The sequence below is a fragment of the Streptomyces sp. NPDC087420 genome, assembly GCF_044744165.1.
GTDB lineage: Bacteria > Actinomycetota > Actinomycetes > Streptomycetales > Streptomycetaceae > Streptomyces.
Map to the genome: position 1 here is coordinate 455,424 of NZ_JBIUXU010000002.1, position 56,914 is coordinate 512,337.

Here is a 56,914-nt window from a genome sequence, read left to right on the forward strand (position 1 = left end):
CTTCCGGATCACGCACGACCACACGGTGGTGCAGTACCTGATCGACGGCGGCGGCCTCACGGCCGAGGAGGCGGTGTCGCATCCGCGGCGGTCGATGCTGCTGCGGTCCCTGGACGGCAGGCAGGAGGCGGCCCGCCCCGAACTGCGCCTGCACGAGGCGCGTGCGGGGGACCGCTACCTGCTCTGCTCGGACGGCCTGTCGACAGTGGTCCCGGCGGGGGAGATACGGCACGTCGTGACCAACGCGGCGGCCCCGGAGAAGGCGGTGGCCGACCTGGTCGCCCTCGCCCACGGCGCCGGGGCCCCGGACAACGTCGCGTGCGTGGTGGCGGACGTCGTGCGGATCGGCGCTCCCGGTGGTCCACGCGAAGCCCTGATCCGAGGCGTCCTCGTCCGGACGATCGACGCCACGGGCTGGCTCGCGGAAGCGGACGAGGCGGTGGCCGCCGCCGCACTCGTCGCGGCGCAATGCCCGGAAGGCGAACCCGTGGACACGTGCGGCGGCCCGGAAACACCTATGCCGACGTTCCCTTCCGACCTTCGGGCACTCGCTGACCAAGCCCTCGCCCGCATCGTCGGCGACGAGGCCGGGCCGGCCTCGAACTGGGTCGACCCGGAGGACTGGAAGCAATGGCGGGCCGTACTCACCCGCCTTCGCACCGTGCTCGCCCCGCCGCCACCTACCCTCGCGCTCTTCGCTGTCTGAGCCAGAACCTCACTTCAGATGTCGGGTGAAGAACTGGGCCGCCGCGTCCCCCGCGTACCGCGGAACGCCGGTGTGGCCGCCGAGGTGCGCGTGCAAGGACTTCTCCGTGGAGCTGAAGGCGTCGAACAGGTCCAGGGCCGCCTGGCGGTCGTTCCCTTCGTCGTCCCACTGCAACAGGACGTGCAGCGGAATGGTGACCTGCCGGGCCTCCTCGAACAGGGCGCGGGGCACCAAACTCCCGGCGAACAGAACGGCGGCCGAGACGCGCGGCTCGACCACCGCCAGCCGGATGCCGATGGAGATCACTCCCCCCGAGTATCCGACCGGGCCGCCGATCCCGGGCAGCGGAAGGAGGGCGTCCAGGGCGGCCTGCCATTCCGGGACGGCCTTTTCGACCAGCGGGAGGACGAGGGCGTCGACTATTTCGTCGCCCACCGGCTCGCCGGCCTCCATCGCCCGGCGCAGGTCGGCGCGGGCCTGGTCGACGGCGGGCCAACGGGGCCGGTCGCCGCTCCCGGGGAGCTCGATGGTGGCCGTGGCGAAGCCGTCCGCCGCGGACTGCCGGGCCCGGGCCACCAGCCGGGGGTACATCGTGCCCAGCCCGAGGGGAGGGTGGCCGAGCAGGATCAGCGGCGCCGGTGCGGACGACGCCGGTACGGATGCCGATGCGGGTGTCCACAGGATGCCGGGGATGTCGCCGAGGGTGAATGTGCGTTCGAGGACGCCGTCGTCGAGGCGCTGCTCGGAAGTGAAACGCATGGTCGTACCTTTCGGGAGAGCACTGGAACGGCGCTCCCGGACGACCTGCCTATCGCCCGACCGTGACCCCGGAGGGGAGCACCCATGTCGAAACTGCGTTCACGGGTACCACCTCCTCGATCTCTCGCACGGCCTCCGGAAATGTAGCAGCGGTCGCCGTCATCCGTCTCACGGGTTTGTGCGGAGCCTCCGTGGCCGGCGCCGGATGTCGAGAACCTGGCACCTGCTCCGTCCCAGGGGCGTCACCGGCCACCAGCGGCCGTACAAAGAAAGAAGGAGAGAGCAGCATGGCCATTCAGCGGATGGACAACGTCGGCATCGTCGTCGAGGACATGGACGCCGCCATCGCGTTCTTCGTGGAACTCGGTATGGAGCTGGAGGGCAGGGCCGAGGTCCAGGGTCTCTTCGCCGACCAGTGCACCGGACTCGACGGCGTCCGCTGTGACATCGCGATGGTCCGGACCCCGGACGGCCACAGCCGGCTCGAACTGGCGAAGTACCGCAGCCCCGCGCCGATCAGCGCCGGCCCGCGCGACCGGCCGCACAACATCCTGGGCACGCACCGCGTCATGTTCGCCGTCGACGACCTTGAGGACACCGTCGCCCGCCTGCGCCCCCACGGCGCCGAACTCCTCGGCGAGATCGCCCGGTTCGAGGACAGCCATCTGCTCTGCTACGTCCGTGGCCCGGAGGGCATCATCGTCGGCCTGGCCGAACAACTTCGTTAAGAAGACGAGACCGTACGAATCGGTCCGCACCACCGCCCTACACCCCATAATCGCGTCGCCCCCCACGCCCCAGTACCCACTTCCTGAACCAAAGGTCGTCCTACTGATGCGCGGCACCGTCGACGGATTCAACTACGGACTCATCACTCCCATCGCCGCCTACCTCATGGCATGTCTCGGCGCGGCTCTCGGTCTTCGCTGCACCACCCGCTCGCTGCGAGCCGAACACTCCTGGAGGAAGGCCGGCTGGCTGGCCCTGGGGGCCGGGGCCATCGGTTCCGGTATCTGGACCATGCACTTCATCGCCATGATCGGCTTCAACGTCGAAGAGACACCGATCAGTTACGACGGAACCCTGACGATTCTCAGCCTCTTCGTGGCGATCGTGATGGTCGGCATCGGAGTATTCGTCGTCGGCTACCGGGGCGCGAGCCGGTGGACCCTCGCACTCGCGGGCACGGTCACCGGGCTGGGAGTCGCGGCGATGCACTACACGGGCACGGCCGGAATCCGGCTGGCGGGCCACCTGGAGTACGCCGCTCCGACGGTCGCCGCCTCCATCGTGGTCGCCGTGGTCGCGGCGACCGCCGCACTCTGGGCGGCGGTCTCCATCCACGGCTTCTTCGCGAGCCTGGGCGCGAGCGTCGTCATGGGGATCGCCGTCACCGGAATGCACTACATCGGAATGGCGGCGGTGACGGTACACGTCCAGAGCGCCGCGAGCTCAACAGGCTCCGACTTCCCGGCGTCGTTCATCCTCCCGGTGCTCCTGGGTCCGGTGGTCTTCCTCATCCTGGCGGCCGTCATCGTCATGTTCGATCCGCTGCTGGTACTGGGCGACCAGTGGGACAGACCGGCGGCACAACCGCGGACACACCACAACGGCTGACCACGGGAGAAGGCGCCACGGGTCAGGAGACGCCCAGTTCGGCCCAGATGGTCTTTCCCGCGCTCGTCTGGCGGGTGCCCCAGCGCCGGCTGGTCCGGGCGATCAGGAACAGTCCCCGCCCGCCTTCGTCGAGTGCCGCGGCCAGACGCAGATGGGGGGAGGTGTTGCTGCCGTCCGACACCTCGCAGATGAGGCTGTCCCCGTTGATCAGACGGAGGGAGATGGGACCGGTGGCGTAGCGGACGGCATTGGTGACGAGTTCGCTGACGATGAGTTCGGCGGCGAACTCGACATCCTCACTCATGTCCCAGGTGGTGAGCTGGTCGGTGGCGTACTTGCGCGCCCGCGCCACCGCGGCGGGGGCGCTGGGCAGCTGCCACCCCGCGACCTGGCCGGCGCCCAGCGCGCGGGTACGGGCGATGAGCAGCGCCACGTCGTCCCGCGGCGGATTGGGGAGCAGGGAGTGGAGGATCTGGTCGGCCGCGTCGCTCATGGAGGGGTTCGTGCCGCGCAGAGCCGTACAGAGGAGGTCCAGGCCCTCGTCGATGTCGTGGTCGTAGGACTCGATCAGTCCGTCGGTGTACAGGACGACGAGGCTGCCCGCCGGGACGCGGGCCTGAGCCGACTCGAAGGGCAGTCCTCCGACGCCGAGCGGCGGGCCCGCGGGGGCGTCCAGGAGGCTGACGGTTCCGTCGGGGTGGCGCACCGCGGGCGGCGCGTGCCCCGCCCGGGCCACGGTGCACTCGCACGTCACGGGATCGTAGACGGCGTACAGGCACGTGGCGCTCAGGTCCGTGTCCGCGACCTCCTTGCGCACGCCCGCCGTCTGGTGCAGCACGATGGCGTCGAGGCGGGTGAGGAGTTCGTCGGGGGCCAGCTCGATGTCGGCGAGTGTCCGCACGGCGGTGCGCAGGCGCCCCATGGTCGCCGACGCCTGGATGCCGTGCCCCGCGACGTCCCCGACGATCAGGGCGACCCGGGCCCCGGACAGGGGGATGACGTCGAACCAGTCGCCACCCACCCCGGCCGCGGAGTCGGCGGGCAGGTAGCGGGAGTGGGTGTCCACGGCCATGAGGGTCGGCATCTCCTGCGGCAGCAGACTGCGCTGGAGGGCCAGGGCGGTCTCCCGCTCGCGGGTGTACCGGCGCGCGTTGTCGATGCAGACGGCGGCCCGCGAGGCGATCTCCTCGGCGAGGAGGACGTCATCGTCGTCAAAGGGCGGTCGTGCTCCGAGGCGGCCGAAGATGACCACACCCAGGGTGGCGTGGCGGGCGCGCAGACAAATGGCCATGGCGGAGGTCGGACCCGCCTCGTCGGCCCCGGGGTGGTCCGGGTTCTCCCCGGGGTGGTCCGGATTCTCGCTGAACCAGGTCGTCGTGGTCGCGGAATCCTGGCTGAGTACGGAGCTGCCGGTGGCCAGGCACAGGGCGGGGCCCGACGCCTCCCGGTACGTCGTCGGGACTCCGGGACTCCGGGCACTTCCCGGCCCGGCCGCCGGACTGGTCCGCCGCGCGGCCGGATAGACCCACTCCGGGCCGGCCGCGGAGGTGGCGGAGGGGTCCCGGGCGGCGACAAGGTCGACCCGGGCCAGATCGGCGAACTCCAGCACGGCGACATCGGCCAGTTCCGCGGCCGTACGGGAGACGTCCAGCGTGCTGCCGACCCGCCGGCCCGCCACGCTGAGCAGGCGCAACCGGGCCCTGGAGATCGTCAGGTTCCTGAGGCGTCTGTCCCGTTTCTCGCGGAGGCGGCACACGGCGAGGCTGACGACAAACGCGAGGAACACCGCGAGAACGGTGATGAAGCGGTCACGCGTGGCAACTCCCTCGACGCCTATTCCGTAGACACCGGCCACCGCGCCCAGGTCGGCCACCCCGACGACGAAGGTCAGCCGGAAGGGGAGGAGGGCGCTGGCGACCAACTCGGCCAGGACCGAGTACCCGGCCCACGGAAAGAGGCCCGGATCCACACCCAGCTGGAGGAAGGCGATGAGGCCGATGAAGGCCAGGAGCAGCGCGGCCAGTACGTGGTCGCGATCCCATGCGCGTGCCATGCGGATACCTCCCTCACAAGCTTTGCACACAAGCGGGGGGCGGGCGCGGGGCAGGAGGGAGGGCAGGACGGAGGCCGGGACGGAGGGCTGGACGGACCTCCCCCCGGGTGCCCTGACTCGGCCAGGCCCGGGGGGACGGGATCAGTGCTCGGTTCAGTTCTCGGTCCAGTTCTGGGGTCAGTTCTCGGTGTGCTCTCCTCGGACCACTACCACCGGGGACTTCGCGTGCTGGGTGACGTGGAGGCTCACCGAGCCCAGCAGCGTGGCCGTGAACCCGCTGTAACCACGTTCGCCGACCACCAGGAGCGTCGCCTCCTTGGAGGCGTCGATCAGGACCTGGGCCGCGGGGCCGTTGACCACGCGGCGTTCGATCGTCGCCGCGACCGTGTCGTCCAGGTTCTTGTCCAGCGTCTCGTCGAGTATCTGGCGCGCCAGCGACTCGGGGTCGAACTCCGCCGGAGTGCCTGGCATCATGGCGGCCCAGCCGGTCGCGGGATACTCCCACCCGATCACCGCGGTCACCTGGTCGCCGGTCAGCTTCGCCTGGCGCACCGCCCAGTGCAGGGCCTTCAAGGACGGCTCCGAGCCGTCGACGCCGACCACGATCCTGCTGGCGGGGGTGGGGCTGGTGCTCATGTCGTGCTCTCCTACCGGTTGGTCATTCTGGTCGTGCCTGTGTGGTTCGCGAGGAGTTGCTCGAACGGCACCACCTCGTCGGCATCATCAGCGTCCGCGGCGCCCGGGGCATTCCGCCCGGCCCCGTCGGCTCGTGCGCCGGCTCCCGCCACCAGCCGCGCCAGCTCCGCCCCCGCCCGCTCGATGCGCGCCGGCAGCCCGCCGCCGTACGTGTCCGCGCCGGCGCCCCAGTCGTCCGTGGCCGCGAAGACCGCCGTCGGGAGCGTCAGCGCCCGCAGGTACGAGAACAGCGGCCGCATCGCGTGTTCCACGACCAGCGAGTGCCGGGCCGTCCCGCCCGTCGCCGCCAGCAGAACGGGCGTCCCGCGCAGCGCGTCCGGCTCGACCAGGTCGAAGAAGGACTTGAAGAGCCCGCTGTACGACCCCGCGAACACCGGCGTCACCGTGATGAGGGCGTCCGCCTCGGTCACCCTCTCCAGCGCCGCCCGCAGCGCGGGCGACGGGAATCCGGTGACCAGGTGGTTCGCGATGTCGACGGCCAGATCGCGCAGTTCGACGACCGTGACCTCCGCCTTGACGTCCATGGCGGTCAGTTCCCACGTCACCGACTCCGCCAGCCGGTCCGCGAGCAGGCGCGTCGAGGACGGCTTGCTCAGTCCCGCCGACACGGCGACGATCTTCAGCGTTTCCACGGTCAGACCTCCCTGGGGGTGGAGCCGGTAGTGCCGGTGGAGCCGGTAGTGCCGGTAGTGCCGGTGGAGCCGGTAGAGCCGGTACGGGCCGCCGCCGCGGCCGGGTGCAGCGGACCGTCCGGCACCTCCGACGGGCGGTTCTTGGCGAACTCCGCCCGCAGCACCGGTACGACCTCCTCGCCCAGCAGGTCGAGCTGCTCCAGCACCGTCTTCAGCGGCAGCCCCGCGTGGTCCATCAGGAACAGCTGCCGCTGGTAGTCACCGAAGGACTCCCGGAACGTCAGCGTCTTCTCGATGACCTCCTGCGGACTGCCCACGGTCAGCGGCGTCTGCTCGGTGAACTCCTCCAGCGACGGGCCGTGCCCGTAGACCGGCGCGTTGTCGAAGTACGGCCGGAACTCCCGTACCGCGTCCTGCGAGTTCTTCCGGATGAACGCCTGCCCGCCCAGCCCGACCATCGCCTGCTCCGGCGTGCCGTGCCCGTAGTGCGCGTAACGCTTCCGGTAGAGCCGGATCAGCTTCTGGTAGTGCTCCTTGGGCCAGAAGATGTGGTTCGCGAAGAAGCCGTCTCCGTAGTACGCGGCCTGCTCGGCGATCTCGGGCGAGCGGATCGAGCCGTGCCAGACGAACGGCGGTGTGCCGTCCAGCGGCCGGGGCGTGGCCGTGAAGCCCTGGAGGGGCGTACGGAACTTGCCCTCCCAGTCCACGACGTCCTCACGCCACAGCCGGTGCAGCAGCGCGTACTTCTCGATGGCGAGCGGGATGCCCTGGCGGATGTCCTCACCGAACCACGGATAGACGGGCCCGGTGTTGCCGCGCCCCATCATCAGGTCCACCCGGCCGTCGGCCAGGTGCTGGAGCATCGCGAAGTCCTCCGCGATCTTCACCGGGTCGTTGGTGGTGATGAGGGTGGTGGACGTGGAGAGGATCAGCCGCTCGGTGGTGGCCGCGATGTAGCCGAGCATGGTCGTGGGCGAGGACGGGACGAAGGGCGGGTTGTGGTGCTCCCCCGTCGCGAAGACGTCGAGCCCGACCTCCTCGGCCTTCCGCGCGATGGTGACCATCGCCTTGATCCGCTCGTGCTCGCTCGGTGTCCGTCCGGTGGTCGGGTCGGGCGTGACGTCGCCGACCGTGAAGATCCCGAACTGCATCGTGCTCACCTCTCGCTGGTCGCTGCCTGCTATGGGGCTGTTGGTTGAATCTTAAACTGATTCTGCACCTTACAACGGAGACCCCCCTCCCGCTATTCCGTCCGTCCACCCGCGCCGCCGCCGTCCCTCCTGACGAGTGAACGTGACGACCGGAAATCGCGCATCGCGGCCACACACGGCAACCGCTCGCTACGCTCCGCACCCGGACCAGGAACCCGGACCAGGAGAGGATCTCGCATGCTCAAGACGGTACGGATGGCAGGTCGGACGGCGGTACGGACGGCCGGGCGCCGCTCAGGGGCCGCGCTCGCGCTCGTGACGGGGCTGACGCTGGTGAGCGGATGCACGCCGGGCAAGGACGCCGCGCCCGCTCGTACGGACGACAAACCGGCCATCGCCACCGCCTCCGCCCCCAGCCGGGCGCTGGTCGTGTGGACCGACACGATGTGCGCGACCACCGCGACCCTCGACGCGGCCCGGAAGCAGAGCGCGCAGAAGGTCAAGGAACTCGCGCACCCCACGAACGACCCCGCGAGCGCCCACGCTCCCGCCCCCGCCTCCGACCCGGCCCCCGGCTCGTCCTACCGTCCCGACCCGGGGTTCACCGCCGACAGCTACCTGAACTGGGCCTCCTCCTCCGTGGAGGCCGCCGCGGCCGGTTACGCCGCCCTGCGGCCGTCGGGAATCGCCGCCGCGGACCGCCTGCGCGCGCAACTGGCGGCGGGCGTCGGCGAGATCCGGCCCGAGGTCACGAGGCTGTCCGACTTCTTCGCCCTCACGAGCCTCTCCCCGGCGGAGAAGACCGAGCGCGCGAAGCGGGTCGGCAGGCTGCTGGCGTCCTTGAAGCAGCCGCGCCCCGACCTGCCGGCCCTGGCCGGCATGAACCCGGACCTGGGCGCCGCGTACCACCTGGCGCCGCGCTGTGTCCCGGCGTCGGCGCCGGGACGACCGGTCAGGCCGGCCGACCCGTCCCGTACCCCCGCCACCCCTGCTACCCCCGCTTCCCCTGCTACCCCCGCCCCCGTCAGCTCCCACGCCCAGCTGCCCCCGCCGGCCGACGGCACGGACTTCGCCGCCTGCGCGGACGGAAAGTGCGAGGTACGGCTCACGCCGCAGCCGGCGGACATCAAGGTCGGTGACCTGAAGCTGACCGCGTGGGTGAAGGACAGGGTGGTACGGCTCCACACCGCGTACCCGTCGGGCGGCTCCGGCTCGATGACCCTGGGCGAGGGCGGCAGGGGCACGTACGGCCGGGCGGGCGGGGAGAGGGTCACGGTGACGGTGAAGCTGCTGCGCGTGGACGAGGCGAACGTGGAGATCACCACAACGCGTTCGTAGGACCCGGTCGGCCGGTTCGCCGAAAAACCGGTGGAGCGGCGCCGTCAGGCGAGCGCTGATTCGTCGCGCGTCGCGCCTGCGCGCCGCGCTACCTTGGCCTGACGGCCGAGTTGCTCCAGGATCCGGTGGTGCGACGCCGTAACCGGATGGCTCTCGACCGGGACGATGCCTGGCGCCTGGACACAGGCGGCGGTCATCGGTGCGGTCCCGGGTGTGCTCAGGTGTGATGGTCAGGTGTGACGGACGGGTGGGAAGGCCTTGGCGGTGTCGACGTAGTACTTGCGGACCAGCGGGCCGAAGCCGCTTTCCGCGCTGCCGAGGATCATCGACTTGACGACCTCCAGGCTCTTCTCGGCGGAGAAGTCCTGCGGCTTCGTCTCGGTGTCGCCGGTGACCAACGCCTTCCACGCCGCCCGGGACTCCGTCGTGGCGCTGACGTCCGGGTCGAAGCCCAGGTAGTAGCCGCGTCCTCCGGTCTCCTTCCCGACGGCCAGGAAGACGATCACATGGAATCCGATGTTCTCCGGGTTGCCGAACTTGCTCAGGGTCCCGCCCACGTGTCCGGTCGAACCGTTGAGGTACACGGCACGGTCGGCCTCCAAGGCGCCGTCGATCGTCTTCCACTTGCCCGGGACGTTCATCGCCAACGCGAGGCCGGCGGGCTCGTACAGTCCTTTTTCCCCGGGGCTCAGCAGAACGCCGACCCTTCGAGCGCGCACCTGGCAGTCGTTGTCCAACATCTTCCCGAACGTGGAATCGGCCGGCATCTGAAGCCACCACTGGAGGCGTTCGAGGGCCGTGCCCTTCGTCCCGGCCACCCCCTTCGAGATCCGCTCCCTGATGACCTTGACCGTCGGCGCGGTCTCGTCGGTGGCTTGAACATACGCCTGCTCGATCATGAAATATCCCCCCAAGTTCGGATCCCCTTGGCTTCACTATGACGCACGGAGCGTGCCCACGGTAGAGCGGGGAGTGAAGATCGCGGGCCTGCCCACGGGCCTGCCCGCAGGCCTGCCCGCAGGCCGCGATGGGCATGGCAGCCCAGCTGCCTTCGGGAGCGGACCCGTCAGCCTCACAGGTCGGACAAGTCCTCGTCACGGAGACGGAGATCGTTCGCCGCGAGGTTCTCCTCCAGGTGATCGAGGGAGCCGGTGCCCGGAATCGCCAGCACCGACGGCGACGTCGCCAACAGTGCGGCGATCGCGACCTGCGCGGTGGTCGCGCCCAGGCGTGCCGCGACCCTGCCGAGCCGTTCGGCGTCGGGCGGGCCGCCGCCGACGCCGCCGCCGAGCGGAAAGTACGGCACGTACGCGATGCCCGCCTCCTCGCACGCGGGCAGCAACCCCGTGTCGCCGGTGTGCCGGTTCTGCACCGCCGTGACGGGCGCGATGCCCCGGGCCTCGGCCAGTTGGGCGGCGTCGACGTTACTGACACCCAGGTTCCGGATCAGTCCCTCCGCGCGGAGCGCGGCCAGGACCGCGAACCGTTCGGCAATCGACTCGTCACCCGGTCCGGTCATCCCGCCGACCCGCAGATAGACCAGGTCGAGCCGGTCGAGACCCAGAGAGCGCAGATCCGCTTCGACCAGGCCGCGCAGCTGATCAGCCGTCGCCTGCCCGCTCGGCACACCGTGGGGTCCGGGCAACGGTCCCACCTTCGTCGCGATCACCAGGTCGTCGCGGTAAGGGGCCAATGCCGTACGGATCAGCTCGTTGGCCCACACCTCGTCCCTGCCGTAGAAGCCGGCCGTGTCGATGTGGTTGACGCCCAGCTCCACGGCCCTGCGGAGCACCGCGACGCCTGTCCGGGGATCTCGCGGTGGACCGGCGAAGGTGCCCATCGCGAGGCGCATCGCGCCGAAGCCGAGCCGGTTGATCGTCAGTTCTCCGCCGAGGGAGAAGGTCTTGATCGTCATGACGCTCATGGTGTCCGCGGCCCCGACACCCGGCGAGCCCGTGGCAGCTTGCTGCCAGACTGGCGGAATGCGGAACGAAGAGGTTTTCTCAGTGCGAGGAGACGCGGAGCTGACCGCGCGCGCAGGTCATCTCTTCGCGTCCGCGCGGACCGAGTTCCTGTGCGCCGCCCGGGATCTCAAGACCTGGTCGCAACCGGAGGCCAGGGCCGCGATCCGGAATCGGATGCGCGCCGCGGATCGCGCCGCCGGTCCCGCTGGCTTGATCCCTCGAAAACTGCTCAGCCCGGTGGCACTCGCCGACGAGGAGGCCCGCGCACACCTGCGGCTGGTGCGGAGCCAGGGTGCTCTCGTCCGGATCAGCCGTTCGCCGCTGCCGCACGAAACCATCCTCATCGACCGGCGCGTGATGATCCTCGCCGGCCAGGAGACCCCCACCGGCCGCGAGTACACCGTGACGACGTCGCGGATCCTGGTCGACGGTGTTCACTCGCTGTTCCGGGCGATCTGGGACGCCGCCGTCGACCTCGAAACCTATCTGCGCGGCGACGTCCCGCACCTCGACGCCGAGAGCCGGACGATCCTGAAAGCCCTCGGTTCGGGCCTGACCGACACATCGGCGGCCAAACGGCTCGGCGTCTCCCTGCGTACCTACCGGCGACGCGTGGCCGAGCTGATGACCGAACTCGAGGCCGACTCCCGCTTCCAGGCGGGCCTGCGTGCGGGCGAGTTGGGGCTGCCCCACTGAAACCACAGTGATCGCGGCCCTCCAGCAGTCCGCATGCCGTGCGGCACTAGTTCGCCTGACGGGCGGCGTACGCGACGAGGTGCGCCCACGCGGTGGGGGTGAGGAGGAGCGCGGGGCCGGTGGGGTTCTTGCTGTCGCGGACGGGGACGAGGTGGGCGGTACGGGCGGGCGCGGGCGCCCATTCCACGCAACCGCCACCGTTGCCGTTGCTGTACGACGACTTGACCCACGCGGCGTGCGCCAGGTCCGGAGCGGTCGTCATTGGAGCCTCCGTGGTTGGTTGCTCAGGCAGAGACCGCCTCGTGGGCGGTGCCGTCGAAAGGGGGATACGTGTCGGCGCTCGTGCGCGCCGCCTCGCCGATGTAGTGGGCCAAGGCCTCGCGGGACTGGGCCAGTTTGTCCATCTGTTCGTCCAGGCGGTCCAGACGGGACCGCATCGCCGCCAGCAGATCCGGGCACCCCGGCAGCTCCGGGGCCTCTCCCGTCGCGCACGGCAGCAGGTACGCGATGTCCTCGGACGACAGACCCGCACCGAGCAGGTGCCGGATCTGCTTCACCCGTAGCACCGCGCTCTCGTCGTATTCGCGGTAGCCGTTGGCCCCCCGGTCCGCCTCCAGCAACCCCTGCGCCCCGTAGTAGCGCAGCTGATGGGCGTTGACGCCTGTCCGGCGACTCAGTTCCCCGATCCGCATCAGACCAACCTCGCTTGACCTTCACACCGGTATGAACGTTGACGATGCTGCCATGACCAATACCGCAAGCGATACGCCCTCACCCGTCACCGTCACCGTCACCGTCACCGTCATCGGACTAGGACTGATGGGCCAGGCTCTCGCCCGCGCCTTCCTGACAGCCGGTCACCCCACCACCGTGTGGAACCGTACGGCCGTCAAGGCCGACCAACTCGTCGCAGAGGGTGCGTGGTTGGCCCCGACCGTCGGCGACGCGATCCGGCGTAGCTCCCTGACCGTCATCTGCCTGACCGACTACCACGCCGTACGCGAACTGCTCGGCACGCCCGATGTCGAACTCGACGGCACCACGCTCATCAACCTCACCTCGGGCGACTCCACCCAGGCCCGGGAAACCGCCGCGTGGGCCGAACAGCGCGGCGCCCGTTATCTCGACGGCGCCATCATGGCCGTCCCACCCGCGATCGGAACCCCCGACGCGGTGATCCTCCACAGCGGCCCGCAGCCGGACTTCGATGCCCACAAACCAACCCTCGACGCGCTCGGCACCCCCACCTACCTCGGCGAGGACCACGGGCTGGCAGCCCTGTACGACGTCGCCGGCCTGGCCATGATGTGGAGCGTCCTGAACGCCTGGCTCCAAGGAACCGCCCTGCTCAGGACCGCCGGTGTCGACGCCGCGACCTACGCGCCGTTCGCGCGGCAGATGGCCGCCGGTGTCGCCGATTGGCTGCCCGGGTACGCCGAGCAGGTCGACGCCGGTTCCTTCCCCGCCGAGGTGTCGGCTCTGGAGACCGACGTGCGGGCGATGACGCACTTGATCGAGGCGAGTGAGGCGGCGGGCGTCAACGCCGAACTGCCCCGTCTGTTCAAGGCGATCGCTGACCGGGCGATCGCCGCCGGACACGGTGGGGAGCAGTACGCCGTACTCATCGAGGAGTTCGGCAAGCCCGCGTAGCGCTCTACCTGGTCAGTGCGCCTGGCGCGCGGCAAACGCGACGAAGGTGGCCCAGGCGGTGGGGGTGAGGAGGAGGGCGGGGCCGGATGGATTCTTGCTGTCCCGGACCGGGATGAGGTTACGGTGGGTGGGTGCCCATTCAAGGCAGTTGTCGCCCCCGTTGCCGCTGAACGAGGACTTGACCCACTTGGCGTGCGCGAGGTCCGGGGTGTTGCTCATCAGGGAAGCGCCTCCATCGTGGATCGGATGAACGCCGCCGTGTCCTTCGGCGACAGGGCACACGCCCTGAGTAGATCGTAGGACCGCAGCCGAGGCGTCACGGCCGCGGGATCCTCCATCAGTGTTCCAGTGGCGATGCTTTCTTCATAGGCGACCTGTGCCCCGTTGTCGAGGGTCATCAGCCTCAGCGAACCTCCGGCCAGCGCGTGTCCCCCGTGCTCGAAGGGGAGAACCTGCACCACGCTGGTCGGGGTGAGCGTCAGATCGAGCAGCCGGGCCAACTGCGCCCGCATGACGGCCGGTCCGCCGAATGACCGCCGTAGCACCGCTTCGTCGAGGATCAGGAACAGATCGGGGGCGGGATCGGCCAGCAAGAGGGCCTGACGACTCATGCGCGCAGTCACCAGCTCTTCGATCTCGTCCTGCCGCGCCTTGGGGTTGTGGATCTCGAAGAGGGCGCGGGCGTACGCCTCCGTCTGCACCAGACCCGGCACGAGCTGACCTGTGTACTGCTGGATCAGCCGCGCCCTCCTCTCCAACTCCATCAACCGCCGGAACTGATCCGGGTGGATCTCGTTCCGCGCCAGGCCGTACAGCTTCACGAACAACCCATCCGTACCGAACGCCGCGTCGAGGCGTTCCGCGAGGTCCGGGGGGATCATCGCGTCCGCCGTCTCGTACCGCGCCAGCGAACTCTTCGCGTACCTCACGACACCCGCCAGGCTTTCCAGGCTCATTCCGGCCTGTTCGCGCAGTCGCCGCATCTCTGAGCCGAACAAATGGCGGGCGGAACGGTCGGGCGTCAGTTCTCGTGCTCGTGGTGCCATGCCAGGAACTCCTTATCCCCGTGGCCGGGTTGGGAGGGAAATGGCTTCTGATATTACGCAGAGTTGCCGATGCTTGTTGCACAGACGGTGACATTGCGATGACGGAAGGCGCATCCCCACCATGTGCGAGCGAGCCGCCGGTACGGCGGACGGTACGGCGGAACTGGAGGTCACGGTCCATGGCGGCGGCTTCTGGCGGCTCGTGCCCGAGCGGATTCCCCGGATGTACGACCCGGTGACGGAAGAACTCCTGGAACGTGTGCTGGACGGATTGAGGCGAGTGGCGGAATGACACAGAGCAAAGCGCGCCATCTTCTGGCGAGGCTGACGGAGGAGTTCGGTACGGACGGCGTTCTGGTCGTACGGAAGCCCGAAACCGGCGGCGGTGGCGGCGACGCCGATCTCGTACCGGGGGCGGCCCTGCGCTGGCCCAAGTGCGAGTGCGGCCAGGAGCTGTGTCCCGACTACGACCCCCCGGACGCCGGGGGGCTCGGGCACCGATGAGTTTCCCGCCCCGCGGGAGTCTCACCGGCAGCAACTCACCCTGCAACTGTGGCCCTTAAGCGAACCGGAGAGACAGATATGGCAACAGCCCGAAAGCAGTCGGCCGGAGCCGAGGACCGTGTCGTCTCCGCCGACGGTACCGAGATCGCATTCGAGCAGTCGGGCAGCGGGCCGGCCGTCGTCCTGGTCGCCTCGGCACTGGCGGACCGCTCCGACACCACCAAACTCGCGGCTCTCCTCGCCCCGCACTTCACCGTCGTCAACTACGACCGGCGCGGGCGGGGCGCCAGCGGTGACGGTGACGCTTACACCCCCGACCGGGAGGTGGAGGACATCGCCGCCCTGATCGAACACGTCGGCGGTTCGGCGTCGCTGTTCGGCTCCTCCTCCGGAGCCGTCCTCGCCCTGCGCGCGGCGGCCGCCGGAGTGAACGTCGACCGCCTGGCCCTGTACGAGCCGCCCTTCGTGGTCGCCGAGGGCGACGACGGACCACCCAGGGATCTCGCGCAGCGGATCACCACACTGCTCGCGGAAGGCCGGGACAGCGACGCGGTCAAGTACTTCATGACGAGAGCGCAGGGGATGCCCGGCATCGCCGTGTTCTTCATGAAGCTCATGCCGAAAATGTGGGCGAACCTCACCGGACTGGCCCGCACCCTGCCCTACGACATCGCGGTCATGGGCGACACCCAGCAAGGCAAACCGCTCGACGCGGCCGAGTGGCGGGGGGTGGCCGCGCGCACCCGGGTACTCACCGGCGGCAAGAGCCCCGCCGCCTTCCACCGCGCCGCCCGCGCCCTCGCCGAGATCCTGCCGCAGGCCGACCACCACACCCTGCCCGGCCTCAACCACGGCGCCGTCGTCATGGCTCCGAGGAAGATCGCCCCCCACATCACCGAGTTCATCAAGGGATGAGCGCGCGTGGTCCGAGAGGCAGGGCGGCGTGAAGGGCCGGTCTGCGTCGGCGGGTCGGTGTCAGCCGATGGCCTGTCGCTCCTGCCACGGCGCGTTCGCGCCGATCACTTCGGTGCCGGTGCCGGTGAGGACCGCCTTGCCGCCGAGGTGGATTCGTACGGATCCGTCGGCGCGCAGGCCCCAGAGGTCGGGGATGTTGTCGTCGTTGGTGTCGGGGGTGCCCATGATCTGCGGGACGGCGGAGCTGAACCAGCCGGACGCCGCGTACTCGGTGTCGGCTCCGCCCTGCGAATTGGCCGCCGTGGCAAGGGAGTTGAGGTCCACCCCGCCGGCCGCCCGCTTGATGCCGGTGCGGAGAAGGAGCCGTCCCGACTCGTCCGTACGGTAGAGCAGGTCGGTGACGCCGTCGCCGGTGATGTCCAGGACGGTGACGACGTCGCGTGTCGTCCAGGCGGAGGCGGAGAGCCTGGTGGCCTGTTCGACGGTCGCGCCGCTGTAGCCGGTCAGCGCCCAGAGGGCGTCGCCGATCGTGACGAAGAAGTCGGTCTTGCCGTCGCCCGTGGCGTCGCCGGCCGAGACGATCTGGGTGAAGGTGGCGGGGTCGGGGGCGCCGGGCGGGAGGAGGATCTCGCGGCGCTTGTCGGTGTTCACGGCGCCGTAGCCGTCGCCGGGGTAGACCCACAGCTTGCCCTCGACGCGTACGACGAGGTCCTGGAACCCGTCGCCTCCGTAGATGTCTCCGTTGTGCGTGATCAGCGCCTTGTTGAAGTGGGTGGTCGGCGCGGGGACCTGGGTGGGTAGTTTGTCGCCGTTCGGGTCCTTGTCGGGATTGCCGCGGTAGGCGCCCGGCATGGAGTAGTCCAGGTCTCCGGTGCCCTTGGCGAGGTCGTTGGTCGCCTGGGACGGGTAGATGAAGAGGCGGCCGTCCTGCGCGACGGTGAGGAGATCGGGCAGTTCGTCTCCGGTGAAGTCGCCCGGGGTGTCGGCTTTGGTCTTGGGTGTCGCGTAGAAGAGGTACTTGTTCGGCTCGGAGACGTGGCCGGCCGCGTCGACGGTCCGTACGTACAGCACGTTGGGCCCGGCGGTCGGCGGTTTGGCGTTCGAGATCTTGGCGGTGACCGAGGTCGCCGCGCCGTTGGTGCGGGACACGGAGAAGGGGTAGCTCGCCGAGTTGAAGCCGTACTCGTAACGGATCACGTCCGTGTTGAGCGCGCGGACGGTGAAGGAGCCGCCGGTGCCGAACGGGGTGGTGCTCCAGATGCCGTCCTCGGGCTGGACGCCGAAGCCGTTCTGGGACTTGTCGGCGTTGGGGAAGTCCGTGGAGGTGACGACGGGGGGCTGGGGAGCGACGGTGTCCATGATGAACCGGCAGGGGGTGTTCTTCGGCGCGTAGCCGGAGCTGGAACCGGTGTCGTCGAACGACCTGGCCCGCCAGGAGTACTTCGTGTTGTTGGTCAGCTTGCTGGTGGAGAAGGCGCTGGTGGTGACGCGGGCCTCGGTGGTGTCCCCGCCCACGGACTTCTTGCCGGTGCTCTTCAGCAGGTCACCGACGGTGTCCCATTTCCCGGTGGGCCACAGGTCGAAGTCCAGGTAGTCGAGGTTGCGGTCCTGGTCGGCGGCCGACGCGGTGAAGGTGATCTCTCCGGCCGCGATGCGGACGTACGGCTCGGTCGTGGTGCACCTGGCGTCGGGCCCCAGGTCGAGGGAGGTGGGTGTGCCGGGGCGGCGGTTGTAGACGATTTCGAGATACGGGGCGTTCTCGCCGTTCGCGGCGAACTTCTTCCAGGAGTACTGGGAGTCCTCGTTCACCGCGCGCATGCCGAAGGTGATGCTGTCGGCGCCCTTGTCCGCCGCCTTCTGGGCGGACTTCTTGACGTCGAAGGTCTCGTACGCGTCGCGGCATCCGGACTTGTAGCCGTGCGCGAAGCTCCGGGTACTGACCTTGTTGCCGTCGTTGAGCTTCGGGGCGTTCTTCCAGTTGGTCTTCGAGTTGATCGCGCCGGTGAGGTGCACGCTCATGGCCCGGTCGGTGCAGGACCAGGCGTACGTCTCCAGGAGGCGCAGGGTGGCCTTGGTGATCACCGCTCCCTTGAGGGAACTGTCGTAATCGATGTTGAGGAAGGAGCGCGAGGTGCCCCAGGTGTCGGACTCGAAGCCGACGCGTGCCTCGTGCGTACCGCCCTTGTTGAAGCCCTTGCCGTTGTAGAAGGTGGCCTTCGGGTAGCGGTCGTAGACCGTGGTCCAGTTCTGCACGTGCTTCTTGACCGACGGGTCGATGAAGACGGGGTAGACCGTGGACGGGTCGGCGAGCAGGTCGGCGTCCGGGGTGATGAGCCACTTGCCGCCCGCGAGATCGGCTTCGACCAGGGCTCCGTGGGAGTCCGGGGACGGGCCGTCGAGGGCGGGCAGGGAGAGCGTGGCGGCCGACCCGGTCTGCGAGGGGGCGGGGGTGGGCTCGGCCGGGACGGGCGGGGGTGGCGAGTCCTGTACGGGGGGTACGGATTCGTCGCTCGGGGAGGGGAGCGTCTCGGGGTACGGGTCGGCCTGCTCGTCGGTCTCCGGGTCGGCTTCCGGGTCGGTGGATTCGGAAGCTGAGGGCGTCTCTTCGGGGGGCGCCGTGTCGGAGGGCAGGACTTCGGGTTCCGTGGGCTGGGCGGTGGCGCCGACCTCGCCGTCGGTCACGGCGGGGGAACCGGCGTTGTCCCACATCACGGGGGAGGGCGACATGGCGATCTCGTCGCCGTCGCTGTTCTCGGCGGTGACGATGTCGGACGCCGGGTCGAGCCGGAAGGTGAGGGTGGGCGAGGACAGGCCGTAGGCGAGCTGGGCGACGCGGGGGTCGGCGGCGGCGGTGCGGTTCTTGACGACGAGGAGCTGGGAGAAGCCTTCGTCGTCGGCGGTGAGGACCAGGTCTGCGCCGGGGATGATCTCGGGGTAGAGGGCCCGGTTGCTGTCGATGATCGGCTGCGGGATGGGACCGGGCCAGGTGAGCTGGATGTCGTGGCCGTCGGCGTGGAGGGTGACGAGGGGGGTGGCGGGGTCGTCGGCGGCGGTTTTTGCCGTGTCCTTGGCGAGGGCGATGCGGCGGACCGTACCGCGTGACGCGCGTTCGGACCCGGCCTCGGACCCGGCCTCGGACCCGGCCTCGGACCCGGCCTCGGACCCGGCGGAGAACACCATTCCGGCGTTGGTGGCCGTGGGCTCCCAGCCCCGGCTCGTCCGGTGCAGCGACGGGTCGATCGGCTTCCACACCCCGTCGACCTTGGCGCGGACGGGGGAGACGTACATCCGGCGGGACATCTGGCCGTCGGGCAGCGCCCAGGTGGTGGAGTCGGCCGTGCGCCGCGCGGAGATCTCGACCGCCTTGCCGCTCTTCGACGCCCTGGTGATCGCATCGGCCTCGGTCACCGCCGGGGCGGCGGCAGCGGGCGCGCGTGATGCGGCGGACGGCTCGGGCCCGGTGAGTCGTATGCCGGCGTAGGTCAGCCCGGTCGCGGCGATCGCCGCGGCGCAGGCCACGGCGACGGTGCGCCGGCCCGGCAGGCGGTTTCTGTGGTGTGGCATGAGTGAGACCCCTCCCCCCTCTGCCCCGGCGTACGGCGGGTCGCCGACCGGGGATACGGAGCCCCCACGCGGGCCTGAGCAGCACGGGCCTGAGCACACGAGATGAGCGAGCAGATCATGACCCATGCGTGAGCGGCCGTCACCCTGCGGAAATGGCCGGGGGCTTGGGGAGGGACTGGTGCGGGTCGATCTGTGACGCCGCGTCAGTGGCGGTGGGTCGTGCGTCGGTGGTGAGGAAACCCCTCGTAACGACCTAAAAGATGGCGGGGTTTGATCATGAAAGCGCTCGCCTGGGGCCAAGATCCGATTACTCGTCAATCTGGCGGGATGCGCTCGCTTGGGCGCTTATTCGCCGCTTGTGCGGAACGCGTCTGTAATTGATCCACTACGTGACGTGACGATCATCACTTGATCATTAATTCTCTGGTCTTTCCTCACAACTCCCCCACACAATCAGCGCGTTCTTGCACGACGTCCCGTACGGCCCACCCCGGTGCCGTGCTCACTGGTCCGGGGGGATCCTGGCGTGTCTCGCCTCTCTGAAACTCGCCGTCGCCGGCGCCGTGTCCGCCACTCCGTCGTGCCCGCCGTGGGCCTCGCCCTGCTGGTGGGGCTGCTGCCCGCGCGGGCGTGGGCGGTCCCGCCCGACCCCGACAAGGTCGCGCGTGAGGACCTGGTCCTGGTCCAGCTCGACCAGGAGCGGCCCGTACCGGGCACGGTCGTGAACAAGGACCTGGAGAGTCTGAAGGCCGACGTGCCCAAGGACCTGGGCGCGGCTCCGGCCGGTACGACCACGGTCCCGGTGGAGGCGTCCCGGCAGATCAACTTCGATGCCCTCCCGAAGTCCGCGTTCGCGCGGGCCAGTGGTGTGACCCCGGCCGCCGCTCCGGTCGGGGACCTGCCGGTCAGCCTCGGGCAGGCGGTCGGCGAGGCCGCGCCCACCGGTATCTGGCAGGTTGACGTGGACGGCCGGACGGAGACGGCGGCCAAGGGCGTGGACGGCGCGGTGGTGACGCTGCACGCCCCGGCCGACGCGGTGCCGGTGTCCGTGCGGTTCGACTACACGAAGTTCAAGAACCTGTACGGCGCGGACTGGGCCTCCCGTCTGCGCTTCGTGCAGTTCCCCCCGTGCTATCTGACGACGCCTGATGCCGAGGAGTGCCAGGCGTACGAGGAAGTCGAGACGGTCAACGACACCGGGACCGGCACGGTGACGGCGACGGTGGACGCGGTCGCCGACGGGGCGGCGGCCTTGGCGTCCCCGTCGTCGTCCCTCTCGTCGTCGTGGGACAACCAGGGCGTATCCGCCCTGCGCGCCGGCCATCGCGCCCAGGTCGCGAAGTTCGCCCAGGCCACCCAGGCGGCCGCCGCAGGCAGCACCGCTGTTCTCGGCGTCACCGACTCCGGCTCGGGAGACGGCGGTTCGTTCAAGGCGAGCCCGCTGGCGTCCAGCGGGAAGTGGGCCGCCGGTGGTTCGTCCGGCTCCTTCTCCTGGTCGTATCCGCTGGAGATTCCCCCGACACCCGCCGGTCCGTCCCCCAATGTCTCCTTCGAGTACGACTCGCAAGAGGTCGACGGCCGGACGGCCGTCTCCTCGCCGCAGGCGTCGTGGATCGGCGAGGGATGGAACTACGAGCCCGGGCACATCGAGCGCCGCTACCGTTCCTGCAAGGACGACACCAAGACGCTCAAGGCGGGCACGCCCAACAACACCGCGTCGAAGAACAAGACGTCCGACCTGTGCTGGGTCTCGTACAACGCCGTGATGTCGCTGAACGGCCGGACCACCGAACTGGTCCGGGTCGGCAGCACCGACACGTACCGTCCGCAGAACGACGACGGCACCCGCGTCGAGCTGAAGACCGGCGCGACCAATGACGACAACAACGGCGAGTACTGGGTGGTCACCACCCCGGACGGCACGCAGTACTTCTACGGGCTGAACACCGTCGGCGGCGGCCACGCGGCCACCGGCTCGGTCTCCACCGTCCCCGTCTACGGCAATCACCCCGAAGAGCCCTGCCACGAGGCCGGCTTCGCCGACTCCCGCTGCGGAACCGGGAAGCAGCAGGCCTGGCAGTGGGGCATGGACAAGGTGGTCGATGTCCACGGCAACGCCATGGTCGTCAACTGGAAGCAGGAGACCAACTACTACGCGGTCAACAAGAAGTTCAAGGCGCCGGAGAACTACGACCGGGCCGCGTACCCCGTGTCGATCGAGTACGGGATGCGTACCCCCGACCTGACCAAGCCGTCGGCGACCGTCGACTTCCAGGTCGCGCAGCGCTGCCTCTCGACGGGAACCGCCTGCGATTCCGCGAACTTCGCCAAGACCGACGACCCCGGCGCGTACCGCCCCTGGTGGGACACCCCGGGCAACCTCAACTGCAAGTCCACCTCCAAGCTGTGCCCGCCCTTCCCCTCCTTCTGGACCCAGCTCCGCCTGGACTCGGTGACGACCAAGGCCGCGCGCCCGGGGCAGACCGGGCTGGGCAAGGTGGACACGTACAGCCTCCACCAGTCCTTCCCGGCCGACTGGTACGACACCTCTCCCAGCCTGTGGCTCAACTCCGTGACCCGTACCGGCTTCGCGCCGGGCGACACCAAGGGGACCGTCCAGTCCGCGGCCGGAGTCAGCTTCTCCCACTACACGGTGGGCAGCGCCTCCCCGCTGAGAGCGCGGCTGAAAGACCGTCAGCTGCCCAACCTCGTGCCTTCCGGGCCGAGTGACAAGCGTCCCGGCTTCACCCGTCCGCGTATCGGCGTCGTCTCCACCGAGAACGGCGGCGACATCGAGGTGGAGTACACCGGCGGCTGCGCCACCGAACCCTCCACCGACAAGGGCAAGGCCAACGGCACCTGCTATCCGGTGCGTTGGTCCCCGGACGGGGAGGAGAAGAAGCCGGCCAAGGCCTGGTTCAACAAGTACGTCGTGGACTCGGTCACCGAGACCGACAAGGTCACGACCCACACCAAGCCGGTGGTGACGTCGTACAAGTACACCTCACCGGCCTGGGAAAAGAGCGACGACGAGTTCAGCCGCCCGTCCCTGCGCACGTACAGCGTCTGGCGCGGCTACCGGCAGGTCGCCACCACCAAGGGCGGTTCCACCGCGCAGAACCAGGACCCGGATCCGGCCTCGTACTCCGTCACCCGGTACTTCCAGGGCACGGGGGGCGCCGTAAAGGACTCCACGGGTGCGGTGGTCCTGCTCGCGGACGACGCGTCGCAGTTCGCGGGGATGGCGGCCGAGACCCTCACGTACACGGAGGCCGGCGGCCGTCTTCTCAAGCGCGCCCTGACCTTCCCCGAGTCCAAGCAGACCGCGTCCCGCAGCCGGGAGGCGGAGGACGGCACCGATCTGGACCCGCTGCTCGCGCAGCGCACGTGGGTGGGGCGTACTGACGCCATCCAGACCGTCGGCAGCAGCTGGCAGGCGGTACGGACCGCGACCACCGTGGAGGACACGTACGGGCTGCCCACCCAGGTGGAGATGTCGGTCGTCAAGCCCAACGGCACCGGCGAGACCGTGAGCAACCAGGTCTGCGTGCGGACGTCGTACGTCCACAACACAACCGCGTGGATCATCGGGAAGACCAAGGAGGCGCGCTCGACGGCGACTCCGTGCTCCAAGTTCGACACCGCGGACCCGGCGACCCAACTGCTCAGCTCCGTACGGACCTCGTACGACTACCAGGCGTACGGCGAGGGCCCGGTCAAGGGTCTGGAGACGCTGGTGGCGGACATCAACGGCGAGGGCACGTCCCACTCCGTGACGACCAACAGCACCTATGACGACCTGGGGCGGATCAAGAAGGTCACCAGGCCGGCGACCGGTTCCACCGAGACCGTCTACACCCCTGCCGACGGCGGGCCTGTCACGGCGGTCAAGACCATCAACTCCAAGCAGTACGCGGCCACCACGACCTATGACCCGGGCCGCGCCCTGCCGTTGACCGCCACCGACGCCAACGGCCGTGTCACCCGGAACGAGTACGACGCGCTCGGCCGGCTGGTCAAGGGCTGGTCCCCCTCCCGCTCGTCGGGCGGGAAGTCCCCGGACACGGAGATCGTCTACCAGACCGCCGTCGCGACGCCCGCCGAGACCAAGCCGGCCGCCGTCACGGTCAAGTCCCTGAAGGACGACGGCGGATACGCCAGTCAGGTCACTCTCTACGACGGGCTGTCGCGTGAGGTGCAGACGCAGAGCGAGGCGCACGGCGCGGGCCGCATCATCACCGACACCAAGTACAACGACCACGGCCTGGTGCGGGAGCAGACCAGCGGCTATCTGGCGAAGGGCGACCCGGAGACCAAGCTGTTCGCCCGGATCTCGGAGACCCTGGTCCCGAGCAAGACGCGGACGCAGTACGACGGTCAGGAGCGCGTGGTCCGCGCGATGCGGTACCACGGGGCCGCGTACCTGAACGAGATCATCAGTACGTACGACGACACGACGGTGACCGTCGATCCTCCGGGTGCGACCACCGCGACCACCAGGAGCGCGACCGACGCGCTGGGCCGGGTCACCTCGATCACGCACTACACCACCGCTGGTGGGGCGAAGGGCGCGGGGCGGACGACCGATTACACGTACGACGCGCGGGGCAATCGCACCAAGGTCACTGATCCGGCGGGCAACACCTGGTCGTACGTGTACGACGTCCGCGGCCGTCTGACGAAGTCGACGGATCCGGACACGGGCGACTCCTTCACGGAGTACGACGACGCCGACCGCCCGGTGAAGACCACCGACACGCTCGGGAAGTCCGTCTTCACCGAGTACGACGAGCTGGACCGGCCTGTCGCGGTCCGCGAGGGATCGGTGGACGCGGAGCCGGTCAAGAGGTTCACGTACGACATGGCGGGCGCGCTCGGCCTGCCCGTGTCCTCGACCCGCCGGGACGAGTCGGGCGGTGAGTGGATCAGCCGCGTCACCGGGTACGACACGGATTACCAAATCACCGGGAGCGAGACGGTCGTACCCGCCAGCACGATGACGGCGGGCCTGTCCGGGACGTACGCGTACTCCTACACCTACACGCCGACCGGCAAGCCGCTGTCGGTGACGCTGCCGGCGAAGGGCGGGCTGGCGGCGGAGAAGGTCGTCACGCGCTACAACTCCGACGGCCTGGCGGAGTCCACGTCCGGCGCCAACTGGTACACGTCGGACGTCACTTACTCCCCGTACGGCGAGCCGCTGCGCTCGGTGAGCGGATCGCAGCCGTCGCGGGTCTGGACGACCAACTTCGTCGACCAGCACTCGGGGAGCCTCCAGCGCACGCTCACCAACACGGAGACGGCCGGCGAGACGCCGATCGCCGACAGCACGTATGCGTACGACGAGTCGGGCACGATCACCGCCAACGCGCGGAAGTTGACGGATGGCACTACTACTTCCTGGGACAACCAGTGCTACACGTATGACGCGTTGGGTGAACTGGTCCATGCCTGGACCTCCAACATCACCCCGAACGACTCGGGGACGGGCTGCCGTTCGTCGGACAGCACCAACTGGGGGCCTCGATCCGACGGCGCCCCGAGCAGCGGCCCGGTCGCGGACGCGGCGTCGACGGCGTCCGACGCGACCAGCCCCGGCGCGGCACTGACGTCGTCACTGGCCGCGGCGGCTCCGGCGACGGGGACGGTCTCCACGACGGCCACGAGCGCCACGGCCTACCGCCAGTCGTTCACCTTCGACTGGCTGGGCAACCGCGCCACCCTGACCGAGCACAACACCGCTGACGCGACGAAGAACGTCACCCTCAAGTACGGCTACGGCCGCCAGGTGACGGGCAAGGGCGTCGTCCAGCCCCACACCCTCTCGGCGATCACGTCCACGACGGCGGGCCAGAACAGCACGTACACGAACAACGACATCGGCAACACGACGGACCGCGATCTCCCGGGAACCACCCAGGACCTGGCCTGGAACACGGAGAACAAGCTCCGCACGATCACGGTCAACGGCGCGAAGACGACGTACGTCTACGACGCGGGCGGCAACCGCATCCTGGAGAACTCGCCCACGGGCTCGACCCTCTACCTGGGCGAGACAGAACTGACAACGGACTCCACGGGCAAGATCACCCGCTCCTCCCGCTCATACGGCCAGGCGGGCGCCCCCACGGTGGTCCGCACGACGGTGAACGGCGCGACGACGGGCCACAAGCTCAACGTCCTGATCACCGACCAACTGGGCACGGCGAACACGTCGGTGGAGCTGTCGGGCACCCAGCCGGTCACGCGCCGCGCGTACAAGCCGTACGGCGAAACCCGCGGCCCGAAGCCCACGACGTGGCCCAACAAGCGCAGCTACCTGGGCGTCGGAATCGACGACGCGACAACGGGCCTGACCCACATAGGCGCCCGCGAGTACGACCAGGCAGCGGGCCGCTTCCTGTCGGCGGACCCGATCATCGACCTTGCCGATCCGCTCCAGATGAACGGCTACGCGTACAGCAACAACAGCCCGATCAGCAAGAGCGACCCGACCGGTAACTGCGTCGACAACGGAAATGGCGGTTGCGGACGGCCCACTCACACCATTGACGACGATGGCCGGACGCATTCATCTTCCGCTCCAAGTAGTTCCCTTTCCGATGATTTCTCCAACGGAATTATTGCCGAGGATCGCGACGAACTGCGTACTGCGGAATCGCAGATCTATGAAGCGGTCAAAATGTATTCGCCAACCAAGGCGAGTGCTGATCTCTGGCTGAAGGCGTATCGCAGTGAGATTGAGAAGCAGTACAAGAAGCGTACCGTTTACGCCGATAATGCCATCAGTACTGCTGTCAATATTTGCTGGCAGAACGACGACCTCTGCACGCAAGAGCTGAGAAACTTCTTCGTAGACGTCGAATTTGCCAAGGGTGCCAGAATTGGATCCCTTCCGGGCGGGGACAGGCTAGGCGCGGGGCCGCGGAGCAGGTTGCGGGGCGGAGAATTAAAGCCCAAGGCCAAGCCCAATTCCGGCTGTACCCAGTGATTTTTGGCCGGCACCGAGGTGCTCATGGCGAACGGGCAGACTCGGAAGATCGAGGATGTCCGAGTCGGCGACGAGGTCGAAGCGACCGATCCAGAGACAGGCGAGTCCGGAGCCCGCAAGGTCACCCGCCTGATCGTCACCGAGGACGACAAGCACTTCAACACGTTGTCCATCGCCACCGACGACGGCATAGAAACCCTGACCGCGACCTACGAGCACCCCTTCTGGTCACCGTCCGAACGGGACTGGATCGGAGCGGCCAAGCTCAGGCCGGGCATGACCCTGCTCACCGACGACGGCAGCACGGTCATCGTCACGGCGAACCGGGCCTTCACGAAGCACGCGCGGACCTACAACCTGACGGTGGATGATCTCCACACGTACTATGTGCTGGCGGGGCAGACTCCGGTCCTCGTTCACAACAGCAACTGCGGCATTCGCAAGCATGACAAAGCCCGGGGCGCTGCCGGTGTCGATGAAATGACAGAGACGTTTGAGAAGTTCTACGACAAATCCGATATCTATAGCGAGAGCTACGGGAACGGACTTGAACTCTGGACCCCTTACGGCAAGCGCCAAGTAGATATCGCGGTCAGGAACCCAGACGGCAACCTTCACCTTTACGAGGTGAAGGTGAATAAATCGAATTACACAAGGGGACAGCGAAGGAAGGACGAATGGCTAGCGAAGACGTACGGGTTTGGAACCTCAGTCGTTCGTCGCGGTACGGAGTGTCCAATCTGCAACCCCTAACCTGAGAGGATGGCCACAGTGAGTAGCGACTTCGGCTTCTGGAAACGCGGTGTTGGGGAACCTGAGGAAATCTTCGACAACCTTGCTGAAGGTGACACCAGCGACCTTTTCGTGAGCCCTGACGTGTTGCGGTTCCGGGAGGAATTGCTGACTAGGTGGCCAGATGTGGACGATGTTCTGGAGCCGTCTCGGTTCGATCTGGAAGAGGAACCGGATGATGCGGGAAAGTACGTCCTCCTGACCCTTTCTGTTCGCCAACTGGATTATCTCCCTGAGATTCTTGACATGGCGAAGAGGAAGGGTCTCGTCGGATTTAGCGGAGTTGCGGGCGAGCCGATTTAAGGTTTCCGGCGCTACGCAACAAAGCGCAAAGAAACGGCCTCTGCAGGTGCCACCTGCAGGGGCCGTTCTTGCGGTTTGACGGCAGTAGTGACGGCAACAACCACGGACAACCACGGCTGAACCCGCACTTCGGCGAACCGCTGAATTTCGGTAAGCCGGTAGGGAGGGGGCCCATTCCGCGCGATGGATCCGATCCTGGTTGGCAGACCAGTGAGCGAGTTCATATTGACGGAAAGGATCGGGTGCACGGACACCCGGTCGGCCCCCTTTATCGAGACTAGCGACATGAAGGAAAGTGAATCCATGGGAGCGAGAAACCCTTGGCCTTGGCGGGCATGGGATGAGCTGACGCGAGATATCCAGAACGCGTATGAGGACATCGGTGCACCGCGAAGATCCTTCGTCTCGTCTGTAGAGCAGAGCCAGCCATACGGTGATCTCGTCCACGCTCTGAGTAGAGTAGCTGAACTGAACGACGATACGGACGTCAACTGTGACGTGTGTTTCAGTTACATGCTGAAGTCGGATGGGTTGTACTTCGTTCGCCTTTCGATGGTCGGGCTGTATGCCTTTGAGAGGTTGCATGGTCGCGGAGGTGCGGACCTTGTTACCTCGCGAAAAGATTGCTCATCGGACTTTGAGCGCGATGTATTCCAGTTTCTAACGGTCCGTGGCTTTCGTGTTTTGTCTGAGGGTGAGCTAAATTCGGCGGTTGATCTGGCGCTTCCGGGCATTGACAATGATGCGGTCACGGTGCGTAATGCGATCTTCTCCCCAGAGGAGTAAGTGCAGGGCTTCACGAGCTTCTGACGGCAGTAGTTGACGGCAACGTCAGCTGATGGACGGGGCGCTGGACGACGCGTAATTGCCATCAGCGGGGTCCGTTCGACCGGTCCCAGGTTGCCGCTGAGTGCCGCGCCGCGTTTTCACAGGTAAAAGCTGGGCTTACGATATTCCGGCCGGAACCGAGGGTCTCGATCCTCGGGTGGTGCAAGTTCGAGTGATGGATTCTGTCACCACCGGCAAACATCAGTACCCGAAGGGTTATGTGGTGTACATGAATAAGGCAGGGAGTCAGTCAACCCCCTGACTGGGCAGACAGTTAGCAGGGCTGGCCCCTACAATCATATTCGGATCTCATGATCTCCATAAATGACCTGTTCCAGGCCCGCCCTGATTCGCCAGTTCTCGGCTCAATCGAAGTGGATCCCCTGCGAGAAGTGGACGCGCTTCAGGAGGCGCAATTGCTCGACTCGCGGGTGTGTCATTTGACCTCAACGGCGGCTCTTCTCTTCGAACTGCGCACCTCCCTGCAGTTTGAAGTTGGAAATTCCGCGTTGCTTGTGGTTCGGGGTCTGCGCTCGTTTGAATGAAACTCGCCGAAATGTCATTTTCCACTCACGGCGCTGACGATTGTATCCAGTGTTCCTGACCGGTTGGTCGCATCTTTTCGTGCGAGATTTGAATTCTTTCCGGAGGCGCGCCTTGCGGTGGCGGGTGAGCTGGCCGAGTTTTATGTTCTTGACGTGGACAGAATTAGCGATGTACCGCCCGACTATTCGAGCATGCATCTGAAGCAGGTTCAAGAGGCCTTGCCTTCTTGGTCCTCCGCATGCAATCTGCTTCAGATGTCGATTTCAAGCTGAGGTGGCAGTGAATCGGAGTTATCTGTGCGGGTTTTGCGTTCGATCAGTTCGTAGAGTTGGGCGTCTGGGGCGCGGAAGTGTAGGTAGCGTTCTTGGGCGTTTTCGGCGATGGGGCCTACCGTGGCGCCTGATGTGCGGAGGGTTTCCGCTGCCTCGGTGAGGTTGTCCACCAGGAAGCCGATGGAGCGGGGGGTGTCGCCCATGCCGGCGGGGGAGGCTACGGCGAAGGTTGAGCCGTCGGGGAGGGTGAAGAGGTCTGCTTCTACGCCTTCGACTTGGGTGGGTTTGAGGGAGAGGGTGTTGCGGAGGAAGTCCGTCATTTCCTGGCGGTTGGAGGTGGACGAACCCGCGAATACCAGGCCTAGGATGCGCATGTTGGTCATCCTGCCGTATGGGGGTGCGCGGGGGGTGTGGGGGTGCGGGTGCGCTGAGCGCCTTGGTGGCGTTGCGGTGCGTGTCGCGGGGCTCTGCCCCGGGCCCCGGTCCTCAATCGCCGGACGGGCTTGAAGTGGCGCCCCGGCGGGGTGCTCAGTGTCGGTTGTGGTCCTCGGGCCTCGTGGGGGCTTCGTGGCGGGTTGTTTTGGAGCGGACTTCTGGGTCCCAGAGGTTTCTCGCGTACGGGAACGAAGTGTTGCGGGTCTTGTGCTGGCCGTTCAGGCGTCTGATCACGAAGAACCCGCCCAGTAGGAGCGCTGTCGTCACCAGTCCCACCGCTACCGAGATCCATGTGCTGTCCATCTGGGGCCCACCTCTGTTACGTCCCCCCTCCCACGGTACTCCGGTGTCCGGCTCCTCGGGATTTACGGAAAGCGGGCCTAGAGCGGTGTTCCCGTGATCGTGTGTGTCCTGCGACGATGGACGTGGCGGTGGACAATCGCGTACGCCTCGTACAGCGGGTGTCCAGCGGGCTGACGTACATCCGGGCGGGAGGGCACGTGCCAGAGGTGTTCATTCGGCGCCTGAGCCGGTGGCAGGCGGAACAGCAGCGGGAGGACGTCGCGGATGTGTACGTCGAGGCGTACCACCGTGTGCACGGCGAGGAGTTTCACGACCGGCAGGAGTTCCTGCGGGCCTTCGCCGAGGACGTGCAGCGGACCGGGTTCGACATGGTGGTCGCGAGCGGCGGGGGCAAGCCGGCCGCGCACGCGTACGGGTTCCTGCTCGACCGGGCCGGGGAGTGGTGGCGTGGTCTCGATGTGGATGTGCCGTGGGACATCGAGGAACTGACCGTGTCCGGGCAGGTGTTCGCCCTCGCGGAGTTGATGGTCCTTCCCGCGTACCGGAGAGGTGGGGTCGCCACGCGGATGGTTGAGCAACTTCTTCTTCGTACGGACGCGGCACTGGTGACCCTCCGGATCGATCCGGCGAACGAGGCCGCCGTCGGAGCGTTGAGATCCTGGGGGTGGACGAGGCTCGGGGCCGCTACTCCGCCTGTGACGGAGGCGGTGCCTTCGGTGGGTATGGCTGTGGGGGCTGTTACTGATGTTTGGTCTCGTGCTTTGACTCCGTGAGTAGTGGGGTGAGGCGGGGTGGGGTGGGTGGAGTGGGGCTGTGTTGGATTGCTCCGTGGGTGACTGGGCTTTAGGTTAGGCTCGCCTAAGTTCTGTTGCGTTCGTCGTACTCCGGAGCCGTTCCCATGACAGTGCCTCACCCCACCGCTCTGTCCGAAACGCCCGAGGGTGGGATTCTGCGGCGGCAGCGTGAGCGGGAGTCCTCGGCGCGTACGTACGCCCGGTCCTTTCCCATCGTTCCGGCGCGCGCCCAGGGCATGACCGTGGAGGGTGTGGACGGGCGGCGGTATCTGGACTGCCTCTCCGGGGCCGGGACGTTGGCGCTCGGGCACAACCATCCCGTCGTACGGGAGGCTCTGCGGCGCACGATCGACAGCGGGGCGCCGTTGCACGTCCTCGACCTCGCCACGCCTGAGAAGGACGACTTCACCGACGCGCTCTTCGCCACCCTGCCCAAGGGTTTCGCCGACCGGGCGCGGATCCACTTCTGCGGGCCCGCCGGTACGGACGCCGTCGAGGCGGCGCTGAAACTGACGCAGACCGCGACCGGGCGGCGCGGGGTGCTGGCGTTCACCGGGGCGTACCACGGGATGACGGCGGGGGCGCTGGCCGCGAGCGGGACGGTCGCGGTGAAGGAGCGGGTGGCGTCGGGGGGCGTGGGCGAGGTGACGCGGCTGCCGTATCCGTACCCGTACCGCTGTCCGTTCGGGGTGGGGGGTGAGGGGGGTACGGATCTGGCCGTCACGTACACGGAACGGCTCCTCGACGATCCCGCCGGGGGCGTCGTGCCGCCCGCCGCGATGATCCTTGAGGCGGTGCAGGGCGAGGGGGGCGCGGTGGTCGCGCCGGACCGCTGGCTGCGGGCGATGCGGCGGATCACGAGCGAGCGGGAGATCCCGCTGATCGTGGACGAGGTGCAGACGGGCGTGGGGCGGACGGGGGTGTTCTGGGCGGTCGAGCACAGTGGGGTCGTACCGGACGTGATGGTGATGTCGAAGGCGGTCGGCGGGAGTCTGCCGCTGGCGGTGATCGTGTACGACGAGCGGTACGACGGCTGGTTGCCGGGCGCGCACACGGGCACGTTCCGGGGGAACACGCTGGCGATGGCGGCGGGCGCGGCGACGCTGCGGTACGTGGCCCGGGAGGGCCTGGTCGCGCGCGCGGCGGTGGTGGGGGCGCGGATGACGGCCCGGCTGGAGGAGCTGCGGGCGGCGCTGCCGGTGATCGGTGACGTGCGGGGGCGGGGGCTGATGATCGGCGTCGAACTGGTGGACCCTGAGGGCCCGTTGGACGCGTGCGGCGCGTATCCGGCGGACCCGGACCTGGCGAGGCGGGTCCGTGCGGCGTGCCTGGAGCGGGGGGTGATCGTGGAGTTGGGTGGTCGATATGACGCTACGTTGCGGCTGTTGCCGCCTTTGACGATCACGGACGGGGAGGCGGAGGCGGTGCTGGAGCGGGTGGGGGACGCGGTGGCGACGGAGTCGCGGGGGCCGGGGTCTGGTCGGGCTCCGGGAGGAGGTCGAGGAGGTCGAGGAGGCCGAGGAGGTCAGGGTCGTCTTGGTGCCCGGCCGGGGTCGGACCTCGGTGCGGGTTCTGGCGTCGGCCCCGGTCCGGGTCCGGGCGTGGGGCCCGGCCCGGGTGTGGGCGTCGGCCCCGGCCCTGGTCCGGGTCTGTTGGGCGGCTCGCGGGTTGTGCGTGGCGCGGTGGGCCGTCCCAGGGTGGGTGACGGGACATCGGCACAGCGGGCGGGCGGGAGCGGAACTGACGCGGCCGCGGGGCCGGTTGGACCTACGACCCACGGGGTCGGGCACCTGACGCCGGACTGGGGCGTGGCGGCGCGAGTCCCCGACGGCGGGACGGTGGCCGGAGACGAGGTGGCTTCGGACACGGGCGTCAGGACGTCGCCGGACGTGGACCGGGCAGCCCGGCCGGACGGCCAGGCGGAGGCGGCCGACCAGGCGGCGCCCGGCGAGGGCGCCCCCTCGCGGGAGCGGTCGTCTTGAGCGCTGACCTTTCCGGCGGGGCCGGCGGGCCTTCGGCCCTGGAGCCCCTGTTGGCCGCCGTGCTGGCCGCCCTCGCCGAAGGGGACGGGCTGAGGGGCGGGCCCCTTCCCGCCGGCCGGCCGCAGGACATCGCCGCCGCCGTCGCGGAGGAGTTCGCGGCCGGGGCCGGTGGTGCGGTCGGCTCCGGGGGTGGTGGTTCAGGCGGTGCCATGCCCGGTACCGGGACCGGGCATGGCACCAGGCATGGCACCGGGACCGGTGGTCCCGCCGGGAGCGCCGGCGCTGGTCCGGGCGCCGCGGTGCCCGGCGGTACCAGCGGCAGCCCGGCCTGTGCCGGGAGCGGTGGTGAGGGTCGCGGTGAGGCCTCCGGTACGGAGCGTGGTGAGGGGCGCACCGGCGCCCCCGGCGCCCATCCGGCCTACGGGTCCACCCGTTCCTCCGGGCCGCCCCGCGACCTACCCCTCTCCCGGCTCACCCGGCTCCTCGCCGCCGGCAGCGCCGATCCCGCTCATCCCGCCTGCGCCGCGCACCTGCACTGTCCGCCCCTCGCCGTCGCCGTTGCCGCCGACCTCGCCGTCTCGGCACTCAATCCCTCTCAGGACTCCTGGGACCAGGCCCCCGCCGCCACCGTCCTGGAGACCCTGCTGCTGGGGGAGTTGGCGCAGATGGCCGGATACGACCCCGGCAGCGCGGCGGGAGTGCTCACCTCCGGGGGGACCGAGTCCAACCTCATGGGGCTGATGCTCGCCCGTGACCGCGTGCTCGGTGCCGTGACCGGGCGGCGCGTCGAGATGAGTGGGGTGAGTGGTGGGCCCCGGGCCCGGATCCTCGCCTCCGCCGCCGCGCACTTCTCCGTGCAGCGTGCCGCCGCCCTCCTCGGGCTCGGGGAGGACGCGGTGATTCCCGTGCCGGTGGACCGTAACCTCCGTATGAGAGAAGGGGAGTTGGCCGCCCTCCTCGACAGGTGCCGGCATCGCGGGCAGGTGCCCGTCGCCGTGGTGGCCACCGCCGGGACCACCGACACGGGCGCCGTCGACCCGCTGCGCGCCTGTGCCCAGCTGGCCGCCGCGCATGGGGCCTGGTTGCATGTGGACGCCGCGTACGGCGGTGGCGCCCTGCTCTCCGACCGGCTCGCGCCGCTCCTGGACGGGATCGGCGCGGCCGACTCCGTATCCCTCGACTGGCACAAGCTCGGCTGGCAGCCGGCCGCCGCCGGTGTGTTCCTGGTGCGGGAGGCGGAGACGTACGCCTCGCTGGCCCGGCGCGCCGTCTACCTGAACCCGGCCGACGACGAAGAGGCGGGCTATCCGAGCCTGTTGGGGCTTTCGCTGCGTACGACACGGCGTGCCGACGCCTTCAAGATCGCCGTTACGCTGCGGACGCTCGGCCGGGAGGGGTTGGGGCGGCTCGTCGACGCGTGCCACGAGCTCGCGGTGGCGGGGGCGCGTACCGTACGGGAGCATCCCCGCCTGGAGTTGCACGCCGAACCGGTGCTCACTGTCTTTCTGTTCCGGTACGTGACGGAAGGGGTGGAGGGGGGCGCTCCCGCCGTACTCGATCGCGTCAACGCCTCCCTGCGGCGCCGGCTCCTCCGCGAAGGCCGCGCCGTCGTCGGCCGTACCGAACTCCCCGGCGAGGGCCCCGGCCGCGTCCGGCTCAAGCTCACCCTGCTCAACCCCCACACCACTCCGGCCGAGGTGGAGCGTCTGCTGCACGCGGTGGTCGCCGCCGGCCGGGCCGAGGAGGACCTGCTGTGACCCCTCAACCGGACGCGCCCGCCGTCCCGGACATCCACGATCCCCAGCACATCCGTGAACTCCCCGACGTCCACGACCTCCTGGGCATCGGCATCGGGCCGTTCAACCTCTCGCTCGCCGCGCTCTGCGACGGCGTGCCCGGCCTGCGCGCCCTGTTCCTCGACGCCAAGCCGGACTTCTCCTGGCACCCGGGGCTGCTTCTCGACGGGACCACCCTCCAAGTCCCCTTCCTGGCGGATCTGGTGACGATGGCCGACCCCACCAGCCCCTGGTCGTACCTGAATTACCTGCGGGAGCACGACCGGATGTTCCCGTTCTTCTTCTCCGAACGGTTCCACATACCGCGCAGGGAGTACGACCACTATTGCCGCTGGGTCGCCGGACGCCTTCCCTCCTGCCGATTCGACGCGCGGGTCACGGAGTTGGCGTGGGACGAGGGCGCCGAGGCGTTCGCCGTCACGTACCGCTCGGTGGCGGGCGCCTCGACGCGGGTCCTGGCGCGGCAGGTCGTGCTGGGCGTCGGCACGCAGCCCGTCGTCCCCGAGCCGCTGCTGCCCCTGCTCACCGGCGCCTCCGGGCACCGGGGCCGGGTCCTGCACAGCGCCGACTACCGCACGCACCGGGCCGAGTTGGCCGGGCTGGACGACGTCACGGTGATCGGGGCCGGCCAGTCGGGGGCCGAGGTGGTGCTGGATCTGCTGCGTCAGCAGCCCGTCGGAGGGGGAGAGGGAGAGGGAGAGGGAGAGGGAGACGGGGTGGGTGGCGGCGCGACAGGGCCGTACGTCCGCTGGCTGGCCAGGACCCCCGCCTTCGCGCCCATGGAGTACTCCAAGATCGGCCTGGAGCACTTCACCCCCGACTACATCCGCTACTTCCGCGGCCTTCCGGAGCGGCGGCGCGAGCAACTCGTCCGGGAACAGTGGCAGTTGTACAAGGGCGTCAGCGAGGAGACGCTGGCCGCGATCCACGACGAGCTGTACGAACGGACGGTGGGCGGTACGGAACCGCGTACCGCCCTGCATCCCGGCGTGGCGGTTGTCGCGGCGGAGCCGGTGAAGGGCGGCGGCGGGTACCGGCTCACCTGCCTGCACACCGAGCGGGACGAGCGGTTCGAGGTCCGTACGTCGGCGATCGTGTCGGCGACGGGCTACGCGGCGGTCCGCCCCGCCTTCCTGGAGCCCCTGTCGAAGCTCGTGGACTGGGACGGGAAGGGCCGCTACCGCGTCGACGCGGACTACCGGGTGACCCTCGCGCCCCATGTGTCCGGCGGCCTGTACGTCCAGAACGCCGAGCTGCACACGCACGGCGTGAGCGCCCCCGACCTGACGCTGGGCGCGTGGCGGGCGGCGACCATCCTCAACGCCGTGGCCGGGCGTACGGTGTTGAGGCTCCCGGAGCGTGCGGCGTGGACGACGTTCGGGGTGCCGGACGGGGTGCAGGACGGGGCGCAGGACCGGGCGACGGGCGGGTCTTAGCGCTGGGCGGAGACGTAGGTCTTCTCGATGGTGTCGAGGATCTCGTCCGCGCCGGTGTAGCCGATGCCCAGCATCCACAGGTTGTCGTCCACCGCGAACGCGCGGCCCTTCTTCACGGCCGTGAGCTTCTTCCACAGCGGACCCGCGGTGGTCGCGGTCTCCTTGGCCTTGGCCGGGTCGCCGTACGTGGAGTGGTAGAGGACGTCCGCGTCGGCCTTGTCGATCTGTTCGGGGCTGACGTCGAGTGAGAAGCCGGCGGTGTCCTGGTTGGCGGGGCGGCCCACGCCGAGGTCCTTGAAGAGGGAGCCGACGAACGTGTCGTTGAGGTAGAGGCGGGTGTCGGCGCCCTCCACGAACCGTACGAATCCGACCTTCGTCTTCTTCGCCTTCGCGGGACCGCCCAGCGCGGTGGTGAGCCGGGCCACGTGCGCGTCGTAGGCGGCGGCGACCTTGTCACCCTCGGGCTTCTTGCCGACGGCCTCGGCGTGCAGCGCGAAGTTCTGGCGCCAACTGGGTCCTGTGGTCTCGGAGAAGACGGTGGGGGCGATCGCGGACAGCGCGGCGTAGTTCTTCTCGTCGCGGACCTTGCTGCTCAGGATCAGGTCCGGCTTGAGCGCGGCGATCGCTTCCAGGTTCGGCTCGCCGATCAGGCCGACGGGCTTGACGCCCTTGAGGCGGTCGGCCGGCAGATAGGCGGAGAGGGGCGCGTCGGCGGCAACGGTGGTGGCGCCCACGGGTGTTGCCCCGAGGGTGACGACGGAGTCCAGCGCATCGGTGTCCAGGACGACGATCCGCCGGGGGGCGGCCGTGACGTTCACGTCGCCCATGACCGTGGCGACGGTGTGCGTCGCCACGGCCGGCGCCCCGTCTCCGCCGGACGTACCGGACGCCCCGTTTCCGGAGCCGCCGCTGTCGCCGCCGCACCCGGTGAGCGTCAGTACGAAGGCGGCGGCGGTGGTGGTGACGGCCGTGAAGCGGCGGGCTCGGGGTGCGGACACGATGGGGGGCCTCCTCGGCGGTGCCCCGGGGTCGGCCCGGGGCGTGACACAGGTTAGGTGAGCCTAACCATGAGGAGGGGGGCGGGGCCAGACGGAGTCGGGGCGCCGCGTCGTTTCAAGTGCGGCTTATCCGGGCTCAGGTGACCCTGACTCGGACGACCTGCGGTCAGACGACCTGCGGTCAGACGCCCTGCGGTCAGACGCCCTGCGGTCAGGCGACCCGCGTTCAAGTGACCCGCGTTCAAGTGACCCGCGTTCAGATGACCGGCGGACGGCCCAGGGCCGTCATGCGCCGTACCGTGCTCCAGCGCATTGGGCGGCGCGTTCCGCACGCCGTTCTGACGCCCTCGGCGAAGCCGCCGAACCAGGCGCGCAGCCCCGTCATGGAGCGGGTGCGGGCCACCGTCAGCAGGATCCACGTGCCCAGGTAGAGCGGGACCAGCGGGGCGGGCAGGTTGCGGCGGGCCAGCCAGACGCGATTGCGGGCGGTCATCCGGTAGTACTCGGCGTGCCGGGCGGGGGACGTGCGCGGGTGCTGGAGCACCAGGTCCGGCTCGTAACGGATCTTCCAGCCCGCGTCGAGCGCGCGCCAGGCGAGGTCGGTCTCCTCGTGCGTGAAGAAGAACGCGTCCGGCCAGCCGCCGGTCTCCGCCAGCATCGGCATGGAGAGCGCGTGGCCGCCGCCGAGGAAGGTGGTCACCTCGCCGGCCCGCATCGGGTCGTCGGCGCGCAGACGCGGTACGTGGCGCCGCTGCGTGAAGCCGGTCTCGTCCGCGATACGGAAGCTGACGATGCCCAGCTCCGGATCGGCCTCGTACAGATCGGCCACGCGGGTGATCACGTCGGCCTCGATGAGGAGGCCGTCGTCGTCCAGGTCCACCAGGACGTCTACGTCGCCGCACTCGCGGAGCTTCTCCATGGCGACGTTGCGTCCGCCGGAGACGCCGAGGTTCTCGGGGAGGTCGATGCCGATGACACCGTCGGGCAGCTGGGGGAGGGGCGAACCGTTGCCGACGACCACGATCCGGGTGGCCGGTTCGCGCTGTTTGGCCACGGAGTCCAGGAGGGCCCGCAGCTCTACGGGCCGGGTCCCCATGGTCAGCACGGCCACACCCACACGCGGTCGGGACATGTCCGGATCACCCCAGCTCTCGTCGACGTCAGGAGACCGATGGTATCCGGCCCCCGACATCCGGGGGCCACTGGAAGGTACCCCTCCCGATGCCGGGGGTTCATCTTGACGCTCCGGTTGACGTCCCGGTTGACGTCCCGGTTGACGCTCCGGGGGTGGGCGGAGCGGTGGCCGGAACGGGGGGCCGGGTCGGTTTCTTGGGCCCCGTCGGTCCCATTGGCCCCAACAGTACCAATTGTCACACCGGAATCAGCGGTTCACTGTGGCATACTGCTCAGTATGGTGCTGGGGAGACTCGGGAGTAGGGCGTGAGCGAGCCGCGGTCGGCGCCGACCATCGGGCAACTTGTCCTCAGCCGACGGCTCCAGGCACTCCGGGAGCGGGCCGGGATCAGCCGTGACGACGCCGGCAGGATGCTGCGGGTCACGGCCGCGACCGTACGGCGGATGGAAATGGCCGAGGTCGCGCTCAAGATTCCGTACGTACAGCTCCTGTTGCCCGCGTACGGCGTCCCCGAGGACGAGGCCGCCACCTTTCTGCATCTTGCCGACGAGGCCAGCAAGCCCGGCTGGTGGCAGCGGTTCCACGACATCCTGCCCGACTGGTTCGGTGGTTACGTCAGCCTCGAAGAGGCCGCGCGGACCATACGGTCGTACGAACCGCACTTCGTGCCCGGTCTCCTCCAGACCGAGGACTACGCCCGTGCCGTCCTGACCGCCGGCGAGGTCGGCCGCGCGAGCCCCGGGCGCCTGGAGCGTCATGTCGCGCTGCGGATGGAGCGCCAGGCGCTGCTCACCCGTACCGAACAACCCCCCGTCTACTGGGCCGTCCTGGACGAGACCGTGCTGCGCAGACCCGTCGGCTCGGCGGGCGTCATGCGGGCGCAGATCGACCGGCTCCTGGAGGCGACCGAGCGCCCCAACGTCACGCTCCAGATAGCCGAGTTCGCGGCCGGCCACCACCCGGGCACGTACAGCCCGTTCGTCCTCTTCCGGTTCGCCGTCCCCGAACTCCCCGACATGGTCTACATCGAGTACCTCACGGGTGCGCTCTACCTCGACAAACCCCCTGAGGTCGCCGCGCACATGGAGGCGATGGACCGCATGGTGGCGCAGGCGGAGTCCGCGCGCCGGACCCGGGACATTCTCGCCGCGTTCCGCAAGGAGCTGTGAGGCCTCGGAAGGAGCTGTGAGGCCCCGGAAGGACCCGTGGCCGGGAAGTAACCCGTGGCCGGGAAGTACCTCCCGTACCAGTGGCAGGCGGTCAGAGGGGGAGCGTGGGCGGGAGCGGCGGTCCGGTGTACTCGCCCAGCCACACGCTGGTGATCGCGCTGACGTACCGCGCCCCGCAGTGGTCCGAGGGCACGACCAGCTGACTGCCCTCGGCGTCCAGGTCGCGCCCGTCCATCGAGGTGGCCAGCAGGATCGGCACGTTGCCGAAGTCGGCGTCGAGCTCCGCCCAGGAGAGCACGGTGTGGTGGCCGTCCCCGCCGGTGACGGCGAGCAGGTAGCGCGTACGGTCCTTGCGGCGCCGGGCGTCGAAGCCCGGGCTCGCGTCGGCGATCACGTCTCGCAGCAGCGCGCCCTCGAAGGTGTGGTGCCTGGGGCCGTCGGTGGTGCAGTGGAAGACCACGTCGGCGCGGTGGGCGGCCCACCGTTCGCGCAGGTCCGTGACGGTCAGTGACACCGGACGGGCGACTTCCCCCCGGAGCAGGAAGGGCGCGGCGGCGGGAAGCGGGGTGCGGTTCTGTGTGCTCGCGGTGCGGTGCTGTGTGCTGACTCGGCTCATCAGATTCCCCCTCGGGAGGTCCGCGTGCGCGGGGCGGCTGCATCGGGGTTACGTCGGCGCTGCTGCATCGGGGTGATGCCCAGCCGCCGTCCGGGGGAATCTCGGGAGTGAACCTCGGATGCGAGCCAAGACCGCTTCTTTGCCTCGCCGGTGGGAGGTGAGGTGCCGTCACGGGCCCGCAGAAGCGATCGCGGTGCCGAACAGGGCGTACGGGGAGGCCTGTTGTCGGCCGGCCTTCGTGACGGCGGCAGTTGGGGCCCGATGCCCGATTGGTGACCCGCGTCCCGTCCCGAATGTCACAGGGCCGCGACAGGCGCGTCCTCAGTCCAGGACCGCTCTTACGCACGGCGGCGGCGCACGACAGAGTAGTGATCACCCAGGGGGACGCGCCCCGATCCGCGGACACAGTCCGCGGAGCCAACATCCCCAGACACACATGGAGTTCGTCATCATGGCTCGTACCCACCTCCGCAAGGCCGTCCTCACCGCCGTCGCCCTCGTCGCGGCCACCACACTGCTGACGGCCTGCGACGGCGACGACGTGGCCGCGGCCCCGGCGGCGTCCGACAAGGCCACCGCGGCGCCCGCGAAGGAGACGCCCGCGGCGGAGGAGACACCGGCCGCGGACAAGGGCACGGACGAGGGCGACACCGGGGCCGACAAGGGTACGGACGAGGGGGACACCGGGGCCGACACGGGCACCGGCGAAGGGGACACGACGGCCGACAAGGGCAAGGGCGTCTCGGGCACCTGGTTCGGGAACGTCTCGTACATCGCGCCCGGCAAGTACTCCGTCGGCGACATGAAGGGTACGGAGCAGATGTTCTGGGTCGCCGAGGACACGGACATCCAGGGCGCGGGCGACATATGCGGTGACGCGGAGAGCCAGGCGGCCACGCCCTGCACCGAGGCCGAGTTGGAGGCCGCGGCCAAGAAGGGCGTCTCCGCCGAGGTGGAGATCGTGGACGGCATCGCGGTCCGCGTCGTCGACGACCACTGACCGACGCACGCGGCGCGGTAGCCCGGCCGGAGGACTCCGGCCGGGCCGCACCACGCTTCCTGGAAAGCGTACTTGCACTTTGCCCGGGTCGGGCGGTGACCACGTCGGCCACCACATACGCTGACCTGTCACGAGTGAGAGGGAGGTGCGCCAGTTGGCCGCTGTTCCGACCATGCGCCGCCGCATGCTGGGTGCTGAGCTTCGCAAGATCAGGGAACGCTGTGGGCTGAAGGCGGAGGACGCCGCGGCGGAGTTGTCCTGGCACCCGTCCAAGATCAGCCGCATCGAGACGGGCCGCAGCGGGTTGCGGGTGCATGAAGTGGGCGCCCTGCTGGACCTGTACAAGGTCCGCGACGAGGAGACCCGTACCGGCCTCGAAGCGCTGGCGAGAGAGGGCAAGCGCCGCGTCTGGTGGCAGCCGTACAACGACGTCCTCACGCCGCGCTATCTCGACTACATCAACTTCGAGGCGGAGGCGTCGGCGGCCCGCAGCTTCGAAACCACCCTGGTTCCCGGCCTGTTGCAGACGCCCGACTACGCGCGCACGGTGATCAGGTCGCTCAAGCCGGAGCGGAAGGCCGACGAGGTGAACGCGCTGGTGGAGGTACGGCTGGCGCGCCAGAACGCCGCGCTGAACCGGGAGGACCCGCTCCAGCTCTGGGCCATCCTCGACGAGTCCGTCCTGCACCGCCCGGTGGGCGGCGCGCCGACCGCGGTCAAGCAGTTCAAGCGGCTCCTGGACGCGACCGACCTGCCCAACGTCACGTTGCAGATCCTGCCGTTCGCCGCCGGAGCGCACGCCGGGATGCTGGGACCGTTCGTGATCCTTGAGTTCCCCGTCCAGGCCGACCTTGATGTGGTGTATTCGGAAGGCCTTGCGAGTAGCGTTTACCTCGAACGTGACGCCGACCGGACCGCTTACGGCCGAACTTTCGACCGGTTGCGTGCGGCCGCCCTGGACGTAGAACCTTCGCGTGACATGCTCGCGCGCCGAATGAGGGAACAGACGTGAAGCACTGCATCGGGCCCGGCGTGGACCTCGGCCACGCGACCTGGCGAAAGAGCAGTTTCAGCGGCGATCAGGGCAACTGTGTCGAGGTGGCGGACGGGGTCTCCGGCCGCGTGCAGGACGCGCCCGTGACGCTCGTACGTGACAGCAAGTCCCCGGCGGGGCCGCGTCTGACGTTCAGCGCGGACGCCTGGGCGTCGTTCCTGACGACGGTGTAGCCGGGCCCCGTTCCGTACGCGGGTCCCGGTTCGTACGCGGGCCTGTTCGTACGCGGGCCCCGTTCCGTTTCCCGTTCAGGCGGCGGCGGGGCGCAGCAGGGCCTGGGTGGCCGCCGTCAGCAGCCAGGCCTCCGCCTGGGGGTACGACCACCCGTTGTCGTCGACGAGGGTGAAGAAACCGGCGTACCCGAAGTAGAACCACAGGACGTCCAGCGCCGCTCCGGCGCCGACGTCCTCGCGCAGCGCGCCCAGCCCGGCGAGGTGTGACGCCACGGCGCCGAGCCCGGCGCGGTAGCGGGCGGTCGCCGTGGCGAGGCCTTCCGCGGCCGTCGCGTCGTGGGGGGCCGTGTCGAGGACCACCCGCATGATGTCGCCGTAGTCCTGCCGCATGGCGCGGGTCATCGCGGCCGGCTCACGCATGATCTCTTCCGGATCCGTGAGCCCCACTATCAGCTCCCGGCTCTCGGCGACGATCGGGGCGGCCGACCATATGCCGACCAGCGTGCTGAGCAGTCCCTGTTTGCCGCCGGCGACGGCGTAGACGGTGGCCGGCGACACGCGGGCCCCGACCGCGATCTCGTCCACCTTGGTCGCGAAGTAGCCCCGCGCGCGGAACAGCTCGCGCGCCGCGTCCACGATCGCCTGCCGGGTCGCCTCGGCGTACTCCGCGCGGCGGCTGCGGCGGGCCCCGGCGGCCACGACTGGGCCGGGCGGGCCCTGCGCGACGGCGGGCTGGTCGTGGACCTGTCCGGGATGCGGGAGGTGTCGGTCGACGCCGGGGCGCCGGCCGCGACCGTCGCGGGCGGTAGGTGCTGGGCGGTCTGGCGGCGGTCACGGCGGACGCGCCCGACGAGCTGACCGTACAGAGCGGCGTCCTGTCCGGTCCTGACGGCGATCCCGTGCTGTTCCTGTCACCGACCTGGAGCGGCGAGTTGGGGGAGGGCGAGAAGGCGGTCGACGCGCTGCGGCGGCTCGGGACGCCGGTCGTGTCGCAGGTCGCGCCCATGGCGTACGGGGACATGCTCGGCCTCTTCGACGCCCACGTCGTCACCGGGCGGCACTACGCGGTCCGCACCCGGTCGGTCGCGGCCTGCACCCCGGACGTCGTCGCGGCGCTGGTCGCGGCGGGTGACTCCCGTACGTCCCCGCTGTCCGGCATCGCGATCCACCACTTCCACGGCGCCGCCACGCGGGTGCCGGAGGACGCCACCGCGTTCGGGCTCAGGCGGAAGCACTTCGTGGTCGAGACCGTCGCGGCCTGGGAGCCCGACGACCCCGACGGGGACGCGCACCGCGCCTGGGCCTGGGCCCGGACGCGACTCCGGGCGATGTCTGACATGTCCAATAATCTGTCTTGATCAAGTACCTGTTGTCGGGGCCCTGTTCGTGTTGTGTCCTCAGGACGTAACCGGGTGAGCCCACCCCAAAGCCACCTCGTACTCCCCCATGAACGCTTCGGACGAGCCGGAGCTGATCACCACGGGAGACCGAAGATGTTCCGGAAGCGCATGGGATTGATCGCCGCCACCGTCGCCGCGGGCGCGATGCTGCTGACCGCCTGCAACGGCGACGACACGGCGGTGGGTTCCGCCGCGTCGGGCGCGGCCGACGTGGCGTCGGGCGCGGCGGACGCCGGGGCCCGCGCCGCGGAGGCGGCGAAGGCCGCGCTCAGCAGTCTCGACTTCCGCGGCGGTACGGCGAAGCAGAACAACGCCCCCGCGAACACGGGGGACTTCGCGAACCCGGCGGGCAAGCCCACCACCCCGGCCGGCGCCAAGTGGGTCCAGCTGTCGGCCACGAAGGCGGGCGACCTCGACCCCGTCGTCGCCAACGGCGCCGGCTTCACCCTCTACCGCTTCGACAAGGACACGGCCGACCCGTCGCAGTCCAACTGCAACGACGCGTGCGCCGTCACCTGGCCGCCGGTGATCGTCGACCCGCACGGGAAGATCTTCATCGACGGCATCAAGAAGAAGGACGTCGGTGTGGTGAAGCGCGCCGACGGATCGCTTCAGGTGACCCTGGGCGGCTGGCCCGTCTACCGGTTCTCCAAGGACCTCAAGCCCGGTGACACCAACGGCCAGGGCGTGGGCGGTACGTGGTTCGGCGTGACCCCGGACGGCCAGAAGGCGGGCGGCGGCGTCGTTCCCGTCCCCAGCGTCTCCAGCGGCGCCCCGGCGGCCGAGCCGGCCTCCAACGCCGTGCTCTTCGATGACAAGAACTTCGCCGACAACGGCTCCCAGGGACTGTCCGGCAAGGGCTGCCAGAACGTCAGCCGGGACAACATCGCTTCCTCCATCCAGGCCGAGGGCTCGCTGAAGATCTGGACCGGGGCCGACTGCACCGGTAAGTCGAAGGTCATCGACGGCAATGTCGCGGACCTCGCCGGGATCGGATTCGACAACGATGTGTCGTCGGTGTTCTTCGGCTGAGACGGGTCGGTCGGTTCGAGCGACCGAAGGGCCGGGCCCCCTCCCTTTGTGGGAGGGGGCCCGGCCCTCGTTACGGCCTGTCGGGCTCTCAGTCTCTCAGCGGTTCAGTACGAGAACTGCTGGATCTGGTCGTCGTACGGGCCGTACGTCCAGCCCGTCCGGGTCGCCGGGTCCAGCTGGATCGAGTTCATCAGCCCTCCGTGGACCAGGCTCCCGCCGTGGTCCGTCACGCTGAATCCGCTCAACGTTTCTGTCGCGGCGCCCGACTTGAGGTCCGTGATCACCAGCTGGCCGGTGGCGTTGTTGTCCAGCAGCAGGCCCTGCTGCGAGCCGAAGTAGCTCGTGCCCTCCGGCGCGGCGAAGGACACGACCGCGACGCCGTTGTCGCCGTCCAGTCCCAACGCGACCGGGAAGCCGCGTCGTACGGTGACCGCGTCACCCTGCTCGCCGGTGGACACGTCCAGCGACCCCAGCACGGCGGTCGGGACGATCTTCGTGCTGAGCGCGGTGGCGGAGAGGTTGTAGAGCTTCCCCGTGCCGTCCGCCGCGAAGCCGTGGCTGCACCCGGACGTCGAACCGGCGCCCGTGACCTCCCTGGTGGTCAGGCTCACCCGGGCCGCCGTGACCCCGCCCAGGCAGAGGAACGCCGGTGCGCCCTTGGCCAGATAGACGTCCCCGGTGGAGGCCTCGATGTCGAGCAGGCTGTACGTACCCGCGCCAACTCCCGCCGGGTCGGCGGGAATCACCTTCCCGGCGGAGCCGTCGGCGAGGTCCACCGGCAGCACCACATCGCTGTCGCCGTCGACCGCCCGGAGCAGCAGCGCCCCGCGCGCCCGGTCGGCGTCCACCCGTCCGACCACGAACGTGTAGGTGTCGGCGGCCAGTTCGGTGCTGCCGACCAGGGTGTCCGTGGCGGTGTTCCAGGTCTCGACGCGGACGTCGCCGCCCTGCTCGCGCTGGTGTACGAGCAGCGCGCGGTGGGTGGTTGCCGAGACGCCGAGCACCTCGTAGTCCGAGGTGTCACCGGAGTCGGAGGCGATCACGGGGCCGTAGAGGCCGGTCGTGGTGGAGTAGTGCCTGATCTCCGTGGTTCCGGTGGTGGTACGGAGGGCCGCGACCGAGTTTCTGCCCGCGATCGCGAAGCTCAGGACCGTACTGCCGTCGGGAGCCGTTCCGTCGTCCACCCCGAGGCCGGCGACGGGGGAGGCCTGGCCGACGACCCGGTGGTGGCTGTCGAGGGCCAGCACCCGGACGCCGTAGAAGTCCGAGGTGGTGAGGCCCAGTTCGAGGGCGTCGAGCCGTACGGTGCCCGAGGTGGCGGGCAGGGTGCGGTGGGCGGTGGAGGGCGTGTTCACGCCGTCGTGGTCGAGGGTGGTGCCGTTGGCGTTGGTGAACGTGTTGAGCGAGCCGTACACCGTTGGCGCGGGCGCGGAGAACTCCACCTGCGCGTATCTGGCGCCGGGGACCTCCCGGACGTCGTACCGCACACCGACGGCGGGCTTCGCGCGGGTGACCTCGGCGCTGTGGCCCGTGACGCCGTTCGCGCCGGTGAGGAGGGGCGCGGCGGGACGGACGGCGGCCGGGCCGCCGTCCACGCGTACGGGGGCGAACTCGCCGTACGTGGTGAGCTTCGGGTTGCCGCCGAATCCCTCCGTCGCGATGCCGATCCCGTAGAGGCCGCCCCCGCCGGTGAACGCCTCGGCCGGGATCGTGACCGTGCCGGTGGTGTCCGTGAGGGCCTGGTGCCAGCCGGCCGAGAAGGTCGGGGCGAGGGCCGGGTTCCAGTGGCCGACGCCCGAGACGACGAGCTGCGGGTCGGTGGTGCCGATGACGCCGGAGAGGTCGTACGTGACCGTCACCGGACGTCCCGCCTTGACGACGGCGGGGGCCAGGGGCGCGGCGGCCTCGGTGTAGCGGCCGTCGCTGGGGCCGACGGCGAGGGTGCGCCGCTCGGAGGCCCGTACCTTCCCGTCGACCAGCACCGCGTACGTCACCGTGACGTTCCTGTCCTCGGTCGAGACCACCGGAAGGTCTGCGGCAGTGAGGAGTTGACGGGGCGTCAGACGGATCGCCGGGGTGTCGGAGGTGAACTTCTTCGTACCGACGGTGAGGCGGTAGCGGGTGTCCTCCGGGTTGGCGGGCAGGTTGGTGACGTCACCGGCGAAAGTGACCGGGCCGACGAGCCCCTGGCCGTTGCCGCCCGAGGCCGCGTCGCCGAGGTCGACGCGGTTCTGGTCGGTGGTCTCCAGGAAGGAGCCGCCGAGTCCGCCGACGGTGACGCGGTGCGCGACGGAGAGCCGTACGAGGGTGGGGTCGTGCTTCTTGCTGCTGGTGCTGCTGGTGCTGCTGTTGGTGCTGGCGCCCTTGCCGCCCTTGCCGCCCTTGAGGGCCAGGGCGGCTTGGGTGGCGGCGGTGACGTCGATCTGCGGGCCGACGTTCAGCTTCCTGTCGATCTGCGCCGGGGTCGACACCGCGCGTCCCGTCCGCTCCAGCAGGTCCCTGACCTGGGCGGGGGTGAGGTGGCGGCCGGCCAGTTCGCCGGCGTGCAGGACGACGGCGGCGGCTGCCGCTGTCTCCGGCGCGGAGGCCGACGTACCGCCGTTGCGGACCGGGGTCACGGCCTGCGCGTCCTGCCCGGCGGTGTGGGTGAAGGCGATGATGTTGTCGCTGGGCGCGGAGAGGTCGATCCGGGTGCCGAACCCGGACGAGAAGGTGCCGAAGCCGCTGATCCGGGTCTCGGCGGTGGTGGCGCCGGTGGTACGGGAGGGGTCGGCCGGTGCCGCGAGGGTGTCGTCCAGGGTCGTGCCGCCCGCCGCGATCGCCCCGGTGTCCGGGACCCGGCTGGGCGCGGTGGACTCGGCCACGTCGTCGATGGTGGTGGCGGCGGAGGCGTGCGGGGCGAGGTCGGTGGGGGTGCTGCCGCCGTCGGGGCCGACCGAGGCCGGGGTGTAGAGGCGGGTGCCGTCGTTCGAGGAGATCGACACCACGATGCCGTCCCGCTGGACGATCGACGCCACGACCGACCTGACGTACGGGTCGTCCTCCAGGTAACGCCCGGGGAATCCCTGGGCGTCGGTGCCGAAGCCGAGGCTGGCGGTGATGACGTCGGGGCGGGGCGACTGGTGCGCGGCGGCGAGCAGGGCGCCGGCGATCTGGTCGATCGTGGGCTGCTGCGGCACGACGAGCCGGTAGTCGGCGCCGGGCGCGATGCCGAGCAGGTCGGTGTAGCCGCTGCCGGTCGCCTCGGGGCGCTGGCGGTCGTGCGCGAGCGGGGCCATCACGCTGAAGTCGAGCAGGACCTCGCCGAGGGACGGGTCCTGGTCCTTGGTGGAGGCGGCGCCGTCCACGCGGCCGTCGGTGCCGGCCACGTAGGTGGGTATCAGCGGCATCGACGGCAGGTCGAGGTAGCGCTGTCCGTCCTTGAGGATCGTGGTGGGGCCGATGCCCTGTACGTAGGTGTCGCCCGCGTCGGCCATCGACTGGTCGGTGAGGTCGCCGATGGAGACGTTGGTGATCGTCTGGCCGGTGCCGGGCTGCTGGCCGTAGGTGCCCTGGAGGGTGGCGAAGGCGCCGGAGGCGTTCACGCCGCCGGCGTTGAGGAAGGCTTGGGCGGAGGTGGAGAGGGCGTAATTGGTGGGGAGGGCGGGGGAGTTGGTGGTGGGCTTCGCTGCCTTCGGGGAGGCGGGGGCGGCCTTTGCCGCTGCCTTCGCCTGAGTGGAGAGCGGCTGCGCGCCGGTGTTCATGGTGTTGACGTAACGGTTGGGCTCGGCGCTCGCCACCCCGGCCGTGTTCCGGAGGCGCTCGGCGACGGCCGCCGAGTCGCGTTCGCGCGTCTGGACCACGTACGTACGGGAGAGGTCGGAGGCCCCGGACCCGAGTCGTGAACGTGCCGTGGCCGTAAGGGAGTCGGTGGCGGACTTCGACAGGGAGGGGAACAGCGGCCGAAGCGAGGCGGCCCCCGCCGCGCGCAGCGCGGAGTCGAGCGGGGCGCTGTCCGTCCGGGGGATGCGGGCGGCGAGACGGGTGCCGGCGATCGGTTGCCCGGTCACCGACGTCTTCGCGTCGAGGGTGAGCAGCACCTGGCCCGGGACGACGCCTTGGCGCTGCTGGGGCAGGGCTCTCGCCGGGGCGGTGTCGCCGAGGGCGGAGCGGCCGGTGGCCGGGGCGGAGCCGTTCGGTACGGAACCGGCGGGGGCGCCGGCGGCGACGGCGGGTACGGACGACACGGCGGCCGCGAGGGCCACGAGTGCGACGGACGCAACACCGAGGCGTCTGCCCGGCGGACGGGAACGCGGCATGGGGGGTGGCACCTTCCTGTGACCTGAGACTGGGACCTGGGACCTGAGAAGCGGTTGAGTGCGGGTTACACCGACCACAACTCTCGTGGAAGATGTCAACCGTGACGGAAGAGGCGCAAGTGGGTGATGCTGGCCGACTTCCGCCACCTGGCGGGCTGCCGCCACAGGAACGTCGGAGAAGGCATGGAACTTAACGTCCTGGGACTCACGGACGAAACAGAGCACGTCTACAAGGTGCTGGTCGGGCTGCCGAGGGCCACCGCCTCCGAGGTCGCCGAGGCGTGCGGCCGGCCCGCGTCCGCCGTCGGGAAGCTGCTGTCCGGGCTGGTCAGGGACGGCCTCGCGACCCGCTCGGCGGGACGCCCGCCGCGCTTCACCGCCGTCTCCCCGGACGTCGCCGTCACCGCGCTGATCCAGGAGCGCGAGCACCGGCTCGACGAGGCGCGGTCGTTGGTGGAACGGCTCACCCAGACACACCGGGAGGCGGCCAGGATCAGCCATCCGGACATGGCGGTGGAGCTGCTCTCCGACCGCGACGACATCAGCGCGGCGGTCCGCCGGCTGACGGCGGCGGCGCGGCGCGAGATCCGGGCGTTCGACCGCCCGCCGTACGTGGACCGCCCCGGCAGCAACCTCGATGCCCAGGTCCAGCGCCAACGGACCGGTGTGGTGCACCGGGTGATCTACGACCGCGAGGCGGTGGCGTGGCCGGGGCGCCTCGACAACGACATCGTGCCGAGCATCCGTACGGGCGAACAGGCGCGGGTACGCAACGAGTTGCCGCTGAAACTGGTGCTGAGCGACGACCGGGCGGCGATCATCCCGTTCAGCCTGGCACCGGGCGGCCAGTCGGTGGCGTACCTGATCCACCCGTCACCGATGCTGGTGGCGCTGTCGTCACTGTTCGAGGCCCAGTGGGACAGAGCGCTTCCGCTGCTGGCGACGGACTCCTCGCATCCGGGGGGCGTGACGGTACCGGGCGGGGGCCCGGTGCCGGGGGTCGGCGCGGTCCCCGGCGGCTCCGGGGCGGGCGGTGGTCCCGGGGCGGGCGGTGTCCCCGCCCCCGGCGTCGGCCCCGGAACCGGGGATGGTTCCGTGCCGGGCGCCGGCCCCGGGTACGGCGGTGGCCCCGGGTACGGCTCCGACGGGTGGCCACCGCCCCCCGGCCCGGAGACCCGCGCCCTGCTGGCGCTCCTGGCGGCGGGGCTGACGGACGCGGCGATCGCCCGAGCGCAGGGCTGGAGCGAACGCACGACCCAACGCCGCATCCACCGCCTGATGACGGAGCTGGACGCCACGACCCGCTTCCAGGCCAGCCTGACGGCGGCCCGCCGGGGCTGGCTCTGACGGGCCCGGCGGGCAGCCCCCGCAGCTTCGCAGCCCCCCGCGGCCCCGCGGGCCACCGCAAGGGCCCGGTGCGGTGCGGCCCGTTGAGGGGCGCCCGCGCCGGGCCGTGTTGTGGGGCGGGACGGGGTGGGGTGGGGTCACGTCGTCAGGCTCACCGCCGACACCGCCGGTGCCCGTAGCGCCCTGCGGGCCGTGCTCAGGCCCGTGATGAGGGTGGACGCCGTGGCCGCCGCCACGACCAGCAGCCAGACGCCCGGCCCCGGTTCCGGGAGGAGGGAGTCCGTGCGGACCGCCGTGAAGGCGAGCAGGCCGGTGAGGCCGGCCACCGTACCGAAGAAGACCCCCGTCACCGTCAGCACCAGGCCCTCCAGGCCGACCGTCCTCAGCACCTGGCCGGGGGTCGCGCCGGCGAGGCGCTGGCGGCCGAACTCGCCTCGGCGGTACGACGTTTCCGCGTACAGCGTGTTGATGATCATGATGCAGGCGAAGACCACGACGATGCCGACGACCACGAGGTTCACGGTCTCCACGTTCTTGTCCTCGACCGACCTGGTGAGGCCCGACGCCCGGATCGCGTCCGTCTGGACCGCCTGCATGTAGAGCGCCGCCGTCGCCGTTCCGGTGAAGAGGACCAGCGGCATCAGCAGGCCCGACAGCTGCGCGGCGCGGTGGCGCATGGTGTGGACGGTCAGGTAGCCGCTCGCCCCCGCGAGCGCGGTGATCGGCCGCTCGAACATCCTCAACAGGCCCCGCAGCAGCGCCGGGGAGAAGATCGCGAAGCCGACGGAGAGCAGGATCGCGCCGTAACCGGGGGCGGCCATCAGCGCCGGGGCCGTGGCTTCCATCGTGAAGGTCGCCGCGATCGCCGCCGTACCGCCCACCAGCGCCGCGACACCCGCCGCCTTCTTGATCCGACCGCGGCCCACCCGGGCCCCCGCCGCCACCCTCGTCGCCCGGCGCACCGCGAGGAACGCCGCGCCCACCGACGCCAGCAGCGTGACCGAGACGCCCATCGCCAGCGCCACCGCGCCGAAGGCGAAGTCCACCCCGTCGGCGACCTGGCCGCTGTCCTTGAACAGCCCCAGCAGCACCCGTCCGCCGAGCATCGCGGGCCCCACCGCCAGCAGCGCCGCGACCACGCCCACCAGGACGGCCTCGCCGACGACCATCCGCTTGATCTGGGCCGGGGTCGCGCCGGTGTTGCGCAGCAGGGTGATCTCGGCACTCCGCTGCCGTACGTTCACGGTCAGCGCGGAGGCCACCGCGAAGAACACCAGCAGCGCGCCGTACCCGCCGACGACGTTCGACGACACCCGCAGGGTCTCGGCGCTGACGGAATCGACGCCCGGGGCGCCGGCGGTGTCCTGGAGCGAGCCGAACGTCATGACGATCGCCGCGCCCAGGAAGGCGGACAGGAGGGTGGCGAGGAGCCGGCCCGGCCGCTGCCGGACGGACCGCAGAGCGAGAGCGAACATGGCTCAGACCCCCAGGGTCAGGTCGTGGTCCCGGCCACGGCCGTGGTCCCGGTCGTGGCTCTGGTCGTCGCTCCGGTCCGCGATGTCGCCCAGGTGCGCGAGCCGTTCGGCGACCGCGTCCACCGTGGGCGCAGTGAGCTGCCCGGCCAGCCGGCCGTCCGCCAGAAACTGGACGGAGTCCGCGTACGACGCGGCGACCGGATCGTGCGTCACCATCACCACCGTCCGCCCGTGGATCCGTACCGCGTCCCGCAACAGACTCAGCACGTCCCGCGCGCTCCGCGTGTCCAGCGCGCCGGTCGGCTCGTCGGCGAAGATCACGCTGGGCTCGGTGACCAGCGCCCTGGCGATGGCGACCCGCTGCCGCTGACCGCCGGACAGTTGGTCGGGCCGGTGGCCGAGACGGTCGCCGAGGCCGACCTGGGTGAGGATCTCCCTGGCCCGTACGGGGTCGGCGCGGCGGCCCGCGAGCCGCAGCGGCAGCGTGGTGTTCTGTTCCACGGTCAGCGTGTCCAGCAGGTTGTACTGCTGGAAGACGAAGCCGATCCGCCGCCTGCGGAACTTCGTCAGCGCCGCCTCCCCGCCTCCCGTCATCTGCTCGCCGTCCACCATGACCAGCCCCTGGTCCGGGCGGTCGAGCCCGGCCGCGCACTGGAGCAGCGTGGACTTGCCGGAGCCGGACGGCCCCATGACGGCGGTGAAACTCCCGGCCGGCAGGCTCAGGGTGACCCGGTCGAGGGCGGTGACGGCGCTCTCCGCCTCGCCGTAGACCTTGCTGACGCCGACCAGCCGGAGCGCCTCGGGGTGCCCGGCGGGCTGGAACTGGCCCGTACTGCCCCTGCGTTTGCCCCTGCCGGTACGCGTACCTGTCCCTGTGTCTGTGCCTGCCCCTGTGCCTGCACCTGCACCTGCACCTGTACCTGTGCTTTTGCTCGTCCCCGTACGACGGAACATCGCCGTCCCTCCCTCTCGGACGCCCGCTGCGTCCCTGTCCACGACGCTACGGACGGTGAGGGCCGCGCACACGGGGCGTGGTGCCCGGACCGGAGGTGGTGCTGGGTGCACCGTCGTACCCCCAGGAGGCGCCAGGTTCGGCGAGGCGAGGCGAGGCGGAGCGGTCCTACGGCTCCGGATCCAGGTGCGGCAAGTGGTGGCCCAGGCGCTCCCGCTTCGTGCGCAGGTAGAAGATGTTCTCCTCCTGCGGGGTGATCAGCAGCGGCACCTCCTCCGTGACCTTCACGCCGTGTCGCTGGAGTGCCTCGCGCTTGAGCGGGTTGTTCGACATCAGCCGTACCGACCGCACGCCCAGGTCGTGCAGGATCTCCGCCGCCACCTGGTAGTCGCGGGCGTCCGCCGGGAGGCCGAGGGCCAGGTTCGCCTCGACCGTGTCCAGGCCCTCCGCTTGCAGCTTCATCGCCTGGAGCTTGGCCAGGAGGCCGATTCCCCGGCCCTCGTGGCCCCGGAGATAGACAAGAACACCCCGTCCTTCCCGCACGATGGTGGTCAGCGCGGCGGACAGCTGGCCGCCGCAGTCGCAATGCCTGGAGCCGAAGGAATCTCCGGTCAGACACTCCGAATGCAGCCGGACAAGGGCCCCTTCTCCCGTGACATCGCCGTACACCAGGGCCATTTGTTCGTCCGTGCCATTGCCGTCCCGGTAGCCGACAGCGAGGAAATCGCCGTACGCGGTGGCCAGGCGGAGATCCACCACTCGTTCCGCGACCGGGCGGCCACTGCCGTCGGACGTACCATCAATTTCCCTCATGGCCATATCTTATCGGCCGGATCGCGGAAGGAGAACGAGAAAACGACGTAACCTGGGCCTCCTCGAACGTATGAAACGACAGGAAACGAAAGGCCCCAGAGATGAGCGGTCCTGCCGTACCACCACCGGCCTCCGGCCTGTTGCCGGCGGACACCACCGAGGACGTGGGGGAGCGGCGGCCCCAGGTCGCCGTCCTGCCGATCGGCAGTTTCGAGCAACACGGCGCATACCTACCGCTGGTGACGGACACGGTCGTGGCCTGCGCCGTTGCCGCCGAGATCGCCGCCGTGCATCCGGTCCTGCGTCTGCCTCCGCTGACGATCTCGTGCTCGCACGAGCACGCCGACTGGCCCGGGACGGTCAGTATTTCGGCCGCGACGCTGTACGCGGTGGTCTCGGACATCGCCGCTTCGCTGCGCCGTTCCGGTATCCACGCGCTCATTCTGGTCAACGGGCACGGGGGAAACTACGTGCTGCGGAACGTGGTTCAGGAGTCGGCCGGCAGCGGTACGCGCATGGCGCTATTTCCCGGCTCGTCCGACTGGGACGCGGCGCGGGAGAGGGCGGGTGCGCGGACCTCTTCGTACAGCGATATGCACGCCGGTGAAGTCGAGACGTCGATCCTGCTGCACGCCCGTCCGGAACTGGTCCGTTCCGGTTATGAAACCGCCGATTTCGCCGCCGATGAACGGAAGCATTTGCTCACTCTCGGTATGCGTCCCTATACGGACTCCGGGGTGGTCGGCCGGCCGTCCTTGGCGTCTGCCGAGAAGGGAAAGGAATTGCTCGCCGGGCTTGTCGATTCCTTCGCCGAATATCTTGCGCTTCTGACGGTGGACAGCCTGCCCGCCACGTCCGTACGGGTGACACCGTGACGCGCGCGCCCGGCGCCCTCGGCGCGGCCGAGGTGTGGGAGCGGTTGCGCGGCATCCGGTCCGAGGCGGACGCGGTGGCCGCCGGGCTGCTCCGTACGGGGGAGGGTGGAGGCGCGGGGGGTACTGACGAGCTCTCGCCCGAGTCTCGCCTGCTCGTCGAGCGTTATCTGCCGCTCTGCCTCGCCGGGCCGTACGTCACCTTCGCGCAGCTCGGCCAGAGCCTCGACGGCTTCATCGCCACCCGGACCGGCGACGCGAACTACGTCACCGGCGAGGAGGACCGCGATCATCTGCACCGCCTCCGGGCGCTCGCCGACGCGGTGGTCGTCGGGGCCGGCACCGCCGTGTCCGACGATCCCCAACTCACCGTCCGTACCTGCCCCGGGACCAACCCGGTGCGCGTGGTGATCGATCCGCGGGGCCGGGTGCCGCTGGACTGCCGTGTGTTCACCGACGGATCAGCCCCGACCCTGTGGGTGGTGGGCCCGGGCCGCGAGGACGGGCAGACCGTTCCCGGCCGGGTGGGGGACCGGGTCGAGGTGCTGACCCTGCCGGACCGCGAGGCGTTCGCGCCCCGCGCCCTGGTGCGGACGCTCGCCCGGCGCGGCCTGGGCCGGGTACTGGTCGAGGGCGGCGGCGTCACCGTGTCGCGCTTCCTGCACGAGCGGGCGCTGCACCGGTTGTACGTCACCGTGGCACCGGTCCTGCTCGGCGACGGCGTCCCGGGGATCCGCTTCGACGGTCCGGATGTGATGCGGGACGCTCTGCGGCCCCCGGTCCGCCGCTCCTTCGTCGGCGAGGACACGCTTTTCGAGTTGGACCTCACCGGTTCCGTCTTCGCGCTGGACCTCGGAGTGTCGGCGCCGGGCCGCCCACTGGACGGCGAGGACCGCGACCCCCGGCAGGCTCGCGGCGAAGGCGAGGACTCCGTACACGACCGCGACGGTCAGCCCCAGTGACGCGCCCAGGCCCGCCGCGCCGAACGCCCACGCGGTGACGCCCTCGCGGGGTCCCCAGCCGGCGATGTTCAGCGGCAGACCCATGGCGAGCAGGGCGAGCAGCATCAGGGGCAGCAGCTCGGACGCCGGCGCCGTGGCGCCCGCGACCCGCGCGGCCAGCAGGAACATGGCGAGGTGCCCGGCCAGTACGGCGACGGACGACAGCAGTACGCCGGGCCAGCTCGCGCGGGAGAGCAACGCGCGGCGGGCTTCGGTCAGTTCGGCGCGGAGGGTACGGCGCCAGCGCGGGGCGGCGGCGCTCTCGCGGTGCCGTACGAGCCGCGTGAGCCGTACCGCGGCCAGGACCGCCACGCCGCACACCACCACCGCGGCGACGATCGCCCCCGCGGCCGACGTGGTCACGGCGTGGTGGACGGCGCGGCCGGCCTCGGCGAGCGCCGGGGTGGGCCGTACCACCAGGACCGCCACCGCGACGGTCGCCAGAACCGCCTGGCCCGAGGTCCGTTCGAGGACCACCGCGCGGACGCCGCGTCCGACGTCACCGACGTCCCGCCCGTGCCGTACCGCGCGGTGCACGTCGCCGAGGACACCGCCGGGCAGGGCGGCGTTCAGGAACAGGGCGCGGTAGTACGAGGCGACGGCGCCGCCCAGCGGCAGTTCGACGTCCAGCGCGCGGGACACCAGGCACCAGCGCCAGGCGCTCAACACGGTGGTGAGCAGGCCGAGTCCGAGGGCGGCGAGCAGGACGGGGGCGTCGATGCCGCGCAGTCCGTCGAGGAACGCGCCGTTGCCGAGCCGCCACAGCAGCACCGCGAGGAGGCCGGCGCCGGCGAGGGTGCCGAGGCGGGTCCGTACGGCGCGGGATATGAGGGGCGGTGTCTTGGGGCGTGCCACCGACGGTGTCACGGGGTCTGTGACGGGGTGTGACACGGACGGTGTCACGGGGTGTGTCGCGGGGTGTGTCGCGGACGGCGTCACGGGCTGCGTCACGGGTTGTGTCATGAGGTCTCCCCGGTGGACCGGGGGAGCGCGAGGAGGTCGTGGTGGTGCACCACCACGCGCAGTTCGCGGGCCGCGCACTCGGCGAGGCGCCGGCGCAGGTAGGCGTGGGCGCGGGGCGCGAGGTCCGGGCGCTGTTCGCGGGCGGCGCCGACCCAGCCGCGCAGCCATTGCGCGGTCAGTACGGACTCGGCGGCGGCGAGCCGCCAGGGCGCGGTGTACGTGAACACCGTCGCGTCGTGGCGGGCGAACGCCTCCTCCGTGGCGGGGACCGCGTCGGGGCCGAGCAGCCGGCGGCCGTGTTCGGTACGGCGCTGGTGGGCGTCGAACGAGGCGGCGATCGTGGCGTCCAGCGGGTCGGGCGGGGCGATCTCGACGAGCCCCGCGACGGACAGCGCGAACAGCGCGGCGCAGCCGGCCTCGGTACAGGCGGCGGCGAGGGCGTCCACCTCGTCGCGGGTGAGCAGGTCGAGCAGGGCGGAGGCGGTGACCAGCGAGGTGCCCGCGAGGTCGGCGGCGGTCAGTCCGGCGATGTCGCCCTGTTCGGTGGCGACGGTGACGGGGCTGCCGTCGGCGGCCTGGGCGGGCATGTGGGCGACGGCGAGGTCGAGGAGGGCGGGGTCCTTGTCGTGGAGGATCCAGTGCTGGGGGCCGTCGAGGCGGGGGGCGAGCCAGCGGCCCATGGAGCCGGTGCCGCAGCCGAGGTCGCGGATGACCAGGGGGTGGTTCTGGTGGGCGTGGCCGGGGCGGGGGGCTTGGCCGGGGTCGGGGGCTTGGCCGGCCGGGCTGTTCCGGCCGGCCGTCCCGCCCGGGCGCTTGGCGAGGTGGCGCAGGTGCCGGCGGAGGGGTT

45 protein-coding genes and 5 pseudogenes (2 of these 50 only partly in view) are annotated in these 56,914 nt (G+C 70.0%); 27 read left to right on the forward strand and 23 right to left on the reverse strand.

What is annotated here, in order from left to right:
* Window positions 1–340 (forward strand): annotated as a pseudogene (locus ACIO1C_RS05500) (protein phosphatase 2C domain-containing protein); its annotated part reaches 470 nt to the left of the window's first position; the annotation flags it as partial.
* Window positions 341–430: 90 nt separating this feature from the next.
* Window positions 431–706, forward strand: a pseudogene (locus tag ACIO1C_RS05505) (DUF4259 domain-containing protein); the annotation flags it as partial.
* A gap of 9 nt (window positions 707–715) precedes the next feature.
* Here the strand turns inward: ACIO1C_RS05505 and ACIO1C_RS05510 are convergent.
* Window positions 716–1,465: an alpha/beta hydrolase gene (locus ACIO1C_RS05510; protein ID WP_401858899.1), complete on the reverse strand. Its 750-nt coding sequence runs from the start codon at window positions 1,463–1,465 to the stop codon at window positions 716–718.
* 287 nt (window positions 1,466–1,752) lie between these two features.
* On the opposite strand from ACIO1C_RS05510, the gene ACIO1C_RS05515 reads away from it, so the two are divergent.
* Both ACIO1C_RS05515 and ACIO1C_RS05520 read left to right on the forward strand, forming a co-directional pair.
* Entirely contained in the window at window positions 1,753–2,193 is a 441-nt protein-coding gene (locus ACIO1C_RS05515) for a VOC family protein (protein ID WP_401858900.1), read from the forward strand.
* A gap of 106 nt (window positions 2,194–2,299) precedes the next feature.
* Window positions 2,300–3,082, forward strand: a complete 783-nt coding sequence (locus ACIO1C_RS05520) for an MHYT domain-containing protein (protein WP_401858902.1) — start codon at window positions 2,300–2,302, stop codon at window positions 3,080–3,082.
* A 22-nt stretch (window positions 3,083–3,104) separates the two neighbouring features.
* Here the strand turns inward: ACIO1C_RS05520 and ACIO1C_RS05525 are convergent, their stop codons facing one another.
* The 4 genes from ACIO1C_RS05525 to ACIO1C_RS05540 form a co-directional block, all read right to left on the reverse strand.
* Entirely contained in the window at window positions 3,105–5,135 is a 2,031-nt protein-coding gene (locus ACIO1C_RS05525; protein WP_401858904.1) for a SpoIIE family protein phosphatase, read from the reverse strand.
* Between the two features lie 177 nt (window positions 5,136–5,312).
* A complete protein-coding gene (locus ACIO1C_RS05530) occupies window positions 5,313–5,771 on the reverse strand; it encodes a universal stress protein (protein ID WP_401858906.1) in 459 nt (152 codons plus the stop codon).
* A gap of 11 nt (window positions 5,772–5,782) precedes the next feature.
* Complete coding sequence (locus ACIO1C_RS05535) at window positions 5,783–6,463, reverse strand: FMN reductase (RefSeq protein WP_401858908.1); 681 nt, start codon at window positions 6,461–6,463, stop codon at window positions 5,783–5,785.
* A 2-nt stretch (window positions 6,464–6,465) separates the two neighbouring features.
* Window positions 6,466–7,614 carry an LLM class flavin-dependent oxidoreductase gene (locus tag ACIO1C_RS05540; RefSeq protein WP_401858910.1) on the reverse strand — a complete coding sequence of 383 codons (1,149 nt, stop codon included), beginning with the start codon at window positions 7,612–7,614 and terminating at the stop codon, window positions 6,466–6,468.
* A gap of 237 nt (window positions 7,615–7,851) precedes the next feature.
* On the opposite strand from ACIO1C_RS05540, the gene ACIO1C_RS05545 reads away from it, so the two are divergent.
* Window positions 7,852–8,952 (forward strand): hypothetical protein, encoded by a 1,101-nt coding sequence (locus tag ACIO1C_RS05545; protein ID WP_401858912.1) that lies wholly within the window; start codon window positions 7,852–7,854, stop codon window positions 8,950–8,952.
* 230 nt (window positions 8,953–9,182) lie between these two features.
* On the opposite strand, the gene ACIO1C_RS05550 is transcribed toward ACIO1C_RS05545, so the two are convergent.
* Both ACIO1C_RS05550 and ACIO1C_RS05555 read right to left on the reverse strand, forming a co-directional pair.
* Window positions 9,183–9,851, reverse strand: a complete 669-nt coding sequence (locus tag ACIO1C_RS05550; RefSeq protein ID WP_401858913.1) for a hypothetical protein — start codon at window positions 9,849–9,851, stop codon at window positions 9,183–9,185.
* Between the two features lie 173 nt (window positions 9,852–10,024).
* Window positions 10,025–10,867 (reverse strand): oxidoreductase, encoded by an 843-nt coding sequence (locus ACIO1C_RS05555; protein WP_401858915.1) that lies wholly within the window; start codon window positions 10,865–10,867, stop codon window positions 10,025–10,027.
* A gap of 67 nt (window positions 10,868–10,934) precedes the next feature.
* Between ACIO1C_RS05555 and ACIO1C_RS05560 the strand changes: the two genes are divergently transcribed.
* Entirely contained in the window at window positions 10,935–11,612 is a 678-nt protein-coding gene (locus tag ACIO1C_RS05560) for a DNA-binding response regulator (protein WP_401858917.1), read from the forward strand.
* 46 nt (window positions 11,613–11,658) lie between these two features.
* Here the strand turns inward: ACIO1C_RS05560 and ACIO1C_RS05565 are convergent, their stop codons facing one another.
* Together ACIO1C_RS05565 and ACIO1C_RS05570 are read right to left on the reverse strand one after the other, a co-directional pair.
* Window positions 11,659–11,874, reverse strand: a complete 216-nt coding sequence (locus ACIO1C_RS05565; protein ID WP_401858919.1) for a DUF397 domain-containing protein — start codon at window positions 11,872–11,874, stop codon at window positions 11,659–11,661.
* 22 nt (window positions 11,875–11,896) lie between these two features.
* A complete protein-coding gene (locus tag ACIO1C_RS05570; protein WP_401858921.1) occupies window positions 11,897–12,304 on the reverse strand; it encodes a MerR family transcriptional regulator in 408 nt (135 codons plus the stop codon).
* Window positions 12,305–12,356: 52 nt separating this feature from the next.
* Here ACIO1C_RS05570 and ACIO1C_RS05575 point away from each other — a divergent pair, with 52 nt between their 5' ends.
* On the forward strand, window positions 12,357–13,262 hold the full coding sequence (locus tag ACIO1C_RS05575) for an NAD(P)-dependent oxidoreductase (RefSeq protein WP_401858923.1): 906 nt from the start codon (window positions 12,357–12,359) through the stop codon (window positions 13,260–13,262).
* 12 nt (window positions 13,263–13,274) lie between these two features.
* Here the strand turns inward: ACIO1C_RS05575 and ACIO1C_RS05580 are convergent, their stop codons facing one another.
* Both ACIO1C_RS05580 and ACIO1C_RS05585 read right to left on the reverse strand, forming a co-directional pair.
* Window positions 13,275–13,481, reverse strand: a complete 207-nt coding sequence (locus ACIO1C_RS05580; RefSeq protein ID WP_401858925.1) for a DUF397 domain-containing protein — start codon at window positions 13,479–13,481, stop codon at window positions 13,275–13,277.
* Window positions 13,481–14,308, reverse strand: a complete 828-nt coding sequence (locus ACIO1C_RS05585; RefSeq protein ID WP_401858927.1) for a helix-turn-helix domain-containing protein — start codon at window positions 14,306–14,308, stop codon at window positions 13,481–13,483. The genes ACIO1C_RS05580 and ACIO1C_RS05585 overlap by 1 nt, the downstream gene beginning before the upstream one ends.
* Window positions 14,309–14,429: 121 nt before the next feature.
* Here ACIO1C_RS05585 and ACIO1C_RS05590 point away from each other — a divergent pair, with 121 nt between their 5' ends.
* The 3 genes from ACIO1C_RS05590 (at window position 14,430) to ACIO1C_RS05600 (ending at window position 15,727) form a co-directional block, all read left to right on the forward strand.
* Complete coding sequence (locus ACIO1C_RS05590; RefSeq protein WP_401858929.1) at window positions 14,430–14,600, forward strand: hypothetical protein; 171 nt, start codon at window positions 14,430–14,432, stop codon at window positions 14,598–14,600.
* Complete coding sequence (locus tag ACIO1C_RS05595; RefSeq protein WP_401858931.1) at window positions 14,597–14,812, forward strand: hypothetical protein; 216 nt, start codon at window positions 14,597–14,599, stop codon at window positions 14,810–14,812. The genes ACIO1C_RS05590 and ACIO1C_RS05595 overlap by 4 nt, the downstream gene beginning before the upstream one ends.
* Window positions 14,813–14,890: 78 nt before the next feature.
* On the forward strand, window positions 14,891–15,727 hold the full coding sequence (locus ACIO1C_RS05600) for an alpha/beta fold hydrolase (protein WP_401858933.1): 837 nt from the start codon (window positions 14,891–14,893) through the stop codon (window positions 15,725–15,727).
* A 60-nt stretch (window positions 15,728–15,787) separates the two neighbouring features.
* Here the strand turns inward: ACIO1C_RS05600 and ACIO1C_RS05605 are convergent, their stop codons facing one another.
* A complete protein-coding gene (locus tag ACIO1C_RS05605; RefSeq protein ID WP_401858935.1) occupies window positions 15,788–19,291 on the reverse strand; it encodes a DNRLRE domain-containing protein in 3,504 nt (1,167 codons plus the stop codon).
* 580 nt (window positions 19,292–19,871) lie between these two features.
* Here ACIO1C_RS05605 and ACIO1C_RS05610 point away from each other — a divergent pair.
* The 4 genes and pseudogenes from ACIO1C_RS05610 (at window position 19,872) to ACIO1C_RS05625 (ending at window position 28,750) form a co-directional block, all read left to right on the forward strand.
* Window positions 19,872–27,035: pseudogene (locus ACIO1C_RS05610) on the forward strand (polymorphic toxin-type HINT domain-containing protein).
* Window positions 27,036–27,044: 9 nt separating this feature from the next.
* On the forward strand, window positions 27,045–27,377 hold the full coding sequence (locus ACIO1C_RS05615; RefSeq protein WP_401858937.1) for a hypothetical protein: 333 nt from the start codon (window positions 27,045–27,047) through the stop codon (window positions 27,375–27,377).
* A gap of 285 nt (window positions 27,378–27,662) precedes the next feature.
* Window positions 27,663–28,163, forward strand: a complete 501-nt coding sequence (locus tag ACIO1C_RS05620) for a hypothetical protein (protein WP_401858939.1) — start codon at window positions 27,663–27,665, stop codon at window positions 28,161–28,163.
* 353 nt (window positions 28,164–28,516) lie between these two features.
* Window positions 28,517–28,750: a hypothetical protein gene (locus ACIO1C_RS05625; RefSeq protein ID WP_401858940.1), complete on the forward strand. Its 234-nt coding sequence runs from the start codon at window positions 28,517–28,519 to the stop codon at window positions 28,748–28,750.
* A 251-nt stretch (window positions 28,751–29,001) separates the two neighbouring features.
* Here the strand turns inward: ACIO1C_RS05625 and ACIO1C_RS05630 are convergent, their stop codons facing one another.
* Entirely contained in the window at window positions 29,002–29,406 is a 405-nt protein-coding gene (locus ACIO1C_RS05630) for a VOC family protein (protein WP_401858942.1), read from the reverse strand.
* 471 nt (window positions 29,407–29,877) lie between these two features.
* Here ACIO1C_RS05630 and ACIO1C_RS05635 point away from each other — a divergent pair, with 471 nt between their 5' ends.
* From ACIO1C_RS05635 to ACIO1C_RS05650, 4 genes and pseudogenes are all read left to right on the forward strand, one after another.
* Window positions 29,878–30,534: a GNAT family N-acetyltransferase gene (locus tag ACIO1C_RS05635; protein WP_401858944.1), complete on the forward strand. Its 657-nt coding sequence runs from the start codon at window positions 29,878–29,880 to the stop codon at window positions 30,532–30,534.
* A gap of 125 nt (window positions 30,535–30,659) precedes the next feature.
* Window positions 30,660–32,027 (forward strand): annotated as a pseudogene (locus ACIO1C_RS05640) (diaminobutyrate--2-oxoglutarate transaminase family protein); the annotation flags it as partial.
* Between the two features lie 506 nt (window positions 32,028–32,533).
* Window positions 32,534–34,294 carry a pyridoxal phosphate-dependent decarboxylase family protein gene (locus ACIO1C_RS05645; RefSeq protein WP_401858945.1) on the forward strand — a complete coding sequence of 587 codons (1,761 nt, stop codon included), beginning with the start codon at window positions 32,534–32,536 and terminating at the stop codon, window positions 34,292–34,294.
* Window positions 34,291–35,769 carry a lysine N(6)-hydroxylase/L-ornithine N(5)-oxygenase family protein gene (locus tag ACIO1C_RS05650; protein ID WP_401858947.1) on the forward strand — a complete coding sequence of 493 codons (1,479 nt, stop codon included), beginning with the start codon at window positions 34,291–34,293 and terminating at the stop codon, window positions 35,767–35,769. Before ACIO1C_RS05645 ends, ACIO1C_RS05650 begins: the two co-directional genes overlap by 4 nt.
* Here the strand turns inward: ACIO1C_RS05650 and ACIO1C_RS05655 are convergent.
* Window positions 35,766–36,767: an ABC transporter substrate-binding protein gene (locus ACIO1C_RS05655; protein ID WP_401858949.1), complete on the reverse strand. Its 1,002-nt coding sequence runs from the start codon at window positions 36,765–36,767 to the stop codon at window positions 35,766–35,768. The two genes, ACIO1C_RS05650 and ACIO1C_RS05655, sit on opposite strands and share 4 nt — an antisense overlap.
* Before the next feature lie 256 nt (window positions 36,768–37,023).
* Window positions 37,024–37,899: a glycosyltransferase family 2 protein gene (locus tag ACIO1C_RS05660; protein WP_401858951.1), complete on the reverse strand. Its 876-nt coding sequence runs from the start codon at window positions 37,897–37,899 to the stop codon at window positions 37,024–37,026.
* Window positions 37,900–38,207: 308 nt separating this feature from the next.
* On the opposite strand from ACIO1C_RS05660, the gene ACIO1C_RS05665 reads away from it, so the two are divergent.
* The gene (locus ACIO1C_RS05665) at window positions 38,208–39,071 is read left to right on the forward strand and encodes a helix-turn-helix domain-containing protein (RefSeq protein ID WP_401858953.1); all 864 of its coding nucleotides are present in this window, start codon (window positions 38,208–38,210) and stop codon (window positions 39,069–39,071) included.
* A gap of 91 nt (window positions 39,072–39,162) precedes the next feature.
* On the opposite strand, the gene ACIO1C_RS05670 is transcribed toward ACIO1C_RS05665, so the two are convergent.
* Window positions 39,163–39,687, reverse strand: coding sequence for a molybdopterin-dependent oxidoreductase (locus ACIO1C_RS05670; RefSeq protein ID WP_401858955.1), 525 nt, complete (start codon window positions 39,685–39,687; stop codon window positions 39,163–39,165).
* 451 nt (window positions 39,688–40,138) lie between these two features.
* On the opposite strand from ACIO1C_RS05670, the gene ACIO1C_RS05675 reads away from it, so the two are divergent.
* From ACIO1C_RS05675 to ACIO1C_RS05685, 3 genes are all read left to right on the forward strand, one after another.
* Entirely contained in the window at window positions 40,139–40,687 is a 549-nt protein-coding gene (locus tag ACIO1C_RS05675) for a hypothetical protein (RefSeq protein ID WP_401858957.1), read from the forward strand.
* A gap of 154 nt (window positions 40,688–40,841) precedes the next feature.
* The gene (locus ACIO1C_RS05680; protein ID WP_401858959.1) at window positions 40,842–41,699 is read left to right on the forward strand and encodes a helix-turn-helix domain-containing protein; all 858 of its coding nucleotides are present in this window, start codon (window positions 40,842–40,844) and stop codon (window positions 41,697–41,699) included.
* The gene (locus ACIO1C_RS05685) at window positions 41,696–41,914 is read left to right on the forward strand and encodes a DUF397 domain-containing protein (protein WP_401858961.1); all 219 of its coding nucleotides are present in this window, start codon (window positions 41,696–41,698) and stop codon (window positions 41,912–41,914) included. The genes ACIO1C_RS05680 and ACIO1C_RS05685 overlap by 4 nt, the downstream gene beginning before the upstream one ends.
* Window positions 41,915–41,989: 75 nt before the next feature.
* On the opposite strand, the gene ACIO1C_RS05690 is transcribed toward ACIO1C_RS05685, so the two are convergent.
* Window positions 41,990–42,613, reverse strand: coding sequence for a TetR/AcrR family transcriptional regulator (locus ACIO1C_RS05690; RefSeq protein WP_401858963.1), 624 nt, complete (start codon window positions 42,611–42,613; stop codon window positions 41,990–41,992).
* 110 nt (window positions 42,614–42,723) lie between these two features.
* On the opposite strand from ACIO1C_RS05690, the gene ACIO1C_RS05695 reads away from it, so the two are divergent.
* Entirely contained in the window at window positions 42,724–43,272 is a 549-nt protein-coding gene (locus tag ACIO1C_RS05695) for a hypothetical protein (protein ID WP_401858965.1), read from the forward strand.
* Between the two features lie 150 nt (window positions 43,273–43,422).
* Window positions 43,423–44,346, forward strand: coding sequence for a hypothetical protein (locus ACIO1C_RS05700; RefSeq protein ID WP_401858967.1), 924 nt, complete (start codon window positions 43,423–43,425; stop codon window positions 44,344–44,346).
* 104 nt (window positions 44,347–44,450) lie between these two features.
* Here ACIO1C_RS05700 and ACIO1C_RS05705 read toward each other — a convergent pair whose 3' ends face one another.
* Window positions 44,451–48,644, reverse strand: coding sequence for a hypothetical protein (locus tag ACIO1C_RS05705; protein WP_401858969.1), 4,194 nt, complete (start codon window positions 48,642–48,644; stop codon window positions 44,451–44,453).
* Between the two features lie 183 nt (window positions 48,645–48,827).
* On the opposite strand from ACIO1C_RS05705, the gene ACIO1C_RS05710 reads away from it, so the two are divergent.
* Window positions 48,828–49,991 carry a TrmB family transcriptional regulator gene (locus ACIO1C_RS05710; RefSeq protein WP_401858971.1) on the forward strand — a complete coding sequence of 388 codons (1,164 nt, stop codon included), beginning with the start codon at window positions 48,828–48,830 and terminating at the stop codon, window positions 49,989–49,991.
* A gap of 137 nt (window positions 49,992–50,128) precedes the next feature.
* Here ACIO1C_RS05710 and ACIO1C_RS05715 read toward each other — a convergent pair whose 3' ends face one another.
* The 3 genes from ACIO1C_RS05715 to ribA form a co-directional block, all read right to left on the reverse strand.
* Window positions 50,129–51,466, reverse strand: a complete 1,338-nt coding sequence (locus ACIO1C_RS05715; RefSeq protein ID WP_401858972.1) for an FtsX-like permease family protein — start codon at window positions 51,464–51,466, stop codon at window positions 50,129–50,131.
* A 3-nt stretch (window positions 51,467–51,469) separates the two neighbouring features.
* Window positions 51,470–52,420, reverse strand: coding sequence for an ABC transporter ATP-binding protein (locus ACIO1C_RS05720; RefSeq protein WP_401858974.1), 951 nt, complete (start codon window positions 52,418–52,420; stop codon window positions 51,470–51,472).
* A gap of 166 nt (window positions 52,421–52,586) precedes the next feature.
* The gene (gene ribA, locus ACIO1C_RS05725) at window positions 52,587–53,231 is read right to left on the reverse strand and encodes a GTP cyclohydrolase II (RefSeq protein ID WP_401858976.1); all 645 of its coding nucleotides are present in this window, start codon (window positions 53,229–53,231) and stop codon (window positions 52,587–52,589) included.
* Window positions 53,232–53,332: 101 nt separating this feature from the next.
* Between ribA and ACIO1C_RS05730 the strand changes: the two genes are divergently transcribed.
* Together ACIO1C_RS05730 and ACIO1C_RS05735 are read left to right on the forward strand one after the other, a co-directional pair.
* Entirely contained in the window at window positions 53,333–54,106 is a 774-nt protein-coding gene (locus tag ACIO1C_RS05730) for a creatininase family protein (RefSeq protein ID WP_401858978.1), read from the forward strand.
* Between the two features lie 74 nt (window positions 54,107–54,180).
* The gene (locus ACIO1C_RS05735) at window positions 54,181–55,065 is read left to right on the forward strand and encodes a RibD family protein (protein WP_401859125.1); all 885 of its coding nucleotides are present in this window, start codon (window positions 54,181–54,183) and stop codon (window positions 55,063–55,065) included.
* Here the strand turns inward: ACIO1C_RS05735 and ACIO1C_RS05740 are convergent.
* Together ACIO1C_RS05740 and ACIO1C_RS05745 are read right to left on the reverse strand one after the other, a co-directional pair.
* Window positions 54,979–55,959, reverse strand: a pseudogene (locus ACIO1C_RS05740) (lysylphosphatidylglycerol synthase transmembrane domain-containing protein); the annotation flags it as partial. The gene ACIO1C_RS05735 and the pseudogene ACIO1C_RS05740 sit on opposite strands and share 87 nt — an antisense overlap.
* A 104-nt stretch (window positions 55,960–56,063) precedes the next feature.
* A protein-coding gene (locus ACIO1C_RS05745; protein ID WP_401858979.1) for a class I SAM-dependent methyltransferase crosses the window boundary here: on the reverse strand, window positions 56,064–56,914 show its 3' portion. Its footprint extends 100 nt past the window's final position; the window shows 851 of its 951 coding nt (coding positions 101–951); its start codon lies off the right edge, out of view; it ends in the stop codon at window positions 56,064–56,066.

Coding starts and splice junctions, on each gene's coding strand:
- ACIO1C_RS05720 (WP_401858974.1), bottom strand. CDS start 52,420: ATGTTCCGTCGTACGGGGACGAGCAAAAGCACAGGTACAGGTGCAGGT.
- ACIO1C_RS05585 (WP_401858927.1), bottom strand. CDS start 14,308: ATGGCACCACGAGCACGAGAACTGACGCCCGACCGTTCCGCCCGCCAT.
- ACIO1C_RS05605 (WP_401858935.1), bottom strand. CDS start 19,291: ATGCCACACCACAGAAACCGCCTGCCGGGCCGGCGCACCGTCGCCGTG.
- ACIO1C_RS05705 (WP_401858969.1), bottom strand. CDS start 48,644: ATGCCGCGTTCCCGTCCGCCGGGCAGACGCCTCGGTGTTGCGTCCGTC.
- ACIO1C_RS05675 (WP_401858957.1), top strand. CDS start 40,139: ATGGCTCGTACCCACCTCCGCAAGGCCGTCCTCACCGCCGTCGCCCTC.
- ACIO1C_RS05590 (WP_401858929.1), top strand. CDS start 14,430: ATGTGCGAGCGAGCCGCCGGTACGGCGGACGGTACGGCGGAACTGGAG.
- ACIO1C_RS05560 (WP_401858917.1), top strand. CDS start 10,935: ATGCGGAACGAAGAGGTTTTCTCAGTGCGAGGAGACGCGGAGCTGACC.
- ACIO1C_RS05550 (WP_401858913.1), bottom strand. CDS start 9,851: ATGATCGAGCAGGCGTATGTTCAAGCCACCGACGAGACCGCGCCGACG.
- ACIO1C_RS05635 (WP_401858944.1), top strand. CDS start 29,878: ATGGACGTGGCGGTGGACAATCGCGTACGCCTCGTACAGCGGGTGTCC.
- ACIO1C_RS05620 (WP_401858939.1), top strand. CDS start 27,663: ATGAAGGAAAGTGAATCCATGGGAGCGAGAAACCCTTGGCCTTGGCGG.
- ACIO1C_RS05595 (WP_401858931.1), top strand. CDS start 14,597: ATGACACAGAGCAAAGCGCGCCATCTTCTGGCGAGGCTGACGGAGGAG.
- ACIO1C_RS05575 (WP_401858923.1), top strand. CDS start 12,357: ATGACCAATACCGCAAGCGATACGCCCTCACCCGTCACCGTCACCGTC.
- ACIO1C_RS05545 (WP_401858912.1), top strand. CDS start 7,852: ATGCTCAAGACGGTACGGATGGCAGGTCGGACGGCGGTACGGACGGCC.
- ACIO1C_RS05530 (WP_401858906.1), bottom strand. CDS start 5,771: ATGAGCACCAGCCCCACCCCCGCCAGCAGGATCGTGGTCGGCGTCGAC.
- ACIO1C_RS05670 (WP_401858955.1), bottom strand. CDS start 39,687: ATGAGCCGAGTCAGCACACAGCACCGCACCGCGAGCACACAGAACCGC.
- ACIO1C_RS05710 (WP_401858971.1), top strand. CDS start 48,828: ATGGAACTTAACGTCCTGGGACTCACGGACGAAACAGAGCACGTCTAC.
- ACIO1C_RS05570 (WP_401858921.1), bottom strand. CDS start 12,304: ATGCGGATCGGGGAACTGAGTCGCCGGACAGGCGTCAACGCCCATCAG.
- ACIO1C_RS05515 (WP_401858900.1), top strand. CDS start 1,753: ATGGCCATTCAGCGGATGGACAACGTCGGCATCGTCGTCGAGGACATG.
- ACIO1C_RS05510 (WP_401858899.1), bottom strand. CDS start 1,465: ATGCGTTTCACTTCCGAGCAGCGCCTCGACGACGGCGTCCTCGAACGC.
- ACIO1C_RS05540 (WP_401858910.1), bottom strand. CDS start 7,614: ATGCAGTTCGGGATCTTCACGGTCGGCGACGTCACGCCCGACCCGACC.
- ACIO1C_RS05565 (WP_401858919.1), bottom strand. CDS start 11,874: ATGACGACCGCTCCGGACCTGGCGCACGCCGCGTGGGTCAAGTCGTCG.
- ACIO1C_RS05600 (WP_401858933.1), top strand. CDS start 14,891: ATGGCAACAGCCCGAAAGCAGTCGGCCGGAGCCGAGGACCGTGTCGTC.
- ACIO1C_RS05715 (WP_401858972.1), bottom strand. CDS start 51,466: ATGTTCGCTCTCGCTCTGCGGTCCGTCCGGCAGCGGCCGGGCCGGCTC.
- ACIO1C_RS05525 (WP_401858904.1), bottom strand. CDS start 5,135: ATGGCACGCGCATGGGATCGCGACCACGTACTGGCCGCGCTGCTCCTG.
- ACIO1C_RS05625 (WP_401858940.1), top strand. CDS start 28,517: ATGATCTCCATAAATGACCTGTTCCAGGCCCGCCCTGATTCGCCAGTT.
- ACIO1C_RS05520 (WP_401858902.1), top strand. CDS start 2,300: ATGCGCGGCACCGTCGACGGATTCAACTACGGACTCATCACTCCCATC.
- ACIO1C_RS05660 (WP_401858951.1), bottom strand. CDS start 37,899: ATGTCCCGACCGCGTGTGGGTGTGGCCGTGCTGACCATGGGGACCCGG.
- ribA (WP_401858976.1), bottom strand. CDS start 53,231: ATGAGGGAAATTGATGGTACGTCCGACGGCAGTGGCCGCCCGGTCGCG.
- ACIO1C_RS05630 (WP_401858942.1), bottom strand. CDS start 29,406: ATGACCAACATGCGCATCCTAGGCCTGGTATTCGCGGGTTCGTCCACC.
- ACIO1C_RS05730 (WP_401858978.1), top strand. CDS start 53,333: ATGAGCGGTCCTGCCGTACCACCACCGGCCTCCGGCCTGTTGCCGGCG.
- ACIO1C_RS05700 (WP_401858967.1), top strand. CDS start 43,423: ATGGGATTGATCGCCGCCACCGTCGCCGCGGGCGCGATGCTGCTGACC.
- ACIO1C_RS05580 (WP_401858925.1), bottom strand. CDS start 13,481: ATGAGCAACACCCCGGACCTCGCGCACGCCAAGTGGGTCAAGTCCTCG.
- ACIO1C_RS05615 (WP_401858937.1), top strand. CDS start 27,045: ATGGCCACAGTGAGTAGCGACTTCGGCTTCTGGAAACGCGGTGTTGGG.
- ACIO1C_RS05555 (WP_401858915.1), bottom strand. CDS start 10,867: ATGACGATCAAGACCTTCTCCCTCGGCGGAGAACTGACGATCAACCGG.